A 47873-nucleotide genomic window follows, 5' to 3' on the forward strand; every position below is an offset into this window, starting at 1 on the left:
TGCATGGCCCCACCCCTGACTGTGAACGATCTGTCTCGCGGGCTTCTGGTCGCGGGCAGGCCGCTTCGCGAGGTCGGTGTCGCACCCGCCGCAAGGGAGGGCGCCGGCCCGGTCGGCCAGCGGCGATGAGTTCCGTTCTCTGCCAGTCGAAGCGACCAGCGGAAGTCAACGAGGCGCTGGTGAGATTCGTCGATTCCATCTGATGTGGATGGAGTCGGGCGCGATGCGCGGGAGCGGTCGGAGACGGTTTCGTCGGCGGAACCGAATCGAATCGCACCCGTGCGTGTTCGCAATCCCTCGAACGTCTGGTTCGAGGCACAAAGAAGAAGGAAGAAGATGAGGAAAACGATTGCAGCAGCGTCGCTGCTCGTCTCGACGCTCGGCATAACCGCCGGAACGGTATCGGCGGCACCGGCCGAAGCCGCGGCGGTCGGTTACAAGGTATCGGTCGGAGAGCGGTCATCGGTGATCGATCTCGCGGCCGGCTCGATTGCCGTCGAAGAGGGGGTGCTGAAGATCAAGGCCCCCGGCGGTGCTGTGGTGGCGGGTTCGGAATTGTCCTTCCGGGTCGATGATTTCGTCTTCCCGATCGCCGCCGAAATCCGCGACCGCACTGCTACCTTGACGCCGCAATTCGACCTCGAGCACGCCGCCTACAAGCCGGTGGCGCTGCCCTACGAAGACCAGGCTCCCTGGAAGACCCAGTACGACCGGGAACAAGCCGCTTGGGCGCGACTTTCCTCCACGATCCTCATGGGCGCGACGATCGGTACCGCCGTCGGCGGCATCGGCGGCGCGGCGGTCGGTTGCGTGCTGGGCGGGATCGCCGGGGCGACCGTCGCTTCCGCGGCGATTATCGGCTTGTTCGGAGCCTTCATTCCGGCAGCCGCCATCGGATGTCTGGGCGGAATCATGGCCCTCGGCGCGCTGGGGACGTTGGCAGGCCAGATTCTCGTCACCGCTCCGGTCGCGATCATGGCGGCAGTCCAGTACTTCACGACGATCAACCAGCCGATGCCGGCCCCGGCCCCTGCCCCGGCCCCGGCGAAGTGACGCCAACCCTGCCCAGCCGGTTCCCCCGGCTGAGCAGGGTCTGGGCTTTCATGACAGACTTCGCCGCCACGAAGCTGCCGAACGTCGGCTGGAGTGCGGACCGCGCCCATCGGCCATCCCGGGGAGATCGGAGCCGAGAGACCGACAACGGGTGTGCGACGATTCCTTCGAGAGTCCAGCGCAGAGCAGGGAGGGTGAACGATGGCCAGGACGGTCGACGACGAAGCGGCAGCGGCGGAGATCCCATCGCTTGCCGATACCTCTGCCCTGCGGGAGCCCCCTCTTACGGCCCGCGGCTTGCGTAGGCGGGCAGCGCTGGTGGCCGCGGCCCGAGTGGTATTCGAGCGGGACGGCTACCTCGACGCGCGATTGTCGGATATCACGGCCGAGGCGAAATGCTCCACGGGTAGCTTCTATACCTATTTCTCGAGCAAGGAAGAGATTCTGCAGGCGGTGCTCGAAGCATCGCAGCACGAGATGCTGCATCCGGGAATGCCGCGTCTGAGTACGGACGAGGCCTCTCCGGTAGCGGTCATCGAGGCGAGCAACCGTGCCTACTTCGAGGCGTACAAGCGAAACGCGAAATTGATGCTGATCCTCGATCAGGTGGCCGCGATCGACCCGAAGTTCCGCGAAATGCGCCGCCGCCGCGCCCGCGCCTTCGCCGCCCGCAATGCGCGATCCATCAGGGATTTACAGGAACGGGGCTTGGCCGACCGTGAACTCGATCCCCAGACCGCCGCGCGGGCGTTGTCCGGCATGGTCGGCCGGATGGCGTACTACGCGTTCGCCCTCGAAGAGGAAATTTCGCTGGACGACCTCGTTCGAACGGCCACCCGCCTGTGGGCCAACGCGTTGAAAATCGACGAGGCCGCGAGCTGAGTGAACTGGCCGGGGACCGCGTCGTCACCGGAAATACCGGCGCAGTCCCGGTGCCACCGTCAGCGGCTGTTCCGGTCGCATCACGCGGTTTTCCTTGCCGATGCGGTTGTCGCGGATCTCCCTTTTGACAGTTATTGAACTTGACGCCAAGTTTAATTACGGTGTGAGGGGGATTACCAGCTAGGCCAGAAGGAGGATTCGGATGGTCAACGTCGCCGGTCCGATGTGGAAGAACGCGCTCGATCGGCCCGAGGCGATCGCGATCAGGGCGCAGGGCGAGGAATGGAGCTACGGCCGGCTGAGGGACTCGGTGGCGGCCTTCGCCGGTGCACTGCGTGCCGCCGGGATCGACAGTCGCGACCGCGTACTGCTGGTGGCCCCTAGCGTCCCCGAATTCGTTGTCGCCTACATGGGTGCGCACCTCGTCGGCGCCATCGTCATCACCATGAACACAATGGCGACCGGAGCTGAAATCGGTTATGTCATCGACGATTCCACGGCACGCCTGGTGATCGCGTGGCACGAGGCGACGGCATCGGCCGAAACGGCCACGCGGGAGCGCGGACTCCCGCTCTGGGTGCTCGAGCCGGGCGCGCAGCGTGATCGGACGGAGCCGCTGTCCGAACCCGTCGATCTCGCCCCGGATGATGTCGCGGTTCTGCTGTATACCTCGGGTACCACCGGGAAGCCGAAGGGCGTGGAGCTCACGATCGCCAACCTGCACGCCGCGTCGACGATCTTGATCGACTTCCTCGGGGTGACGAGCGAGGAGCGGATGGGCACCGCGCTGCCGCTGTTCCACGTATTCGGACAGTCGGTCGTCATGAATACCGCGCTGCACCTGGGTGCGTCGCTGTCGCTACTGTCGCGGTTCGATCCCGGCCGCATGCTCGAGATGGTGCGTGCGGACGAGATCACCCTGATGTCGGGTGTCCCGACGATGTGGAACGCGATGCTGCACGCCGGAGGGGACTTCGGGCCCGAGCAGTTCGGGAGTCTGCGGATGGCTTCGTCGGGCGGTGCCTCACTCCCGGGGGAGGTCATCCGAGCTTTTCGCGCCCGGTTCGGCTGCGAGATCATGGAAGGCTATGGGCTTACCGAATCGTCGGGAATAGCGACGTTCAACCCCGTCGGGAAGGACCCGAAGGTGGGTTCTGTGGGTCTTCCGTTGCCCGGCATGCGAATCGAAGTCCGGGACGCCTCGGGCTCGGTACTCGCTCCCGGTGAGGTAGGCGAGTTGTACCTGTCCGGTCCGACGATCATGCGGGGATACTGGAACCGGCCGGAGGCCACCGCATCCGACCTGCGCGACGGCTGGCTCGCCACCGGGGATCTCGGCAAGGTCGATGACGACGGCTATGTCTACATCATCGACCGGGCCAAGGACATGATCATCCGGGGCGGCTACAACGTCTATCCCCGTGAAGTCGAGGAAGTGTTGTACGGGCACCCCGATATCGTCGAAGCGGCGGTGATCGGTGTGCCCGACGAGCACTACGGCGAGGAGGTCGCCGCGGTGATCACCCTGGCGCCCGGAGCGGAGCCGACACCGGATGAACTGCGGAGTTGGGCCAAGGAGCAGCTCTCGGCATACAAGGTTCCGCACCTGTTCGCGTTCGTGGACCAGTTGCCGAAGGGCGCCACCGGAAAGATCCTGAAGCGGGCGATCGACTGGAAATCGCTGCCAGGCCTGAACGATCCGGCGGACAGGGGAGCGGTTGCCCATCGGTGAGCTGGGCGGCGGCGGACGCCGTCGAGGTATCCCCGCGCCTTGATGGGCGTGACGCAGGTGTCGGCAGGACAGGCCTGTCGTCCCTGCGTCACCCGGCTCGTGAAGTCTGTACCGAGCCCGTGCGCGCACCCTGATATAGAAGATGTGGGTGGGACGCAGAAAGTTGCTGGAACCGACCGCACGGGCCGCACAGCCTCGCTCGTGATCTGGTGACGGGGTCGCAGCGTCAGCGGCTGTTGTTCGGTGTGACCGACTAGGACACGACTCTGTCGCCTGCCCCGGTGAGCTCGCAGGAAGCGTCGTCGCTGGTGTTGCCACCCTCGGAGACGATCCGCGCGAACGCCGTCGCGCAGTTGGCCGATGCGATACCGGAGGTGTTCGCCCTGATGGTCGAGTTCCGCACGATGACGGTGCCCACCGGGGCGTCGACCCGATCGGTCAGCTGGCGCGGGAGGGTATCGAGGTAGGCTGGCGCCACATTGATTCCGCCGCCACCATCCGAGGCAGTGTTTCCGCTGACTGTCGCCCGATCGAAAGTCACCACACCCCGGCCTCGCACATCGACACCGCCGCCGCGCCCGGCGAATCCTCCGGGGCGGTACCACTTTCCGGGATTGATCACGTGGTTGTCGGAGATCGTGGAGTCGGTGAAGGTGCAGGTGTTGTCGCACCGCACACCGCCGGCCTCGCCGGAGGTATTGCCGGTGATGATCGTGTTCGTGGTGTGCAAGTCCGATCCCGGCACGTTGAAGATGCCGCCGCCGTACCCGGCGCTGTTACCCCGGACCACCACGTCATCGAGGACGAGGTTCGACGAATTGGCGATGCCGCCTCCGCCGGTGTCGTAGAACGGAATCTCGTGTTGGGCGGTGACTCCGCCCGTGACGGTCAACCCCGCCACCGTTACGGACGAGGCGATACTGAGCACCCTGTCGATCCCGTTGGCGTCCAGCACCGTCCGGTCACGGCCCGCGCCACGCAGCACCGTCGGCGCGGTGAGGTTCAGGTCTCCCGTGGTCGGATCGGCGTTGCGGCCCTGCACTTTCTGCGGATCGGGCGGTATCGCCAAAACATAGCGGCCGGTCGGCACCACGATCGTGCTGCCCGGACGGGCATTGGCCACCTGCACCGCGGCGCGCAGGGTGCAGGTACCAGAAGCCGTGCGGCACGATCCGCTTCCGGGATCGGCCGCGATTTCGTCCGCAGTGGTGTCGACCGTGATCACCACTGGCGTATCCCCACCGGGCGCGCTGTCGGCGTGGGCCGTTCCGGGGAATCCGCATGCGGTTCCGACGGCCAGGGCTGTGATGGCGGCAGCGCCGGCCGCCGCGGCAGATGTTCTCGTCCTCATGAGGGTCTTTGATCCAATCACGAACCTGAAGTTGTAAACGCTCGCGTATAAGTCAGGTACGCGAGCATTTACAACTATGCGGCAGGCCAACGCTCAGTGCTGGCGTTTACGTGAATCCTGTTGGCAGTTATTCAGAGTGATCAGACGACGCTGATCAGGACGGAACGGAGACGGAGGCGTTCCCGCCGGCCGTCGCGGGCTGCTCGGCCGACACGGTTTCCGGCAGTGCCCAAGCGCAGCCCAGCGTGCACAGCGCCATGACCATGAGGAAGGCGGAGACCGACGCTGTCGAACCGGTTGCCGCCAGCAGCGCGGTCATGAGGAAGGGCGTGCCACCACTGACCAGGATGGCGGCCAGCTGGTAGGCCAGCGTTATGCCGGAGTAGCGGATTCGGGGCTCGAACAGTTCCGCGAGATACGCCGCCAACGGGCCGTACACCAGCCCGGAGCCGAGGCCGCTGCCGACCGTGGTTGCGATCATGATCGCCGTGAGTGAGCCGCTACCTACCAGCCAGAAGAAGGGGAATGCCCACAGCGCCATGAGCGCTGCCCCGATCAGTATCAATGGGCGGCGACCCACACGGTCGGACAGTGAACCGGCGAGATAGATGATGGGCACTCCGATGGCCGAGGCGAGCAGGGAGACGGCCAGCAGGCTGTTGCGGGCCAAGCCGAGTTCGCGCACACCGTAATCGAGCACACCGGCGACGCTGATGTAGAAGATGGCGTTTGTTCCGAACAGCAGGCCGGCGCCGAGCAGAACCCGCTTCGAGCGCGTGCGCAGTACTTCGAGAATCGGGGCCTGCGCGACCGCGGTCGTGGCCGCGGCGGCTTTGGTCTGCAGCCGGCGGAACTCAGGGGAGTCCTCGATGCGGAGCTGGATGAACAGCACCACCGGGAACAGCGCGGCGCTGGCCAGGAACGGGATACGCCAACCCCAGCTCAGAAAGTCGGCACCCTTGACGTATGCGCTGACCAGAAGGAACGCGCCGGTGCCCAGTAGCAGGCCCAAGGGCACGCCCATCTGGCCGAAGGTGCCCGCTTGGCCCTTGCGGTTCGGCTTGGTGGTTTCGGTGAGCAGCAGGGTGACCCCGCCCCACTGGCCTCCCACGGCGATGCCCTGGAGGAACCGCAATGCCACCAGCAGAATCGGCGCGGCCACGCCGATCGACTTGGAGGTGGGCAGCAGGCCGATCGCGCAGGTGGATGCGGCGACCAGGATCAGGCACGAGACCAGTGCCGGCTTGCGGCCGAAGGTGTCGCCGATGTGCCCGAAGATCAGTCCGCCCAGTGGCCGGGCGATGAAGCCCGCCCAGAAGGTGCTGAAGGCCAGCAAGGTGCCCATCAGCGGCGACGCATGGGGAAAGAACAGCTTGCCGAATACCAAGGCGGCGGCTGTTCCGTAGATAAAGAAGTCGTACCATTCGATCGAACTGCCCACCAGGGCAGCGGCCATGAGTCGCCGTAATTTCTTCTGATCGGGGCTGCCGGAATCCGAATTCGGAGTCATATCTATCTCCAGGGTGAGAAACGAACCTGATGTGACGCGGGTCACCGTCAGTGGTCGGCAACGCTACTTAAAGTTGACGTCAGATTCAATAGGTTCCGCGAGATGCTCGGCATGAACTCCGGCACGGCCGGTCCGGGGCTCGACCAATACGCAGCTCAGGCGGGGTATTCCAGCGGCGTAGGGTTTGCCGCTGCCCGACACCGCGGCACCGGCCTCCAGCCTCGGAGACGGCGGTGATCGCGATGTCTGGATGGGAGACGGTGTGCATGGGCGCCGCTGGTGTCGCGGCGATCAGCCCTGCGCTCGCCAGCACGGCATCGCCCAGACATGGTGTGGGGTTCGACGGCGTCGAGCTTGCGGGGCTGTCTGCGCGGCTTCGACGGCGGCCATCGAGGCGTTCGCGACCGGAGTCGCTCGCTGGCACTTTGCAGCTGGGAACGGGGTGGAGCGTAGCGGACCTCGTCACCTCGGTGGACCGGATCCGCGGGCGCAGGATCGTGCGAGCACCATTGCCAGAGAATGCGCCCGTCGGGTCGTGCGGGTTGTAGCCGGCCCGTGAGGCTGACGACGTGGTGCTGTATCGCCCGTCATCGGATCCGCTGATGGAGCGGCACGTGGTGGCTCATGAAGTCGCACATACGCTGCTCGAACACGGGCGCAAGACCTCGCCGGGCGAGCCGGCGAGGTTGCTGGTCGGTCTGGACGTCGGCCGTGGGCTCGGATCGCGTGTGTCAGTGCAGGTGGGTCTGGGCACGGCAATGGCCCCGGCGCACCTGGGCCGTGGAAAACGCTGACAGACTCGGCCACCACCTGACGCAGTGGCTAGTTGCCGCCGGGCGAGGCAGTTGTAGACGTGGCGCCTTCCGCGACCGCGCGAGTGCGGCAGCTGTCCCGCAGTGGCCGTCGTACGGTTTCGCTGAGGTGTGTCGGCCCGAAGTGGCGTAGCCTATGGGCCCCAGTCGTTTCGGGATGTTTCGATGGAGGTGGCGACATCGAGGAGATGCGGCTCGATTGTGGGGCAGCCGCGCGAGTCCGGTTTCGGCAGATCGTCCCGGTCGGTGAGGTACTGGCCGGGCCGTCCGGTCGCAGTGTGACCGGTGCGTTCCTCACCGTGGACAGCGGCACCAACGCCTGATCAACCCGCGAAATACCGTCCCGGCGGGACGCCGACGGCCCGCCGGAACGCCGCAACGTACGCGCTCGGCGTCGCATAACCGACCCGGACCGCGATCCGCGCGATCGGCATCCCCGCGGCGAGCAGCGGCAGCGAAGCGGCCAGCCGGATCTGCGCGCGCCACTGACCGAAACCGAGACCCGTCTGCGACACGAACAACCGCGCCAGCGTGCGCGGGCTGGCGGCCACATCGGCGGCGAATTCGGCGAGCGTGCGCGGGTCGGCCGGATAGGCGGCCAGTGCGTCGGCCACCTGCCGCGCCCGGGGATCGGTGGGCAGAGGCGCGCCGATCGGGATCACCGTGACGGGCTCGAGCAGATCGAACACCACCGCCTCGGCGCGTGTTCGCCGCTGCGCGGTGGTGTCGGCCGTGGTGAGCAGATCAAACAGTTCGTGCAGCAGACGGGTCACACGCAACATGGTCGGTCCGCCGAAATCGACCTGGCACCGGCCCGGATCCAGGAAGATGCCGCGTATCGCCGCGCCGTCGCAGGTGCCGGTGCGGTGCGCGGTGCCCGCGGGGATCCACAGTGCTCTGGTCGGCGGCAGCACCCAGCGGTGGTCGCCGATCTCTACGGCGAGCACACCGCGCGAAGCCCACGCGATCTGGTGTTGCGGATGCTCGTGCCAGTCGAACCAGTGTCCCGCGGGCAGTACCCCGACTCCGAACACCATGGCGGTCGCGCCGGTCGGGGCGCGGTGGACCACGGCGTGGCCGTTCTGCGACACAAGTTGTCATCGTAGCCTGTCGTGCCGGGCGTGGGTTCGTTTCTAGCCTCACGGGCATGGCGATGAACACACTTCACCGATTGCTGTGCCGCTCGTCGATGTGGGAAAAGACCAGTGCGACCCGCATCGTGCCGTGGGCGCTGTCCGGCCTCGACCTCGGTGCCGACACGTTGGAGATCGGTCCCGGCTACGGCGCCAATGTTTCCGCGCTACTGGCCCGCACCTCGGCGCTCACCGGTGTCGAGATCGATCCGGCGCTGGCCGCCCGGTTGCGGGACCGGCACGGGCGGGTGATGACGGTGATCGACGGCGACGGCGCCGACATGCCCTTGCCGCCGGGCCGATTCGACTCGGTCGTGTGCTTCACCATGCTGCACCACGTGCCCTCGCCCGCCAGGCAGGACGCGTTGTTCGCCGAGGCACTGCGCGTACTGCGCCCGGGCGGGGTGTTCGCGGGCAGCGACGGGCTCGACAGCCGGATGTTCCGGCTCCTGCATCTTGGCGACACCTGCGTACCCGTGCCACCCGAGACCGCCGCCGACCGACTGCGCCGCATCGGCTTCACCGACATCGACATCAACACCGGCACAAACATCTTCCGCTTCCGAGCCAGAAAGCCGCAGTGAGCTTCTCGGCGCGGTTCATTCCGCTGCCATCCGGGCCGGCTCAGCACGCCGTCGTCAAGCAAGGGCGACCCCGACCACGCTCATCGCGCGGTGCAAGCGGTCACTCAGCCCGGTCGGGTCCGGGAGCGACATTCGGCGTTAAAGGGTATCGGGTGGTTAGCGATGGGGCGCTCAGAGCGATCGTTCGGGGTCTGCAAGACTGGACGATTCGCCTGACCGGGGAAGGCGCCAGGGGCGTCGCGGACATCGGCAGAAGTGCGGCCCGTTTCGTCAGGCACGATGTCGACGTGAAGGTGCACGCCGACCAGGGCAAAGGCCATGAGATCGAGCAAGCCGGTGCGAGACCTCGATCGCCGGAAGACAGGAGAGGCCCCTTCTCGGCCCTCACACAGTGGATCAGGGGCGGGCGAGCAAGCGGTGTCGGCGACGACGTGGCGGAAACGATCATTGCACGGTGGGGGGAACTGGGAGCACACTCACGCGAACGAGGCTTCCCTGAAATACGAGGCTCGATTTTCACAAGGTGCTACCCGAACCCCGACGAGGCGGCGCGCCAGGCGGACACGCCGACACCTTGCACTTCATGACAGCTTCGGAAGCCCGATCCTTATCGGTTTGCCCGGCAGTTCCGGATCCGGCGCCCAAAACGGTTGCGGCAGCTGACGTAGGACCTGCGACCAAGTCGTACTGCACCGAACCGGTACGGCCGAGAGACCAGGAGAGGCCGGAAGCCTAGGGCACGTGGCGGACAGCGCCCTTGTCGGCTGAGGTCGCCATCGCGGCGTACGCCCGCAGCGCGGTCGTCACCGGACGATCGCGGTTGACCGGCTGCCACGGCCGTTCGGAGGCTTCCATCTTCGCGCGGCGCTCGGCGAGCACCGCATCGTCGACGAGGACCTCGAGCGTCCGGCTGGTCACGTCGATGCGGATCTGGTCGCCGTTCTCGATCAGGCCGATGACACCGCCGCTGGCCGCCTCGGGGGAGATGTGCCCGATCGACAGGCCCGAAGTGCCGCCGGAGAAGCGGCCGTCGGTGATCAGCGCGCACTCCTTGCCGAGGCCAGAGCCTTTCAGGAAGGCGGTCGGGTGCAGCATCTCCTGCATGCCGGGGCCGCCCGCGGGCCCTTCGTAGCGGACCACGATCACGTCGCCCGGCTTGATCTTCTTACCGAGGATGACCGACACGGCCTCCTCCTGCGAGTCCACCACCACCGCGGGGCCCTGGAAGGAGAACAGCTCCTCGTCGATGCCCGCGGTCTTGAGCACCGCGCCGTCGGGCGCGATGTTGCCGCGCAGCACGACCAGGCCGCCTTCCTTGGTGTAGGCGTGCTCGAGGTCGCGGATGCAGCCGCCCTCGGCGTCGGTGTCCAGCGACGACCAGCGGTTGTCGGTGGAGAACGGCTCGGTGGTGCGCACTCCGCCCGGGGCGGCGTGGAAGAGTTCGATGGCTTCCTGAGAGGCCTTGCCGGAGCGGATGTCCCAGGTGTCGAGCCATTCGTCGAGGCTCGCGGTGTGCACCGTGGTGACGTCGGTCTCCAGCAGGCCCGCCCGGCGCAGTTCGCCGAGGATCGCGGGGATGCCGCCTGCGCGGTGCACGTCTTCCATGTGGTAGTCGGAGTTGGGCGACACCTTCGACAGCGTGGGCACCCGGCGGCTGATCTCCTCGATGGTGTGCAGATCGAAGTCGACCTCGCCTTCCTGCGCGGCGGCGAGCGTGTGCAGCACGGTGTTGGTCGAACCACCCATCGCCACGTCCAGCGCCATCGCGTTGCGGAAAGCTTTGGCGTCGGCGACGTTGCGCGGCAGCACGGACGCGTCGTCCTCGCGGTACCAGCGGTTGGCGATGTCGACCACCACGGTGCCCGCCCGCTCGAACAGCGCCCGGCGCGCGGCGTGCGTGGCGAGGGTGGAGCCGTTGCCGGGCAGCGCGAGACCCAGCGCCTCGGTGAGACAGTTCATCGAGTTCGCGGTGAACATGCCCGAGCAGGAACCGCAGGTCGGGCACGCGGAGCGCTCGACCTCGGACAGCCCCTCCTCCGACACCGCCTGATTCGCGCTCGCGGAGATCGCCGTGATCAGGTCGGTCGGCGCCTGCGCGACCCCGCCGACGACGACGGCCTTGCCCGCTTCCATCGGCCCGCCGGAGACGAATACCGCCGGAATGTTCAGCCGCATGGCCGCATTGAGCATGCCCGGGGTGATCTTGTCGCAGTTGGAGATGCAGACCAGCGCGTCGGCGGTGTGCGCGTTCACCATGTACTCGACGGAGTCGGCGATGATCTCGCGCGAGGGCAACGAGTAGAGCATGCCGCCGTGACCCATGGCGATGCCGTCGTCGACGGCGATGGTGTGGAATTCGCGCGGCACGCCACCGGCGGCGCGCACCGCGTCGGCCACGATCTCGCCGACGTTCTTCAGATGCACATGGCCGGGGACGAACTGGGTGTAGGAGTTCGCGATGGCGACGATCGGCTTGCCGAAGTCGGTGTCGGTCATGCCGGTGGCGCGCCAGAGTGCGCGTGCGCCTGCGGCATTGCGGCCGATGGTCGTGGTTCGTGAACGAAGCGGTGGCATTTCGATGGTCCTCGGGTCGCGGGGGCTGACGTGCGACGACGCAGAGCGTGCTCGGCGGAGCACCACGTTACTCCCGGTGGGCGTGCCCACCTGCCGGGTGGTGTGGCGTCTCATCGCGGTCGGCCGGTTCGGGTGTGTCGCCGGTGCGTGGTGTCGCGGGCGACGACGGTGACGCCGGAGGTGCCGGAACGTCGGGGGTGGGGACGAGGAGGATCAGTGCTCCGGGGAAATCATCCCATCACTCGACCGCAACCTCCCAACGGCGGCGAATGTTCCGCTTCGGCGCGATGGCGCTCGAGCTGGAGAGTCGGCCGGTGTGACCGAACTCGCTACGTCGCGCTGTCGCGGCGCGTGTCTTCTTCGGCGCTCTCGCCGGACTTCGCCAACCCATTGGTCGCCGGATCGCCCACGGTGTTCGAGGTTCCGCCGCTCGCGTCCGCGGGTTCGGTGGGGGACTCTCCCGTCGCGGGTTCCCTCGGCTCCGCGAACGGGTCCGGAATCCGTCCGCCGGAGAAAGCGGCCAGATCGCGAAGCCGGTCATAACTCACCGCGGGCAACTTCACTTCGCTGCCGTCGGTCAGGTCGGCGCGCACATATCCACGCTTCGGGATTCGCACACCCTTCACCTGTGTCCAGTCGAGGTGGCGGGAGCCGAACAGCGTCCGCAAATCCAGCCCCGCATCCGAGACGCCGGTCTGCGTCCGCAGCACCCAAGCCAGCACCGCGACGGGGATGAGCAGCAGCCACCACAGTCCGGCGGGCCAGCCGACGAAGGGGAAGAACACGCACATCAGCAGGATGAACACGCCCAGGAACGCCAGCCGTGGGATGCGGATCACATGGGCGTCCGAGGCGCCACCCGTATCCGTTGTTCCCGCGGGCGTGTGGGACGATTCAGGCGGTGGCACGGACTGATGCGGTGATGACACACCACCATCCTCGCATCCTGATGAACGGACACAAGCAACCGCACTCTCCCACATAATGGGACACACGGGGTCATCTGTTTGACTCTTCGGTTCACACCCGCTTAACGTCGTGCGCGTGAATCGAAACGAGTTGCTCGTAATCGGCCGGCGCGTCCAGCGTTGAGCCTGACACACTGAGTCGAATACGTCAGCTCGCGTTGCGACGCGCCACCCTCGATCAGCCCTGGGCTGTCGGGGGCTTTTTTATGTTCGGACTAATGTCCGGCATGGCGAAGCGCAAGACACCGCTGGCACAACATCCGGGGTCGGAACCACAACCAGTAAGGAACGAAGACGGTGAGCGCACCTACCGCACGGCCCGGGCCTTCGGCCCGTAGGCCAGCGCCTTCGGCGAATCAGCAGGCCACGCCCGCTGCCAACGCGACGTCCGCGGCCAACCGCCGCCAGCTCCCGCCCGAGCGGGTCACCGGCGCGCAGTCGGTCATCCGGTCGCTCGAGGAGCTCGGCGTCGACACCGTATTCGGCATTCCGGGCGGCGCGATCCTTCCCGTCTACGACCCGCTTTTCGATTCCACCAAGGTGCGCCACGTGCTCGTCCGCCACGAGCAGGGCGCGGGCCACGCCGCCACCGGTTACGCCCAGGCGACCGGCAAGGTCGGTGTGTGTATGGCCACATCCGGCCCCGGCGCGACCAACCTGGTCACCCCCATCGCCGACGCGCAGATGGACTCCGTCCCGATCGTGGCCATCACCGGCCAGGTCGGCCGCGGCCTGATCGGCACCGACGCGTTCCAGGAAGCCGATATCTCCGGCATCACCATGCCGATCACCAAGCACAACTTCCTGATCACCGAGGGCATCGACATCCCGCGCATCATCGCGGAAGCGTTCTACCTCGCCGCCTCGGGCCGTCCCGGCGCCGTGCTGGTCGACATCCCGAAGGACGTGCTGCAGGCGCAGACCACCTTCACCTGGCCGCCGGAGATGCGGCTGCCCGGCTACCGTCCGGTCACCAAGCCGCACGGCAAGCAGGTGCGCGAGGCCGCGCGGATGATCATGGAAGCCAAGGCTCCCGTGCTCTACGTCGGCGGCGGCGTGATCAAGGCCGACGCCTCGGCCGAGCTGCTGCAACTGGCCGAGCTCACCGGCATCCCGGTGGTCACCACGCTGATGGCGCGCGGCGCGTTCCCCGACAGTCACCGCCTGAACATGGGCATGCCCGGCATGCACGGCACCGTGGGCGCGGTCGCCGCTTTGCAGCGGTCGGATCTGCTGATCACCCTGGGCGCGCGGTTCGACGACCGCGTCACCGGTCAGCTGGACTCCTTCGCCCCCGGCGCCAAGGTCATCCACGCCGACATCGACCCGGCCGAGATCGGCAAGAACCGGCACGCCGACGTCCCGATCGTGGGCGACTGCCGGGAGGTGATCATCGAGCTCATCGAGACCCTGAAGGCCGACCCGTCCGCGGGTGACGCGCTGCCACTGGCGCTGACCGACTGGTGGACCTACCTCGACGGCGTGCGCGACGCCTACCCGCTGGGCTGGACCCCGCCCGCGGACGGCTCGCTGTCGCCGGAGTTCGTCATCGAGGCGCTCGGCCGCCTGGCCGGACCCGACGCGATCTACTGCGCTGGCGTCGGCCAGCACCAGATGTGGGCCGCCCAGTTCATCAAGTACGAGAAGCCGCGCACCTGGCTGAACTCCGGCGGTCTCGGCACCATGGGCTACGCCGTCCCGGCGGCCATGGGCGCCAAGATGGGCGCGCCGGACAAAGAGGTGTGGGCGGTCGACGGTGACGGCTGCTTCCAGATGACCAATCAGGAGCTGGCCACCTGCGCCGTCGAGGGCGTCCCGATCAAGGTCGCGCTGATCAACAACGGCAACCTCGGCATGGTGCGCCAGTGGCAGACGCTGTTCTACCAGGAGCGTTACTCCAACACCGACCTGGGCACGCACACCCTGCGCATCCCCGACTTCGTGAAACTCGCCGAAGCCCTCGGCTGCCACGGCATCCGGGTGGAGCGCGAGGAGGACGTGGAGGCCGCGATCCGCGAGGCGCAGTCCATCAACGACCGTCCCGTGGTGATCGACTTCATCGTCGGCAAGGACGCCCAGGTGTGGCCGATGGTCGCCGCGGGCACCAGCAACGACGAGATCATGGCCGCTCGCGGCATCCGCCCGCTGTTCGACGACGACGAGCAGGCCTCCGAGCCCGCGGTCATCCACACGGCGATGTCGCACGAACAGAACAAGGTGAACAACGGATGAGTACCACGCATACCCTCAGCGTTCTCGTCGAGGACAAACCGGGCGTGCTGGCACGGGTCGCGGCGCTGTTCTCCCGCCGCGGCTTCAACATCGAGTCGCTGGCGGTCGGTGGCACCGAGCTCCCCGAGATCTCGCGCATGACCATCGTCGTCACCGTCGAAGACCTGCCGCTGGAGCAGGTCACCAAGCAGCTCAACAAGCTGGTGAACGTCATCAAGATCGTGGAGCAGGATTCCGACAGCTCGGTGGCCCGCGAACTGATCCTGGTGAAGGTGCGCGCCGACGCCAGCGTGCGGACCCAGGTGATCGAGGCCGTGGGGCTGTTCCGCGCGAAGGTCATCGACGTGTCGCCGGACGCGCTCACCGTCGAGGCGACCGGAACCCGGTCCAAGCTCGACGCGCTGCTGCGGATGCTCGAACCGTACGGCATCCGGGAGATCGTGCAGTCCGGTGTCGTCGCGGTGGGGCGTGGACCGAAGTCCATCACCGCCACCCGATGAGCTGACGAGCGGCACACCGATGGGGCCGACCGCCCAGCGGCGGCCACACGCTAGTCTTTCTGCGATCGACGGTTGGCGTGCCGCCTCCCCGCTCAGGCGGGAATGATCCCCTCCCGCGGCTGCGGGGGTGATCCGATCCAGAACAACGTAAATCCGCACCGGCGCAAGCCGGTGTGCCCCGCCTCGCGCGGGGATGATCCCGGAAGGAACCACAGTGGCAGTCGAGATGTTCTACGACGACGATGCCGACCTGTCGATCATCCAGGGCCGCAAGGTCGCTGTCATCGGCTACGGCAGCCAGGGGCACGCGCACTCGCTGAGCCTGCGCGACTCGGGCGTCGAGGTCCGCGTCGGTCTGGCCGAGGGGTCGAAGTCGCGTCCGAAGGCCGAGGAGGCGGGCCTGACCGTCGGCACGCCTGCCGAGGTCTCGGAGTGGGCGGACGTCATCATGGTGCTTGCGCCCGACACCGCGCAGGCGTCGATCTTCACCAACGACATCGAGCCGAACCTGAAGGACGGCGACGCGCTGTTCTTCGGTCACGGCCTCAACATCCACTTCGGCCTGATCAAGCCGCCGGCGAACGTCACCATCGGCATGGTCGCCCCGAAGGGCCCGGGCCACCTGGTGCGTCGTCAGTTCGTCGACGGCAAGGGCGTTCCCGCGCTGATCGCGATCGACCAGGACCCGAAGGGCGAGGGTCAGGCGCTGGCGCTGTCCTACGCCAAGGGCATCGGCGGCACCCGCGCGGGCGTCATCAAGACCACCTTCAAGGAAGAGACCGAGACCGACCTGTTCGGTGAGCAGGCCGTGCTGTGCGGTGGCACCGAGGAACTGGTGAAGACCGGTTTCGAGGTCATGGTCGAGGCCGGATACGCGCCGGAGATGGCCTACTTCGAGGTGCTGCACGAGCTGAAGCTGATCGTCGACCTGATGTACGAGGGCGGCATCGCGCGGATGAACTACTCGGTCTCCGACACCGCCGAGTTCGGTGGCTACCTGTCGGGCCCGCGGGTCATCGACGCCGACACCAAGAAGCGCATGCAGGACATCCTCAAGGACATCCAGGACGGCAGCTTCGTCAAGCGTCTGGTCGCCAACGTCGAAGGCGGCAACAAGGAGCTCGAGGCGCTGCGCAAGAAGAACGCCGAGCACCCGATCGAGGTCACCGGCGCCAAGCTGCGCGGCCTGATGAGCTGGGTCGATCGCCCGATCACCGAGACCGCCTGATATCCAGGCCGATTCGCGCGGTGGCCCGCTCCGGAGTTTCGGAGCGGGCCACCGGCGTCTTTCGCGGAGTTTCTAACTGCTGCCGAACGAGCCTGTGCCCGGGAAGCCCTGGCCCCAGCCCCCGCCCCAGCCCTGGTTCCAACCTCCGCCCCAGCCTTGGTTCCAGCCTCCGCCGCCCCAGCCACCGCCGCCCCAGCCATCACCCTCGCCCCAGCCAGGACCGCGGCCATAGGGTGGTGCGCCGTAGTGGGGTTTATCGACCAAGAGGTTGTTGTTGCAACTCCAGTCCTGGAACGGGCCGAAGGCGCACTGGTTGTAAGCGGGAGTGACCCCGGGCGTGCTCGGGGTGGCGGAGGCGGGCATCGCCAGCGCGGTCAACGGAATCGCGGCGATCGCACCGGCGACGGCCACACGGAATATTCGGCGTGCGCTGATTGACGAGAACAACGTAAATCCTTTCACTCTGCGGCGAGCGTCTCCGCCCGCCATCCCCCCGTTGCGGGGTCCGCCCACGGCCCACCCCCGCAGACAGATCTTGGATCTACGGTCACTGCTTCGCGGTCGCGCTTACCGACGGGACAGCGACTGCATAGCTACACTCTTGCGCACTCGCCGCCGAAGGTCACGGGTGTTTTCTCCCCTGCGGGGCAAATCGAACCGCGGTATTAGGGAGTTCCCCTATCGCCGCACCCCGGGATCAACCGAAGAGTGGCAGCACCGTGTCCACGATGTCGGTCGGCGACGGCAGTGACGTGAACGCGCTCGCTGGGCTCAGGTGGCATTGCAGCGCGCGCTGATGCGCCGCACCCACCAGCAGAAGCGCTGCCGCGCGCAGATTTACGGCGCTCGGGGCGGAGGGTTGCGCGGCCGCGAGCCGCGCCTGCATCGCGTCCACCGCGCGGTGCGGACCGATGTCCGCCTCCTGGGCGCGATCGAGGTAGCGCGCGCGTAGTTCGGCGTCGGATTGGATCGCGGCGGCGACGGGGATCGTGGCGACGAAGAAATCTTCCAGCGCCTCCATCAGGGCGACGAGATCGGCCCGCAGGTCTCGGTGCGCGTCGACGTCGCCGAGGACGTCCTTGACCGGTCGCAGGTGTCGTTGGACCACCGCCTGCAACAGCCCGGTCCGGTCGCGGAAGTGATAGAAGATGCTCGACTCGGCGACACCGGCGCGGTCGGCGACCGCTTTCGTGGACAGCCGCGCCACACCCTCTTCGGCGAGGATTCGCTCCGCGGCGGCGATCACCGCGTCGCGGACGCCCGTCGAGGGACGCCCACGGCGGCGGCCTTCGACCCGGCCGGATGCCGTCACGAATCCTCCGATCGTTCGTTCCTCACCCCTTGCAGTATGCCCGACGCGGTCGTATTTTCTGAGTAGACACTCAGTAAATATCTTTGGAGGTAACCGATATGTCCAGCCAGGCTTCGGTGCGACCATCCCCATCGCGTATCCAGCGCACCGGGGACGCGGTCGTCAGGTCGTTGCTCCGGTCTCCGCTGCATCGGGTGCTCAGCGGCAGGTTGCTGCTGGTCACGGTGCTCGGGCGGAAATCGGGGCGCGAGTACACCAATCCGGTCGGATACGCCGACCATGACGGAGCGCTGCTTGTCGGCACGACGGCCAGATGGCATCGCAATCTCCGCGACGGTGAAGCCGTGCGTGTCCGGCTGCGCGGCAGCGAGATTCGTGCCAGAGCCGAAGTGATCGCCGACGAGGCCCGGCTCGCCGCGCTTGCTCCGGTGGTGGTGTCGGCGAATCCGATCCACGGGCGCTACGCGGGTATCGAACTGGAGCCGGACGGGGCGGTCGATCGCGACAATCTGCGGCGAGCCATGGCGAACGGGTATGTGATCGTTCGTCTGAGCCCGGTCTGAGGCGGGCGGGGTCGTTCCCCGGGTCCGTTTCGCGCCGTCCGGATCGCTCTCCCGCCGCCGCGCGGTGTAGCGACCGTCTGGTTACTCGCTCGTACGGCGGCTGGGGCCTAGGGTTCTCCCGGACAACGAGGTCGGAGAAATGTACATCCGGAGATTCCCTGTCCGAACGGATTCCGCACCGTGGCCCACTCGATAGAACTCGACCGCACCGTGACCATCCCGACCTCGGCCGGCCGCCGACCCGAGGCGATCCACCGATTTCTCGTGAAGCCCGACGACGCGGGCATCGTCGGATCGGTCGACGGAGGCAAACTCCTGGAATGGATCGACAAGGTCGCCTACGCGGCGGCGGCCCAGTGGAGCGGCCGCTACTGCGTCACCGCTTACGTCGGCAATATCCATCTCGACCGGCCGATCGCGGTCGGCGAGCTGGTCGAATTGCACGCGAATCTGGTCCACACCGGGCGCACCAGCATGCACATCCTGGTCACCGTCTATTCGACCGATCCCACCCGGGTGCAGCCGGTGCAGTCGGCGCAATGCCTGACGATCTTCGTCGCCGTGGACGACGACCGGCGCACCGTGGAAGTGCCGCAATGGAATCCGGCCACGCTGCTGGAGTTGCAGCGGCACCGCCAGGCGCGCGCCCGGATCTCGGTGCGCAAGCTGATCGAGGAGGCGATGGCCGCGCAGCGGTACACGTCGGCGGGCGCCGCACCGAGCGCCACGCTGCGATTCCTGGCCGCGCCGTCGGACATCAACTGGGGCGGCAAGGTGCACGGCGGCCGCACGATGCGGTGGATCGACGAGGCGGCCTACGTCTGCGGTGCGGACTGGGCCGGGCAGCGGGTCATCACTTCGTACTTCGGCGGCATCCGCTTCTATCGGCCGATCGTCATCGGCCATGTCGTCGAGGTCACCGCGCGGCTGATCCACACCGGCCCGCGCAGCATGCACGTCAGCGTGCACGTGACCTCCACCGACGCCCACTCCGACGAGCCCGCGCTCGCCGCGCACGGTCTCGCTGTGGTCGTCGCGCTGGACGGCGAGGGCAAAGCGCGTCCCGTGCCGCAGTGGGAGCCGGTCTCCGAGGAGGATCGCGCGCTGGACGCGCACGCCCGGCACCTCATCGAACTGCGCTCGCTGGTCGAGCCGTTCACTGTGGCGAGCGCCGTGCCGTCCGACGCCGAGCCGAGTCATTTCCGCATACCTGCGCCGAGCTGAGGCCGAAGCGCCCGGTCTAGACTGGTTACCGATGAGTAAGTTCTTCGCGTCGGTGGACGAGGTGACCGGGCGTCTCACCGAGGCCGGGTACCTCCCGTCCCTCGATATCGCCACCGCCGTGTTCCTCGCGGGCCACCTCGGCAAGCCCCTGCTGATCGAGGGCCCCGCGGGCGTCGGCAAAACCGAACTCGCCAAGGCCGTCGCCGCCGCGACCACGTCCGACCTGGTGCGGTTGCAGTGCTACGAGGGTATCGACGAGCCCCGCGCGCTCTACGAGTGGAACCACGCCAAGCAGCTGCTGCGCATCACCGCCTCGGACGACGAAGGCTGGGACAGCACCCGCGACCATGTCTTCACCGAAGAGTTCCTCCTCGCGCGCCCGCTACTGGCCGCCATCCGTAACCCGCGCTCCACGGTGCTGCTCATCGATGAACTCGACAAAGCCGATGTGGAGTTGGAAGGCCTGCTGCTCGAGGTGCTCGGCGACTACCAGGTGAGCATCCCGGAGCTCGGCACCGTCACCGCGGTGCGCAAGCCGTTCGTGATCGTGACCTCCAATGCCAACCGCGAGCTGTCCGAAGCGCTCAAGCGGCGGTGCCTGTATCTGCACATCGATTACCCGACCGCCGAATTGGAGCGGGCGATCGTGCGGATGAAGGTTCCGGAGCTGGACGAGGCGCTGGGAGAGCCGGTGGTCCGCGTGGTCGGTGCGTTGCGCCAGCTCTCGTTGCGCAAAGCGCCGTCGATCGCCGAAACCGTCGATTGGGCGAAGACACTGGTCGCTCTGGGTGCGCGCAATCTATCCGGCGGTGTTGTCCGCTCGACCCTCGGCGTGCTGTTGAAGTACCAATCGGATCACCGCCTGGCGGTCGAGCGGCTCGGACTCGATATGGATACCGAGCAAGGAGGCCGGTGAGATGGGGTTCCGTCCGACCGCTGACCGCCTATCCTCCGAGGCCGGTCGTCGCGCCCACTGCGGGGCAGGGGCGTTATGAGCATCGCTGAAAGTCGCGCCTATGAAATGGGTACCGGATCGATGACCGATCGGCTCGTCGAATTCGTCGGGCTGCTGCGTGACCACGGCATCAACGCTGGACCGAGCGAGACCATCGACGCGGCCGAGGCGATGATCGCCCTCGGAATCGATGATCGCAATCGCTTGCGCTCCGGCATGGCCGCCTGCCTGCTGCGCAGCAATGGTCAACGCGCCGTGTTCGATCAACTCTTCGACCTGTATTTCCTTACCACCCAACAGCCACAGCCCGTCGATCCGTCGACGCCCGAATCCATCGAAGCGCTGCGAGATCGGCTCGTCTCCGCACTGGCACAGGATGATTCGGAATCGGTCGCCGAGCTTGCCCGCCAGGCGCTGACCGAACTCGGCGGCTACGGCGGCGCGGGCGCCGGGCAATCCTCCGCGCCGGTCACCACGGCGTCGGGCGCAGGCTGGTCCTCCTACCTGACCATGAAAGCCCTACGCCCGGAAGAACTCGTCGAGCGCATCGTCACCGGCATGAACGGCGCCTCCCAGCTCGACACCACCGTCCACACCATCGAGGCCAACCGCCGCCTCGCCGCCTTCCGCGCCGCCGTCCAAACCGAGGCCCGCCTGCGCTCCGCACAGCTGCGCGGCACCGAATACATCGCCCGCCGCGGCGTCGAATCCAGCACCGACCAGATCGATTTCCTCGGCGCCCGCGAACAGGACCTCGCCGAAATGCGTCGCCTTGTACACCCTTTGGCCCGCAAACTCGCCACCCGCCTCGCCGTCCGCCGCCGCAAAGCCGTGCGCGGCCAGATCGACCTACGCCGCACCCTGCGCCGCTCCATGGCCACCGGAGGCGTCCCCATCGACCCGGTCCTGCGCGCCCGCAAACGCGGCCGCCCCGACCTGGTCGTCCTCGCCGACATCTCCGGCTCGGTCACCGGCTTCGCCGAATTCACCCTTCAGCTGATCCAGGCCCTGCAAGACCAGTTCAGCAAGGTCCGCAGCTTCGGCTTCGTCGACACCTGCGACGAGATCACCCACTTCTTCACCCCCGGCGAACCCCCGACCCCCGGCACCGCCGCCCGAATCATCCGCTCCACCAAGGTCGCCCGCTTCGGCAGTTCGAACTACGGCGAGGCCTTCCAAGGATTCCTCGACAACTACGCCGACGCCCTCGGGCCGCGCACGTCCGTCCTCATCCTCGGTGACGGCCGCACGAACCGCACGGACCCGAATCTCGCTGCGGTGCAGACGATTGCCGATCGAGCGAAACACGCCTACTGGCTGAACCCAGAGCCGGCACGGTCATGGTCGACCGGGGATTCGGCAGCTCACGTGTACGCGGAGTGCGTGACGATGCACGAGTGCCGGAACGTCAAGCAGTTGAGCGAAGTCGTCGCCCGGTTGCTGCCTGCGTGACTCGGCCTCGCTGTCCGAGCCTCATCCGTATGTGATCTGAAGTACGGCGTTCGAACGTAGGGCAAGCTGCTGGTAGGTCGGGAGGACGAATACAGCAGGCCAGGCTCAACTACTACCAGCGCCGCGAAAGCCCACTCGAATGCCCGTCGGGCGCAACTCGCGGACGACGGCGGCCGTCGCGGTGGCGGTCACGTCGTCGACCCAGTCCGGAATGGGCACCGCGTTCGCGATGTACTCGCGCACAAGCCCATAGGGAATCGCCTTGACCGCAGCCAACGCGATCGCCATGTGACGCTCGTCGGCGTCGCCGCATTCCGCCGCGACGGCGGCACGCAGCGCGTCGTTCATTCGGTCGTTGACCGCTGCGATGTCGGCGCGCAACTCGGCCGAACCCACTTCGAGCAGTTCCTCACGTCGGAACATCTTCATCGCACGAGCTTCGGTGGGATGCTCGCGGCAGTACCGCGGCAGGTGCATCGCGGCGGCGAGCAGCGGGTCGGCTCCCGACAGCGCGGCGACGAATCCGACCTGGAAGCGCTGGATCGAGCGGAGCCACAGCCGGGCGAGCAACTCTTCGCGGGAAGCGAAGCGCACGTAGATCGATCCGGTGGGGACGCCGGAGGCAGCACTGATCGCGGCGATGGTCGGCCTGGTCGTCGCCGGATCGGCAAGCAAATCGCGCGCGGCGTCGAGAATCTGGTCATCGGTGAAGCGCCGGGGTCTTGCCATGGGGGACAGCCTAAGGCAAGGTTTCAGAATATGGATTCAAAAACTCCGTTTCCGATCACGGGCAGTCTGCTCACATTCATCGGATCGGCACATACCGCGCTGGGCGTTGTCATCTGGGCGACCGGTCGAGAGCAGACCGAACTCGCCTTCTGGTTCACCGCCTTCGGCGTCGCCGCCGTCGGCTTCGGCATCGCCGTGATCGAGACGGAACGAACCCGCGGCTACGCACCAGCGCCGATCCTCACCGCGATCGCCGTGCTCACCGCGTTCGGCCTCGTATTCGAGCCGGTGTCAGGGTTTCTCACTGTTCTGATACCGCTGGCCATCGGCGTCCGCGGATGGATACGCCACCGCCGGCTCGCCGCGATCCCGGCAGGGTAAGCCGGACCCAGCCGGGTCAAACCTTGCTGCGACCCGCGACCGATGAGGGACAGATGGATCACCTCTTGTCAGAGATCAGTCGGCTGCGTCCCTCCAGATCGCCTTCCCTACCAGGCACCGAGGCCATCACGCGCCCGCTGCCTATGTGATGACGTGAATCGGCCTGCGATGTTCGGCCTCGGCGAAAGTGTCGGTATATGCCGTTATTCTGGTCGTTATGGCTGGTTCGGGGAGGACACGGCAGGAACAAGTTTGCGCCGTCGGTTCAATGGAGAGTCTCCTCTTGGCCCACGCGCCGTACCGGGGCAACTCGGGCTCGGTACGGCGTGACGCCCCGTGCCGCACGACATCGATTATTTCGAAGCGTCGCTTGGACGGGAGCCCCAACTGATGGCGCGTATCCGCGAGATCGTACCGAGTCAGCAAGAGATTCGGCCGCACAAGCTCGAGCACGCTGTCTCGTGCCAATACAAGGTGATCGAGGACTTCGACGACAGACCCCTCGTTCACCTGTCCACGTTCGGCTCCGACCAGCGAGAGTCGCACCCCAAGAGCAGCCAGTCGCTGCAACTCACGCTAGAGAACGCCACCGAGTTGATGAACGTCTTCGCCGAGGCCTTCGGTTTCACGTGGCGGCCGCAACGCAACCGAGGCGAACAGTCCGATATAGAGCCTACTTTCGCGGACGCGACCGACGAACTGGCCGCGCGACTGTACGTGCCCAAGGCTTGGCTTCAGGAGTGCATAGATCTTCTTCGCGATCGACCGCAGCTGATCTTCTACGGACCGCCGGGAACTGGCAAGACCTACCTGGCCAAGGCTTTGGCCGAGCATCTCTCCAGCGCGGAGAACGTGCGGATAGTCCAGTTCCATCCCGCCTATTCCTACGAAGACTTCTTCGAAGGGTTCCGGCCTGTCCAGTCGACAGACGGTCACCTCGCGTATCACCTTCAGTCGGGGCCGTTACGCCTATTGGCAGACGAGGCCCGCAAGAATCCCGACATGGTGTACACACTGATCATCGATGAGATCAATCGTGGCAACCTGGCGAAAATCTTCGGGGAGCTGTACTACCTGTTGGAGTATCGGAACGAGAGCATCGACCTGCTGTACTCGGACGGCAAGGAGAGCTTTGCGCTGCCGAAGAACATCGCCATCATCGGAACCATGAACACTGCGGACAGATCCATCGCGCTTGTCGACTCGGCGATGCGGCGGCGGTTCGCGTTCATGTCGCTGCATCCTTCTGATGAACCGACCAGGAGCATCCTGCGAAACTGGCTTCAGGCGCATGGGCACAACACGGCCATCGCCGAGATCGTAGACGTACTGAACGCCACCATAGAAGACGAGGATTTCAAGATCGGTCCGTCGTACTTCATGCGCCCGGCCGCTATCACTCGGCACGGTATGGACCTCACTTGGCGGACATCCATCATCCCGCTGCTTCAGGAATATCACTTCGGCGACACGAATATCGTCGTCGAGCAGCGTTACTCGCTGGAATTGATTGCGGAACGGGCCGGAGTCGGAATAGACGGCGGCGTGTAGTGGCATGGGGGCCAAACCGCCGATTGAACTGATCGAACACGGAACTTGGAAGATCGTCGACCTCGCACCCTTGGAGTTCGACGCTCTGAAGGAGACGAAGTTCGTCAACGTGAAGTCTTCCTTGCAGGGCGGATGTCGGATCACTCCTGGCGGGAAAGTGGGTTCGATCAGGGTTGGTACCGTGCAGGTCGACGTCCGGCCGAAGATCACCGAGCTGAGGCGGCTGCTCTTTTTCATAGGTTACTGCTCGAACCCGAAGATCTGGCGTGAGGAGGTGGTCCATCTCGACAAATCCGATGGACTGTTTCCGGCGGTTTCGGAATCTTTCGTGCGCTTGGCCGCGCGGGCTCTGGAAGGCGGCCTGCTCCAGAGCTACCGAACGAAAATGGAATCGCTCCAAGTGGTCCGAGGGCGGATCGACTTCAACGAGCAGATCACTCGGCGGCACGGCCTGCCGTTGCCGGTCGCGGTCGAGTACGACGACTTCACCACCGACATCGCCGAGAATCGAATCGTCCTCGCGGCGGCGACGGCTTTGAGTGCTCTGCCGCAAGTAGGTTCGGACGCTCGGCATAAGCTCAGTCGTATTCGATACCAGATGAACGACGTGGCTCTCCCCGAGCGGAATGGCACCCGGCCTATGTGGCGTCCTACCAGGCTCAACGTCCGATATCACGATGTCCTGAGACTGTCTGAAGTCATTCTCGACAACTGCTCCTTCGACCAGCGCAACGGGGGCTTGGCGGTCACCGGGTTCATGTTCGACATGTGGAAGATCTACGAGGACTTCGTCACTAGTGCGTTGAGCATGGCTATGCGTCGATACGGCGGACGGGCGGTCACGCAAGGGCGGATCTGGATGGACATGGCGAAGACGATCCTCATGAAGCCGGACTTGATCTGGTACGACACGAGCGACCGCCCGGTCGCCGTGGTCGACGCGAAGTACAAAGTTGAGCGGCCTAAGGGGTTCCCCGAAGCCGATATCTACCAGATGCTCGCTTACTGCTCGACGCTCGGTCTCGAGGAAGGTCACTTGATCTATGCGAAGGGCAATGGCCCAGTGAAGACGCATAAACTCGTGAGTTCCGGCATCACGATCCACTGTCGTGCTCTCGATCTCGGGGCTCCACCCACGGAGCTGCTGCACGAGATCGATAACATCGCCCGCATTATCCTGCATCGATGATCTTTTTCTCATCGCTCGACAGTGCGCCCCAGCGCGCTCGATGCCTTCGATCCGAGCCGAAGAAGCTCCGCCAAGGTTGTGGGGTCCATCGTGAGTTCGAATTCATTGCCGGATGATCCGAACACGAATGTCACTGATACGTCGTCCTTGCTTATGACGGTTTTGACCGGGCAGCCATCACTCGTGCTGACCCAACTGCCGACCGTCAGTCGATTCCATGTCATGGTTGCTCCCCATCTGGTGTGGCGCTCTCGAGCCACCACGCGTCGCCGTATGGATTTCGGACTATGGCCACTTCGACATTTCGATCGGAACCAATGCCCGCGTGAGTGGCAAACCCGTCATGGTCAGAGGCGTGCATGCTGCGGCTCCACCTATCGCATCCGGCGCGGACGAGGCAGAGCACATGCCCGGATGGCTTCGACGACGGCCAGCCCTGACGGGCGGTAACTGTCACGTGGCGGGTTTACCCACACCCGAAATCCATGGCGGTCGGCGGGCGATGGGAGTGCGATTCGGGCGCCGAGTCTGGCGACGGACGCGTTGAGGCGGAACAGTTCGCCGAACAGAGCCATGTCGTCGTTGGGGACATCCGGTATGACGAGGAAGGTCCACCGCTTGGAGCGGGGATGCGAGACGATCGGGCCGGGCCGAATGCCGCGCCCCTGCATGTGAACTTTGATGGAAGCGCCGAGTTCGGCTGGAACGGTGATTCCTCCGACACTGCCCGAGGGAATGAAGATCTGGCGGAGTTGCGGCTGCACACGCGCGGGCAGACCGCAGATCTCCCTGTAGAAACGGCATCTCGACATCAATGTGTCTGACGGTATGCCGTACACGAGTGGCGTTTGGTGCGTCGCGCCACCCCTCGCATATCTGTGAACGGATCGCATTCCTTGCCTCCTGCTCCAGTCGATCGAAGACGAGCACCTGACGCCGCAGAGCCTGAAAGCGCTTCGGCGTGGAGTGCTGTGGCTAGATTCCGCCTCGAAGTGGCTCTGCGGGAACGCCCGTTTGAGGGAGGACAAGGGGAGAATCGGGGGATGTCGGGCTGGTTCGGGCCTGGCGGCCTGGGGCGGATGCAATGATTTGGCTGCGGGTTACCGAACGAGGGGGACGGGGCTTGTCCGAACCGAATCACCAGCTCAGCGCGGCACGAGCTCGAACGAAGTCCGAACTCACGGGGCATCCGTTGTCTCGTGCGGAACTCGCCGACGCGGTAAACGCCTGGGTCTATCGGCGAACGGGTCGGGTTGTTCAACTGTCGGGCAACTACATCGGGAAGTTGGAGCGCGGCGTCTTCCACTGGCCGAACGCGGACTACCGCGCCGGGCTGAGGGCCGTACTCGGCGTCGCGACTGACGCCGAACTCGGTTTTCGTCCCGTCGAGCGCGGAACCGGCGGCGATACCATGGTGTTGGACGATTCACCGATGTTCCTGCCGAGCGCGGGGAAAGAGGTTGACGACGTGCAACGCCGAACCTTTCTGCTCAGCGCGTCAGTCGCCGGTGTCGGTATGGCCTTCGGATTGGAGTCGGCTCGGCACGGCCTGAATCGCGCCGTGTCAGAGGGTGTTCCGGTCGATCTGGAGGACTGGAACGAGATAGTCCGCGAATACGGAGCCGCATACGTCACCCACACGTCCACCGAGTTGCAAGAGATGCTGTTGGTGGATGTCCTGAGCCTCGAGGCGGCGCTCGGTTCATCGCGGAGCGCCAGCCAGCGCCGCGAGCTGTACAAGATAGGCGCTCTTTTGAGCCAGTACATGGCCCAATCCATCGGAGACCTCGGCCGCCGACGCGAAGGGGCACGGTGGTGGCGCACGGCTCGCTACGCCGCAGACTGCTCAGGCGATCCCCACACCATCATGTTCGTGCGGGGACGCAAAGCCATCCGGGGGATCTATGACGGACTGGATCCTGAAACCATCATCGATGAGATCGGCAAATGCGATCCCCTGATCGCGGACGGTCCGGCAGTCGGGAGACCCAGCCTGCTTGCTGCGCGGGCTCAGTCTTTCGCTTTGTTGGGTCGCGCTGAGGAGGCGGAGTCGTCGTTGAACGATCTGCGGGAGACATTCGCAGCTCTGCCGTCTTCCATGACCAAGGATCACAGCTGGCACTGCTGGGCATATCCGGAAGAGCGAGTCAGATTCGCTGAAAGCTTCGTGTACTCCCATCTAGGCGATACCCGCCGGGCAGAACAGGCGCAGTCGGCGGCGCTCAACCTGTATCCGCCGAACAGTCGGCGCGGGCCGGTTCAGATCGAGTTGCAGCGTGCCCTCTGCCTGGTCTCGGCCGGAGACCCAACTGCGGGCGCTGGTCATGCGACTACCACCTTGGGGGGTTTGCCGACCGAGCACCGGACGCGGTTCGTCATGGGTTTAGGGGAACAAGTCCTCGCGGCCGTACCGAAAGGTCAACGGCGCATGCGCAGCGCTCTGGAACTCCACGAACTACTGCGGGACGACGCCTTTTGCCGTGAGAAGGCCATCGGGTCATGACCTCGCGCCTGCTCGATCTCGCACACTACGACGCCGCTGAGGCACTCGAACTCGAAGACGAACTCGAGGCCCTGTACTTCGACTCCCACCGCGAGCAGCAAGACAACCCGTGGTACAGCCCAGCGCGATTCTGGAAACGACTCGAAGAAATGTACGCGCCGATAGCAGGCTTCGTACTGGTCGCGGGACGGATAGACGGTCGGATGATCGGCTACGCCTTCGGCACTCCCTACAGCCGACCACAAGCAGTGTGGAAGAAAGCAATTCGGGTCTACCCGCAATTGGTCGCTGAGACAGAAGGCACACCGGTCTACATCTTTCGCGAGTTCGCCGTACATCCCGACTACCAAGGTCGAGGTTTCGCGAAGACCATCCACGACGCCTTGCTGACGCGGCGGCCGGAACCACTGGCCTACCTGCTGGTGCGAGTCGGCAACCCGGCCCGCGCCGCATACGAGGCATGGGGTTGGCGCTTGATCGGACAAGACCGGCCGTTCGCCGACTCCCCGGTTATGGATGAAATGGCCCGGCTGTTGAGCTGACTCACCCAGTGCCGCTCAGGTGTGCCCGCAGGAGGAGCGCGAGCTCATCGTGTAACTCCACGATGCCCATACGAGTTTTCCGCCGACAACGTGATCACTGAATCGGAATCTCGATTCCAGCGACCTCGGGTTTCTCTCAGCGCCCTACTTCTGCTGTTTCGACAGCCCGACCCTGTCGCCGCGACAGCTCGCACGCCTCGGCAACATAGAACGCCGCCAGGGCATCCGCCGGAGTGCAGGGATTGTCGAGCCGCCCGGTCGCAACCTCGATGAACGTTGCGAGTTCCTCCGCATACGCCGGACGGAACCGTTCCATGAACCCGGCATAGGGAGGATAGGGGGAGGGGCTGTGGTCGGGTTCGACGGAAGTCAGCGGCGCGCGGTCGTCCAATCCGACAATGGCGTTCCCTTCAGACCCCAACGCTTCCAACCGAACGTCATACCCAGCCCCGTTGTACCGGGTCAGCGATACGGTGGCCAGCGTCCCATCATCCAGACGCAGCACCACCGCCGCCGTGTCGACGTCGTCCGCTTCGGCGAAGAACGCCGCGCCTCGGTTCGCCCCGAGCGCATACACCTCGACGATCTCTCGCCCCGTCACCCACCGAATGATGTCGAAATCATGCACCCCGCAGTCGCGGAAGATCCCACCCGACCGCGGAATGTACTCGGCGGGCGGCGGGGCCGGATCGAGTGTGGTCGCCCGCAAGGTATGCAGCCACCCCAGCCTGCCGGAGCGGATCGCTTCGCGCGCCGCACGGTACCCGGCGTCGAACCGGCGTTGGAAGCCGATTTGGACCGGGACGGAGGAGTCGCGGAGGTGATCGATGACGGCGAGCGTGCCGGTGATATCGGCCGCCACGGGCTTTTCGCAGAAGACGGGGATCCCCGCGTCGACGGCGCGGATGATGAGTTCGGGGTGGGAGTCGGTGGCGGTGGCGATGATCAGGCCGTCGAGGTCGGCGGCGAAGAGGGTGTCGAGGTCGGGGGCGAATTCGACGCCGAGGACGGCGGCTGTGGTGCGGGCGCGGTCGGCGTCGGCGTCGGCGACCAGGACGGTGGCGACGTTCGGGAGTTTCTTCAGGGTCTCGGCGTGCGAGGTTCCGATGCGGCCGGTTCCGGCGAGGCCCAGCGTGACGGGTCGGTGAGGTGACATCGGCTCTCCTTATATATGGACGCGACGTGTTTTGGCGGGCCTGCGGCCCCGGCGGTTCAGCGTGGAGCGGTCGTGGTCGAGCGGACGACGAGCGACGGTTCCACCCGGCGGCGGACCGGGGTGGTGCGGCCGTCGCGGAGGCGTTCGGTGAGCGCGTCGATCGCTAGGCGGCCCATCTGGATGCGGGGCTGGTCGATGGTGGTCAGCGCGACGTGACGCAGCGCGGCAAGCGAGGTGTTGTCGTAGCCGACCACCGAGACGTCCTCGGGCACCCGCAGGCCCGCTTCCTCCAGCGCGGACATCGCCCCCACGGCGTTGAAGTCGTTGCCGCAGACCAGCGCGGTGGGGAAATTGTCGTGGGAGAACAGGTTCAGCAGTTTGCGCACCGCGGCCATGCCCGCGGAGTCGGTGTGCTCGCTCGGCACGACCAGCGGTTCCAGGCCGTGGCGCTGCATGGCGGCGCGGTAGCCCTTGCGGCGTGGGGCCGAGGTGAAAGCGCCGCCGCCGTCGAGGTGCACGATGCGCCGATGTCCGAGCATGACCAGGTAGTCGACGGCCAATCCGGTGCCGACCTCGCCGTCGTCGTTGACCGTGTCGATCTCGGTGACGGTGGACGTGCGGGATACCAGCACCAGCGGAGCCTGCTGCGCCGCTTCGCGAATAGCGGCGGCGGGCAGGACCGGCGACAGCAGGATGATGCCTCCGGGACGGAAGGAGAGCAGGCTCTCCAGCGCGGCGCGCTCGCGGGCGGCGGTGCGTCTGCCGGTGTTGAGGATCAGTTCGAGGCCGGCGGCCTGGGCGGCGGCGTCCATGCCTTCGACGACGTCGGCGAAGAAGGCGTTGCGCAGGTCGGAGACCATGACGCCGACGATGTTGGAGGTCCGGCTGGCCAGCGAGCGCGCCATGATGTGCGGTTGGTAGCCGAGGTCTTTCGCCGCGTCGAGCACGGCGCGGCGACGGTGCTCGCTGACCTTCGGGGAGTTGCGCATGACCAGCGAGACGAGGGCGCGGGAGACGCCCGCGCGGGCGGCGACGTCTTCCATGGTCGGTCGTGCCATGTCGCCTCCGTTCCGCGTTCGCAGGCCTTTTCGGCTCGGACGATACAAGCTCCGCGCGGGCTGATCAATAGAGCGCTCTAATCGGACTTCACGAGTGGCGTATCGGTTCGGACTAGGCGCTCACAGCCGAATACCGCCTGGTAATTGCGTTTTGGCGACGCGCTGACGACTCTTGACACGCTATGACCTGCGTTACATAGTTGGAGCGCTCCAATAGAGCGGTTCACCTCGACGTCGAAGGTCGGAGAGCACCGATGACCGAATCCCTCTACCCGCTGCGCATCGCGGCCGCGCCGATCTCCTGGGGAGTATGCGAGGTCCCCGGTTGGGGCCACGTGCTCGACGCGCCCACCGTCCTGGCCGAGATGGCCCAGCTCGGCCTGACCGCGACGGAGATCGGTCCTCCCGGCTATCTGCCACGCGACCCAGGTGAGCTGCGCCGATTGCTGGAGACCTTCGGACTCACCGCCGTCGGCGGATTCCTCGCCGCCGTGCTGCACCGCGACCGGCAGGACGCCGTCGCCCGCGCCGAGGACACCGCCGCCCAGCTGGCCGCCGCGGGCGCGGAAGTACTCGTCCTCGCCGCCGCGACCGGTTTCGACGGGTACGACGCGCGCCCGCAACTGGACGGCTCCGAGTGGAGCGCCTTGGTCGACACGGCCACCGCGATCCGGGACGTCGCCGCCGCGCACGGCCTGCGCACGGTGCTGCACCCGCATGTCGGCACCCATGTGGAGAGCGAGGCCGAGGTCGAGCGGTTCCTCGCCGATTCCGATCTCGACATCTGCCTGGACACCGGGCATCTGCTCATCGGCGGCACCGACCCGGTCCGGCTCGCGCGACGGCACGCGGAGCGGATCGGGCACATCCATCTCAAAGACGTGCGCGGCGCGCTGGCCGATCAGGTCCGTGCCGGAAAGCTGGACTACAGCTCGGCTGTGTGCCGTGGGCTGTATGTGCCGCTGGGCGAGGGCGACGTCGACATCGCGGCACTCGTGCACACCGCGCGGGCCGCGGGCTACCGGGGCTGGTACGTGCTGGAGCAGGACGCCGCGCTGCGACCGGGCGAATCGGCGCGGCAGGCGAGCGACGACACCGGGCGCAGCCTGCGCCACCTCGCGGACATCGCACTCGCCGCCGCGGGAATCTGAAGGAAGCGACGATGTCTCCGACACAACAGCGCGGCCTCACCGCGAGAGGGCGGCGTTCGGGCCGCCTGCTGCCGTGGATCGCCACGGCCGCGCTCCTGGCCGCGTGCAGCGGCCCCGGCGCCGACGCGCCCGCACCCTCGCAGACGCCGATGGCCGCCGGGACGGTGGAATCCGTCGCGGTGGTGACCCACGGCAGCCCCGGCGACGCGTTCTGGAACGTTGTCAAGAACGGCGCGGAAGCGGCGGGCAAGGACCTCGGAATCCGGGTGGAGTACAACGCCTCCGGTGATCCCGGCCAGCAGGCGAAGCTGATCGACAACGCGGTGGCGCAGGGCGTCGACGGGCTCGTCGTCTCGATGGCCAATCCCGAGGCGCTACGGCCATCGGTGGAAAAAGCTGTTGCCGCTGGCATTCCGGTGGTGACCATCAATTCGGGCGAGTCCGAGAGCGCCAAGTTCGGCGCGTTCGTCCATGTGGGCCAAAGCGAATCGCTGGCCGGGCAGGCCGCGGGCAGACGGCTCGCGGAGGCGCGGCGCACGAAGATGCTGTGCGTCATCCACGAGGCGGGCAATATCGGCGCGAACGAGCGCTGCGCGGGCGCGACCAAGGCCTTCGGCAATGCCACCACGCTCCAGGTGGACATCAACAATCCCACCGACGCGCAATCACGGATCAAAGGCGCGCTGGAGGCCGATCGCTCCATCGACGCGGTTCTGACGTTGAACTCGCAAGTCGCCGCGCGAGCCGTGGACGCGGTGCGGGAAGCCGGTTCGGCAGCCACCGTCGCCACCTTCGATCTGAATTCCGATGTGGTGGACGCGATCCGAGCCGGGAAGCTGCTGTTCGCGGTGGATCAGCAACAGTACGAGCAAGGCTATCTGCCGATCGTGCTGTTGAAGCTGTACCGGACGAACCTGAACACCGCCGGAGGCGGCGCGCCGGTGCAGACCGGACCCGGTTTCGTCGACAAGAGCAATGTGGACGCCGTCGCCGCGCTCGTCGCGCAGGGCACGCGATGAGGTGGATGAAATGACCGTTGCCACAAAGACACCCGACCGGACCCGAGACACGGGCCGCTCACCGCTGCAACGCCTGGCCGTGCGGCCGGAGATCGGCGCGGCGCTGGGGGCGCTGCTGGTGTTCGTCTTCTTCTCCGTCATCACCGACCGGTTCCTGAGTCCGCTCGGCGTCGCGACCTGGCTGGACGACGCCTCCACGCTGGGCATCATGGCGGTGGCCGTGGCCCTGCTGATGATCGGCGGCGAGTTCGACCTGTCGGCGGGCGTGATGACCGCCTCCACGGCGCTGGTCACCGCCCTGCTCGCGGTGCACGCCGGCTGGAACGTGTGGTTCGCGCTGCTCGCTTCGCTGGCGTTCGCGCTGGTCGTCGGCGCGTTCAACGGCTGGGTGGTGATGCGAACCGGCCTGCCCAGCTTCATCGTCACCCTGGGTACGTTCCTCGCCCTTCAGGGCCTGAATCTCGGCGTGACTCGGCTGGTCACCGACACGGTGCAAGTGTCGGGCGTGCGCGGCGCGGACGGCTACCAGTCGGCGGGCTGGGTGTTCGCGTCGACACTCGACATCGGGGAAGCGCACCTCCAGGCGTCGGTGGTCTGGTGGGTCGTGCTCACCGCGATCGCCGCGATCGTTCTGGTCCGCACGAGGTTCGGCAACTGGATCTTCGCCGTCGGCGGCGCGCTGCCCAGCGCCCGCGCGGTGGGCGTGCCCGCGGATCGCACCAAGATCCTGCTGTTCATGGGCACGGCGTTCGCCGGTTGGGTGGTCGGCTCCTGCAACATCCTGCGGTTCGCGAGCGTGCAGGCCAACCAGGGCGTCGGACTGGAGCTGCACTACATCATCGCCGCCGTCGTCGGCGGGTGTCTGCTCACCGGTGGCTTCGGCTCAGCGGTGGGGGCCGCGATCGGCGCGCTGATCTTCGGCATGGCGCGCCAAGGCATCGTGTTCGCCCGCTGGGACAGCGACTGGTTCATGCTGTTCCTCGGTGTGCTGCTGCTGGCGGCGGTGCTGGTCAACAACCGATTCCAGAAACGAGCCGAAAGGGTGCGCCGATGACTTCCCTCATCGAGGCCGTCGACCTCGGCAAGAGCTACGGCGGCGTCGTCGCCCTGCGCGAGGTGTCGACGGTGGTGAACGCGGGCGAGGTGACCTGCGTGCTCGGCGACAACGGCGCGGGCAAATCCACGCTGATCAAGATCCTCGCCGGGGTGCACCGGCACGACGGGGGCGAACTGCGCGTCGAGGGCGAATCGGTGCGGTTCGCCTCACCGCGCGAGCCGTTGGATCGCGGCATCGCCACGGTGTACCAGGATCTCGCGGTGGTGCCGTTGATGAGCGTGTGGCGCAACTTCGTGCTGGGCTCGGAGCCGACATTCGGATTCGGCCCGTTTCGGCTGCTGGACCGTAAGAAGGGCTGCGCGATCGCGCGAACGGCGTTGGCGGACATGGGCATCGAGATCCGCGACATGGAACAGCCGGTCGGCACGCTGTCGGGTGGGCAGCGGCAGTGCGTCGCCATCGCGCGGGCCGTGCACTACGGCGCGAAGGTGCTGATTCTCGACGAGCCGACCGCCGCGTTGGGCGTTAAGCAGGCCGGGGTGGTGTTGCAGTACGTCGTGCGGGCACGCGAACGCGGGCTCGGCGTCGTGCTCATCACGCACAACCCGCACCACGCCTATCCGGTCGGCGACCGATTCCTGCTGCTGAAGCGGGGCGCGATGCTCGGCTCGTACGAGAAATCGGAGATCGACCTGCCGGAACTGACCCGCCAGATGGCGGGCGGGGCGGAACTGGAGGCGTTGCAGCACGAACTGCGACGCGTGGTGACGCCGTGAACGAGGAGGCGAATTCGTGACCGAGCTGGAGGCGTTGACCATCGGCCGCGTCGGGGTGGACCTGTATCCCGAACAAAGCGGCGTCGCCTTGGCGCAGGTGCGCAGCTTCGCGAAATTCTTGGGCGGCACCGCGACCAACGTCGCCGTGGCCGCCGCCCGGCTCGGTCGCCGTACGGCGGTGCTGACCAAGGTGGGCCCCGACGGCTTCGGCGACTTCGTGCGCACGGCGCTGGAGGACTTCGGCGTCTCGTCCCGTCATGTGTCGACCGCGCCGCACCTACAGACGCCCGTGGTCTTCTGCGAGCTCACGCCGCCGTCCGATCCGCCACTGCTGTTCTACCGCGCGCCGATCGCGCCGGACCTGACCATCACTCCGGACGAAGTGCCCTGGGAAGTCGTCGATGCCGTGCCCCTGCTGTGGGTCACCGGCACAGGAGTGAGCGCGGAGCCGGGGCGTGGCACCCAGCGCGACATATTGCTGCGGCGTGCACGACGCGGGCATACGGTGCTCGACCTCGACTACCGGCCGATGTTCTGGCCGGATGTCGAGACCGCGCGGACCGAGATCGGGTGGATGGTCGACCACGTGAACGTAGTGGTCGGCAACCGTGCCGAGGTCGAGATGGCGGTGGGCACCGCCGACCCGGACGCGGCGGCCGATCGACTGCTCGCCCGTGGCGTGCGCCTGGCGGTGATCAAGCAGGGCGGCGACGGCGTGCTGGTGGCCACCGCCGAGGAACGCTGGACGGTGCCGCCGTGCCGCGTGGACGTGGTGTGCGGGCTCGGCGCGGGTGACGGTTTCGGCGGCGCGCTGGTCCACGGCCTCCTCTCGGAGTGGGACCCACGACGCATCGCGACCTACGCCAACGCGGCAGGCGCCCTGGTCGCCGCGCGTCTGGCCTGCGCGGACGCGATGCCCACGGCCGCGGAGATCGAGGAACTGTTGTGCGGGTGAGTCGCGAAAAGCGGGACGGAGCAGCTGTCGTGCCGATAGCCGGTCGACGGCGCTGGGCCGAGTCACCACGCGCGTGTGCGACGGACGCCCGGCGAGATCGAGCGCGGCTACGCGCGAGTGCCGCTGTGCCGATCCATGCTCTGCTTTCGGATCGGCCTCGCGGCGCATCGATACCTACGCCGACACGATCGGGCGCATTGGCCGCTGCTTGCCCGGCGTGCGGCGGATGCTATGCCCGCACGTCCGCGGAGATCGAGCACCTGCGGGGGCAGCCGCGGCGAATGGAGGAGCAGCCGTGTGGTTGAGCCAGGTCCGGAATCCGGGGCAGCCGCGGCGAATGGAGGAGCAGCCGTGTGGTTGAGCCAGGTCAGGGATCCGGGGCAGCCGCGGCGAATGGAGGAGCAGCCGTGTGGTTGAGCCAGGTCAGGGATCCGGGGCAGCCGCACCGAATGGACGAGCAGCCGTGTGGTTGAGCCGGGCCGGAAATCCGGGGCAGCCACACCGAATGGAGAAGCGGCTGTGCGATTGAGCCGGGCCAGGAAGCGAGAAGCTGCGCGCCGACCAATCTGTGGTCGAGCCGCGGACTGTGGCTGCGGACCGAGTGCGGGAAGGAGGAAGCGGCATGCATGTGACCGACGAACGCTGGCGTGAGTTACTGCACGTGCGCGCGACGGACCCCGCCGCGGTCGAACGGGCCTACGCCGAACGGGTACGCCGCGCCGACCTGCTGGCGGGCAAGCAGACCTTGTTTCTCGTCGCCGCGGATCACCCGGCTCGCGGCGCGCTGGGCATCGGCGCGGACCGCACTGCCATGGCGGATCGGCGCACGCTGCTGGAACGGCTGCTGATCGCGCTGGCCGACCCGGACGTCGACGGCGTGCTCGGCTCGCCGGACGTGGTCGAGGAACTGTTGCTGCTGGACGCGCTGGACGACAAGGTCGTGATCGGTTCGATGAACCGCGGCGGGCTGGCGGGCGCGGAGTGGGAGATCGACGATCGCTTCACCGGGTACGACGCGGATTCTCTCGCGCGGTTCCGGCTCGACGGCGGCAAGATGCTGCTGCGCCTGGTCGACTCCGACGCGGGCACCGTGCCGACGCTGCAAGCTTGCGCGCAGGCGGTCTCGGAGCTGGCGGCGCACGAGCTGATGGCGATGGTCGAGCCGCTGCCGTATCACCGGGACGGCTCCGGTGCGCTGGTGATGAGCAAGGACGCGGTCTCGCTGTCGCGGGCGATCACGGTGGCCTCCGGCCTCGGCGTCACCTCGGCCTACACCTGGCTGAAGATCCCTGCGCCGCAGGATATCTCGGTGCTGGATGCCACGACGCTGCCGGTTCTCGTGCTGGGTGGCGCGCCGTCGGGGGACCCGGCGGTGGATCGCGCGCTGTGGGGCGGAGCCCTCGGCCACGAGGTTGTTCGTGGTCTCGTCGTCGGCCGCACCTTGTTGTACCCGCCGGACGGCGACGTCGGCAGGGCGGTCGCAACCGCCGCCCGCTTACTGAAAGAAGCCCGATGAGGAGCGAAGTGACCGCGGGGCCGGTACTTCCCGACCGCGGACAGAGGAGGCGCGATGACACTGCACCGTCCCGAAGGAACGCTGCGCCATGACGGTGACCCGATCCTGCTGACTCCCGACGACGCCGGATGGACATACGCCGGACTGCGTGTGCTGCGGATCGATGCGGAGAAGTCGCGGATCGTGCGGACGGGGGAGTTCGAGGCGTTCGTCCTGCCGCTGTCAGGAGCGTGCACGGTACGCGTCGACGGCGAGACCTACGCGCTGACCGGCCGGGAATCGGTCTTCACCCGAGTGACGGATTTCGCCTACGTCCCGCGCGACGCCGAACTGGAAATCGTGGCCGAAGGCGGTGACCTCGAGGTGGCACTGCCGATGGCCCGCTGCGGGAGACGGCTCGAGCCGAGATACGGCCCCGCCGAGGAGGTGCCGGTCGAAATCCGAGGCGCGGGAAGCGCGACGCGTCAGGTCAGCAACTTCGGCATACCCGGTGTGTGGGAACACGCGGACAAGCTCAACGCCTGCGAGTTGATCACCCCGGACGGCAACTGGTCGTCCTATCCGCCCCACAAGCACGACGAGGCGAGCGACTGCGAGGTCGTCAACGAGGAGATCTACTACTTCCGCATCGCCGGCCGGGACGGCATCACCCCCTCCCGCGAGGGATTCGGCATGCACCGCACGTATACCGCCGACGGCACGGTGAACGAGAACGTCGTAATCCGCGACGGTGACGTCTTCCTGATCCCGCGCGGTTATCACGGCCCGTGCGTCGCGGCACCCGGCTACCCCATGTACTACCTCAACGTGCTGGCCGGTCCGGCGCCCGAGCGATCGATGGCGTTCTGCGACGACCCCGCGCACAGCTGGGTGCGGGCGCGCTGGGACGCCGAGCCGATCGATCCGCGCTGCCCGGTCACTTCCCACGAAGGACGGATCGGATGAAGCTCACCACGGCGCAGGCGCTGGTGGCCTGGTTGATCGCCCAGCGCTCCGAGACACTCGACGGCCGCGAGGCGCCGTTGTTCCCCGCCGTCTTCGCGATCTTCGGCCACGGAAACGTGCTCGGCCTCGGCACCGCGCTGCACGAGCGGCGCGCCGAACTCCCCGTCTGGCGCGGGCACGCCGAAGAGGGGATGGCGCTGGCCGCCGTCGGCTATGCGAAGGCCACTCATCGGCGTCAGGTCGGTGTCGCCACCTCATCGATCGGTCCCGGCGCGCTCAACATGGTGACGGCGGCGGGCGTCGCACACGCGAATCGCCTCCCGCTCCTCCTCCTTCCGGGCGACACCTTCACCGGACGCGCGCCGGACCCGGTTCTGCAACAGGTCGAGCACTTCGGCGACCCGACCGTCACCGTGAACGACGCGTTCCGCGCGGTGAGCCGCTACTTCGACCGCGTCACACGCCCGGAACAGTTGATCGCCACTTTGCCCCAGGCTGCCGGGGTGCTCACCGACCCGGCCGACGCCGGCCCGGTCGTCCTTGCGCTTCCACAGGACGTCCAGGCCGAGACCTACGACTTCCCTGACACGCTTTTCGAGCCGGTGCTGCACCGTCTCACCCGGCCACGTCCCGATCACCGGGCACTCGCCGAAGCCGTCGCCGCACTGCGCGCCGCGCACCGTCCGCTGCTGATCCTCGGCGGCGGCGTCCGGTATTCGGGCGCGGGACGCACCCTGCTGGAATTCGCCGAGAAGCACGGCATTCCGATCGTGGAGACCACCGCGGGCCGCACCCTGGTGCCGCACGAGCATCCGCTGTACGCGGGACCGCTCGGCATCACCGGCTCGGCGTCGGCGAACGCGATGGCGGCCGACGCCGACCTGGTCCTCGCCGTCGGCACCCGGTTGCAGGACTTCACCACCGCGTCCTGGACGGTCTTCGCACCGGACGTTCGCCTGGTCACCATCAATGTGGCACGCTTCGACGCCGTCAAGCACGGCGCGCTGGCGGTGGTCGGCGACGCCGAGGCCACGGTGTGCGAGATGACCGAGCGGATGGGGGAGTGGCGAGTCGACGCCGAGTGGACCGCGCGAGCCTCCGACCAGCGGGGCGCCTGGGACGCGCACATCGATGAATTGCGCGCGCCGACCCCGGGCGCGCCGAGCTACGCCCAGGTGGTGGGCGCCGTGAACGACCTGAGCGGGCCGAGCGACTACGTGCTGACGGCCTCCGGCGGCCTGCCCGGTGAACTTGTCGGCGGCTGGCGGGCGACCGGCGGCGCGCCGACCATGGACGTGGAGTACGGCTTCTCCTGCATGGGCTACGAGCTGGCGGGCGCGTGGGGCGCGGCCATGGCGCGCACCGACGGCGTGGTGACGACGCTGCTCGGCGACGGCTCGTATCTGATGCTGAACTCGGAGTTGTTCTCGGCGGCCTTCGCCGGGCATCCGTTCGTCGCGGTGGTCTGCGACAACGACGGCTATGCCGTGATCGCGAGGCTGCAAGAGGGGCAGGGCGGTGAGCCGTTCAACAACCTTTATGCCGATTGCCGCACCACGCGGGAACAACCGCCCCGAGTCGATTTCGCCGCCCATGCCGCCGCTCTGGGGTGTGCCGCTTTCACCGCCGCCGACCTGGACGAATTTCGTGACGCGTACCTGCGGGCGCGGGCGACGGCGATGGCCGAGCAGCGCCCCGCCGTGCTGGTTGTGCGGACGCGGCCGTCGTCGTGGACGGACGCGGGCGCCTGGTGGGAGGTCGGCGTGCCCGAGCAGCTGCCGGGCCGCGCCGCCTACGACGAGGCGAAACCACGTCAGGTGCGCTACCTGCGGTCGTGAACAGAACTTAATGAACAGTGCGCCCGATGGGCCACGGACCTAGGCTGAAGTAGGAGTCTAGGCGTGGTACGCTGAAATGCGCTGCGGCACAAGGTAACTGGTAGCGAATCCGTATCGGTTTCGAGCCGCGTCGCAAAGAAGCTCCACGCTGCCTGGCGCAGGTCGGTGGGGCATGCTCGTCAGGGAGGGTGACGGGCGTTATCCGGCGAAAAGTACGGGTACCCGACGGGCGGGCCCCGACGATGTCGCGTGATCGGGACCCGACCGAGCGTGGGAGGTGACAGACCAGCCCGCCCCTGAGCGAGCATTGCGAGTGCACTCGCGCACGACCGAGCCGAGGGCCCTCGTGAGCGTTAGCTCACAGTTGGTGGCGCGAAACGTGAGTAATTCGTCGGATCATGGCATCGTTGATCTACGAGACCAGGGCATCTCGATAACACCACCTGGCTCGTCTACAGAAAGTATGAAATGGCTCAAGGCATTGTGAAGTGGTTCAACAGCGAGAAGGGCTTCGGCTTCATCGCACAAGACGGCGGCGGGCCCGACGTCTTCGTGCACTACTCGGCTGTGAGCGGCTCGGGTTTCCGGTCCCTCGATGAGGGGCAGCGCGTGGAGTTCGAGATCGGCCAGGGACAGAAGGGTCCGCAGGCCCAGGACGTCCGCGTTCTCTGATCGCGACTTGACTTTCGAAAGGCCCCGCACCGGGACGGTGCGGGGCCTTTCCGCTTGTTCGGAGGGTCCTCACGCCTCGGAGCGGGTGAAGGTCACATGGGTGATGGCGGGGGAGTGTGTCACCGAGGCGACCTGGTAGCCCGGCAGCTCCCCCAGATCGTCGTAGAGGCGCTCGCCTGCGCCGAGCAGGATCGGGACGACGGCCAGATGCAACTCGTCCACCAGCCGCGCCCGCAGGAACTGCCGCACCGTGGCTGAACCGCCGCCCAAGCGCACGTCCTGTCCGTTCGCGGCCTCGAACGCGCGGCGCAGCACCGCCTCGGGGGTTTCGTCCACGAAGTGGAAAGTCGTGCCACCGTCCATCCCGAACGGCGGGCGTGGGTGGTGCGTCAGAACGAAGACGTCGTGATGGTACGGCGGATTGTCGCCCCACCAACCCGTCCATTCGTGGTTCGGCCATGCTCCGCGAATCGGACCGAACATATTGCGGCCCATGATGGTCGCGCCGATGCCGCGATCGCCCGCGGCCAGATACTCATCGTCGACGCCGGGGTCGTTCGTGGCCTCCGGGTTGGCGTAGGGCGTCGCGAACACCCACTCGTGCAGTCGCGTGCCGCCTTCGCCCAGCGGATTGTCCGGCCCTTGGTTCGGACCAGCGACATAGCCGTCCAGAGAGATCGCCAGGTTGTGTACGCGCAGCTTCGGCATGGACCACTCATTCCCACTAAGTGATTGCAATTCGCAATCGGTTGTGGGCAGCGTACGGCCAACTGGTTGTATATTGCAAGCAGTAGTTGACGACCGACAGGAGTGCCGGATGCGCGAGGAGGGACGTTCGGGATGCCCGATCAACGCGACGATCGAGCTGATCGGCGATCGGTGGACGCTGCTGGTGCTGCGTGACGTGATGTTCGGCAACCGGCGGCACTTCCGCGAGCTGCTGGCCGGATCGGAGGAGGGCATCGCCTCCAACATCCTGTCCGACCGGCTCAAGCGCCTGGTGGCCGCCGGGCTGCTCAGCCGTGCGGACACCAGGCCCGGCCAGAAGGCCGAGTACCGGCTCACCGAACCGGCCATCCAATTGGTCCCGATCATGGCGCAGCTCGGCGCATGGGGATTGCGGCACCGTCCGACCACCAGGCGTCTCCGCGTCCGGGCCGAACTGCTCGAGGCGGGCGGTCCGCGACTGTGGTCGGAGTTCATGGACGAACTACGCGAGAGCCACCTCGGCATACCGCGCCCGGATCCGGACCGCCCCACCGCCACGCAACGACTCGCTCAGGCTTACGCCGACGCCGTCGCCGAGGACGATCGGAAAGTCGCCTCGTAGGCGTCAGCCCGCCAGTGCCTCGGAGTGGAAGAACTCCGCTGTGATCTCCCTGGCCCGGGTGAGGTCCCGGCCCCGAGATTTGACGAAAACCTACTCCGTGCAGGCGAATTCGGCGGCGATGAACGCGGTGATCGGCGCGGGCACCGACCCGCTGCCCATCTCGCGGGTTCGCGATTTGAGGTCGGTCAGCCCGGTCACCGCCGCCGACAACTCCGCGGGCAGCTCGCACTGCCGCAACAGTGTGGGCAGATGCATCGGCGCCACCGCCGCCGCGGGATGCTCGCGCAGCCAGCGCAGTGCCATCGCCGGACGCAGCGCGTAGAAGACTTTCTTCAGCGATCCGGTGCGCTCGAACAGCGCCCACTGCTTGGCGCCCAGGTGTAGATAGTGCCGGGCGACCCGGTCACGGTCGGCGACCTCATCGGCCAGCGCGCGCAATCGGGCCGAACTGTCGGTAGTCGGTCACTGTCGGGGCATCCCGACGATCTTCCGCCGCGGCGCCCCGCGCATCGGGAACAGGGCCGCCGACGTGGAGCCGAGCATTTCTCCGTCCACCCCTTCGACGTATTCGAAAGTTATTTGATATCTCTATTGCCGGGCTTCGTCGAAGTGGCTCGAATCACTCGGAAGTCCCTTTTCCAGGTGTGGCGCGAGATTCGTACTAAATTTTTCTGAAATGTCGTTTTCGACTTCTATTAGCGAGGGAAATCTTCCGGCGCTTTCGGTGTCTTGACCTGGACAAACGTATAGATTCCCAGCTCGTTCACAGTGGGATGAGTGTCATGAGTCACATCTCAATCGATTTGTGGTCTGCGTTACCAAATATTCGAATTCTGTAACTGTCGCCGATCCGGCACCGACATGCCACGTGTCAGCCAGTTCGACTGGATAAGTTTCGAGGAAGAGGTATTTCCATGATCCCCGTTATCATCGACACCGGTAGCGCTGCCCTGAACGGTCTTTTCGGCACCCTTGGCGCCGCGCTGAACGGTCTTGTCGACACCCTGTGGACGGGTTCCTTCGGCGGCCGCTGACCGACGTGACGGTCGAGTAGGGTCGACCGGGTCCCACGCCGACCGACGGCGTGACGGAGCGGGCCCCCGCACCTGATGGTGTGGGGGCCCGCCGCTGCGCGGTCGCCGTTGGCAAAACGTGGTCATGCGCTCCGCAAGCACGAGGCGCGTGTCGAGTCGGAGCGTCACGGTGCGTTCGTGTGTCCGTTGTCGTGCCCGAACCGGCACCGCGCCGCAACGTCGAAGGTGGAGATCAGCCCCGCGCCGCGATGGCGGAGATCCCGGCGAGCTCGCTCGCGAGTCGCGCCGGGTGGGTCAGTTGCGGGTAGTGGCCCGCGCCTTCGATGGAAATCCACTCTCGCGCGGTCGGGGCGGTGACCGGGTCGTCGGAACCGGCGATGATCCGCACCGGCACGTCGATCCGTTCCAGCAGAGCTCGCAACTCCGCACGCCGCGCGGGAGCGCTCGCCTCCCGCAACGCGCCGACCGTTCGGCCCGCGACGCCCGGCCTGCGCAGGTTCGCCGCCGCGCTCGCGATGGCGTCGCTCTCGGGCACGCCTAGCCGTTTCGACAAGGCCGCCGCCGAGATCCGACGCATCGCCGCGGTCGCGAGTGGCGAGCGCAGCAGCCGGCCCGACCGCGGCTGCAAGAAGGCGGGCGCGACCAGCACCACGCCGGAGACTCGGTCAGGATGCCGCGCCGCGTACCGCAGCACCGGGCCGCAGCCGAGCGAGTGGCCGACCAGAACGGGGCGCGTGCGCACCGAAGCGAGCAATCCCGGCAGCACCGCGTCACGATCCCCTGGCGCCGAACGCCCGAGGCCGGGCAGGTCCACGACCAGGGCGGCCCCGTCCAGTTCCGCGCGCACCTGGTTCCATGACTCGCCGTCCAACGGAAGGCCGTGCACCAGGACGTAAGCCGGGCGGACGCGCTCGCCGCCAACCCAGACGCCGTCGGTGAAACCGGCTGTCGGGTCATCGGCCACCGCGCCGAACCGGGTGGCCACGAGATGGTCGGCCCAGCCCAAGAGGGTCGCCTCTGTCGGCGGCATGGTGAGCCCGGCTCGCCGCGCCACTTCCCGCGCCGCCGATGTGTCGTAGCGGTCGTCGGCGATGAAGCTGAGCGTCTCCGGGTCGGCGCCGGTGAGTGCGGGCGGAAGCTTCGAGATGACGCCGACCGGAATCGAGAACCGGGGCGCGCGGACGCCCAGGTGATCAGCCAGTAGTCGCACGAGCTTCGGCAGCACGGGAGTCCGATCATCCAGAACCGTGTAGGACCGGCCCGCGGTATCGGGCAGCGTGGGCAGGCTGATCAGGAAATCCGTGAAGTAGTCCAGATCCACGATCGGCACGAAGGTCTCGGGCCCGCCGGGGAGAGCCGGGAGCCGCCCGTTCCACAGATCCTCGACGACGCTCGCCAGCCCGATGTATTGACCGGGGCCGATCACGCTGCTCGGGTTCGCGATGGTCAGCGCGACGCCGAGTTCTGCCGCCCGGCGGCGCAGCAGCGGATCGGATTCGAACTTCGACGCGCCGTACGCGCCGTTCTCGTAGTGCTGCTCCTCGGATTCCTCCACGGTGATCCGGTACCCGGTGATGTGCACGACGCGTCGCGGCTCGGGGAGGGCGGCGGCCCATTCCAGCACTCGCAGCGCCCCGGTGACGTTCACCGCGTACGCGTCCTCGGGGGCGAGCCCGAAGGCGAAGCGGGCCGCGCAGTTGTACACGTCGCGCACGCCGGACGCGTCGAACTCGGCGGGCAGACCGAGGTCCGGTGCGGTCACGTCACAGGTGAGGATTTCCAACCCGCTCTCGTCCACGCCTTGTCTGCGCAGCCAACTGGTGAGCCGCTCCGCACTGCCCGCACGCAATGCGGCGGCGACGGAATGCCCCTGCTGGAGCAGGCGGGCGACCGCGTTGCGGCCGAGGAACCCGGCGGCCCCGAAAACGATGCTGTCGGACATGACGTCCTCCTTACTAGACCGGTCTACATATTCTGTGGACATGGAAAAACTTCCTGCGGTGTCGGCGGATTCGGCCTCAGATCATGGCGCGCAGTGTGCGTTCGACCCGTTCCAAGGGTTCACGGCTTCGCTGCGCACGTGCCAGCAGCAGTGCGCCCTCGACCATCGCGAGCACCGCTGCCGCGAGATCGTCCGCGTCGGCACGGCCGTCGGCCCGCAGCCGGATGCGCAGCGCCTGCTCCCATGCGGCGTAGGCGGCGGCGCACTCGGCCTGGATCGGGTCGTTCGCCGCCGCGACGTCCAGGGCGACGGTGGCGACCGGGCAGCCTTGTTGCCAGCCGGATGCTTCCAGCCGGTCGCCGAACGCTCGGAGCAGCCTGCTCGCGGCCTCGGCGGCATCGCCGGGCTCGATGGTGTCGATCAGCGCGGCGATCTCCTTGCCCGCTTGGGCGACCGCCGCCGCGACCAATTCGTCTTTGCCACCGGGGAAATGGAAGTACAACGATCCGCGCGGCGCCCCGCTGGCCGCCAGGATCTGGTTGAGCCCGGCTCCGTAGTAGCCGTGCCGCTCCACCAGCGTGCGCGCCGCTTCGACGAGTTTGCCGCGAGTCTCGGTGCCTTTGACGCCCATGCGGTGACTGTAGACCGGTCTGCATATTTTTGCCAGCGTCGGGACTGACGACGGCCGCCTACCAGGTGGCAGCCAGGTCGGAAATCGCGCGCACTAAGCTGGTCGGCGGTAATTGCCGACCCATTCCCCAGGAGTACTCCACGTGAGCCAAGCAGGCCGTCCTGTAGTTCTGATCGCCGACAAGCTCGCCCAGTCGACCGTCGACGCGCTCGGTGACGGTGTCGAGGTCCGGTGGGTGGACGGACCGGACCGCCCGGCCCTGCTGGCCGCGGTGCCCGAGGCCGACGCGCTGCTCGTGCGGTCGGCGACCACGGTCGACGCCGAGGTCCTGGAAGCCGGGAAGAACCTGAAGATCGTCGCCCGCGCGGGCGTCGGCCTGGACAACGTCGACGTTCCCGCCGCCACCGAGCGCGGCGTCATGGTCGTGAACGCGCCCACCTCGAACATCCACACCGCCGCCGAGCACGCGGTCACCCTCTTGCTGTCCGCCGCCCGCCAGATCCCCGCCGCGGACGCCACGCTGCGTGAGCGCACTTGGCAGCGCAGCAAGTTCAACGGCGTCGAGATCTTCGACAAGACCGTCGGCGTCGTCGGCCTCGGCCGCATCGGCCAGCTGTTCGCCGCGCGACTGGCCGCCTTCGAGACCAAGATCGTCGCGTACGACCCCTACGTGTCGCCCGCGCGCGCCGCGCAGCTGGGCATCGAGCTGCTCAGCCTGGACGAACTGCTCGAGCGTGCCGACCTCATCTCGATCCACCTGCCGAAGACCCCGGAGACCAAGGGCCTCATCGGCAAGGAGGCCATCGCCAAGACCAAGCCCGGCGTGATCATCGTCAACGCCGCGCGCGGTGGCCTGGTCGACGAGGCCGCCCTGGCCGAGGCGATCAAGTCCGGCCACGTGCGCGCCGCGGGCCTGGACGTGTTCGAGACCGAGCCGTGCACCGACAGCCCGCTGTTCGACCTGCCGCAGGTCGTCGTGACCCCGCACCTGGGCGCCTCCACCTCCGAGGCGCAGGACCGCGCGGGCACCGACGTCGCCAAGTCGGTGCTGCTGGCGCTCGCGGGTGAATTCGTGCCCGGCGCGGTGAACGTCACCGGTGGCGCCGTCGGTGAAGAAGTCGCCCCCTGGCTGGACATCGTCCGCAAGCAGGGCGCCCTGCTCGGCGCGCTGTCCAACGAGCTGCCGGTCAGCGTGGAGGTGCAGGTGCGCGGCGAGCTGGCCGCGCAAGAGGTCGGCGTACTGGAGCTGTCCGCGCTGCGCGGCATCTTCTCCGCGCTGGTCGAGGACCAGGTCACCTTCGTCAACGCGCCCGCGCTGGCCAAGGAGCGGGGCATCACCGCCGAGGTCACCACCGCGACGGAGAGCCCGAGCCACCGCAGCGTCGTCGACCTGCGCGCCGTGTTCGGCGACGGCAGCACCCTGAACGTGGCGGGCACGCTGACCGAGCCGCAGCTGGTGGAGAAGATCGTCAACGTCAACGGCCGCAACTACGACATGCGCGCCGAGGGCCTCAACCTGGCCATCCTGAACTACAACGACCGGCCGGGCGCGCTGGGCAAGATCGGCACCAAGCTCGGCGAGGCCGAGGTCGATATCCTGGCCGCGCAGCTGACCCAGGACGTCGACAAGGAAGGCGCCACCGTGGTGCTGCGCGTGGCCCGCGAGGTGCCCGCCGACGTCCAGGCCGCGATCGCCGAGTCCGTCGGCGCGGCCAAGGTCGTCCAGGTCGACCTGTCCTGATCCGATCCGGGGCGCAGCCCCGGTGAACTCGGAATCGGGGCCCCCCCCCACCACACCAGAGCGGCGCCGCGGGGGGGGGCGGGGCCCGGGCG

The 47873-nt window shown here is 67.1% G+C and carries 41 protein-coding genes and 2 pseudogenes; 29 read left to right on the forward strand and 14 right to left on the reverse strand.

Annotated features, from left to right (window positions below; translation table 11 throughout):
- Positions 1 to 336 precede the first annotated feature (336 nt).
- From ACWEO7_RS13930 to ACWEO7_RS13940, 3 genes are all read left to right on the forward strand, one after another.
- Entirely contained in the window at positions 337 to 1053 is a 717-nt protein-coding gene (locus ACWEO7_RS13930) for a hypothetical protein (RefSeq protein ID WP_452423487.1), read from the forward strand.
- A gap of 201 nt (positions 1054 to 1254) precedes the next feature.
- Entirely contained in the window at positions 1255 to 1935 is a 681-nt protein-coding gene (locus ACWEO7_RS13935; RefSeq protein WP_452423489.1) for a TetR/AcrR family transcriptional regulator, read from the forward strand.
- 202 nt (positions 1936 to 2137) lie between these two features.
- The gene (locus tag ACWEO7_RS13940) at positions 2138 to 3667 is read left to right on the forward strand and encodes a long-chain-fatty-acid--CoA ligase (RefSeq protein WP_452423491.1); all 1530 of its coding nucleotides are present in this window, start codon (positions 2138 to 2140) and stop codon (positions 3665 to 3667) included.
- A gap of 253 nt (positions 3668 to 3920) precedes the next feature.
- On the opposite strand, the gene ACWEO7_RS13945 is transcribed toward ACWEO7_RS13940, so the two are convergent.
- Both ACWEO7_RS13945 and ACWEO7_RS13950 read right to left on the reverse strand, forming a co-directional pair.
- On the reverse strand, positions 3921 to 4895 hold the full coding sequence (locus ACWEO7_RS13945; RefSeq protein WP_452423493.1) for a CSLREA domain-containing protein: 975 nt from the start codon (positions 4893 to 4895) through the stop codon (positions 3921 to 3923).
- 277 nt (positions 4896 to 5172) lie between these two features.
- Positions 5173 to 6528 (reverse strand): MFS transporter, encoded by a 1356-nt coding sequence (locus ACWEO7_RS13950; RefSeq protein WP_452423495.1) that lies wholly within the window; start codon positions 6526 to 6528, stop codon positions 5173 to 5175.
- Between the two features lie 569 nt (positions 6529 to 7097).
- Between ACWEO7_RS13950 and ACWEO7_RS13955 the strand changes: the two genes are divergently transcribed.
- Positions 7098 to 7322 carry a hypothetical protein gene (locus ACWEO7_RS13955; protein ID WP_452423561.1) on the forward strand — a complete coding sequence of 75 codons (225 nt, stop codon included), beginning with the start codon at positions 7098 to 7100 and terminating at the stop codon, positions 7320 to 7322.
- A pseudogene (locus tag ACWEO7_RS13960) lies at positions 7276 to 7435 on the forward strand (IS110 family transposase); the annotation flags it as partial. The gene ACWEO7_RS13955 and the pseudogene ACWEO7_RS13960, both read left to right, overlap by 47 nt.
- Before the next feature lie 228 nt (positions 7436 to 7663).
- Here the strand turns inward: ACWEO7_RS13960 and ACWEO7_RS13965 are convergent.
- Positions 7664 to 8431 (reverse strand): AraC family transcriptional regulator, encoded by a 768-nt coding sequence (locus ACWEO7_RS13965; RefSeq protein WP_452423497.1) that lies wholly within the window; start codon positions 8429 to 8431, stop codon positions 7664 to 7666.
- 56 nt (positions 8432 to 8487) lie between these two features.
- Here ACWEO7_RS13965 and ACWEO7_RS13970 point away from each other — a divergent pair, with 56 nt between their 5' ends.
- Positions 8488 to 9057: a class I SAM-dependent methyltransferase gene (locus ACWEO7_RS13970; protein ID WP_452423499.1), complete on the forward strand. Its 570-nt coding sequence runs from the start codon at positions 8488 to 8490 to the stop codon at positions 9055 to 9057.
- A gap of 732 nt (positions 9058 to 9789) precedes the next feature.
- On the opposite strand, the gene ilvD is transcribed toward ACWEO7_RS13970, so the two are convergent.
- Both ilvD and ACWEO7_RS13980 read right to left on the reverse strand, forming a co-directional pair.
- Positions 9790 to 11631 (reverse strand): dihydroxy-acid dehydratase, encoded by a 1842-nt coding sequence (gene ilvD, locus ACWEO7_RS13975; RefSeq protein ID WP_452423501.1) that lies wholly within the window; start codon positions 11629 to 11631, stop codon positions 9790 to 9792.
- A 329-nt stretch (positions 11632 to 11960) separates the two neighbouring features.
- Positions 11961 to 12470: a PH domain-containing protein gene (locus tag ACWEO7_RS13980; RefSeq protein ID WP_452423503.1), complete on the reverse strand. Its 510-nt coding sequence runs from the start codon at positions 12468 to 12470 to the stop codon at positions 11961 to 11963.
- Positions 12471 to 12896: 426 nt separating this feature from the next.
- Here ACWEO7_RS13980 and ACWEO7_RS13985 point away from each other — a divergent pair, with 426 nt between their 5' ends.
- The 3 genes from ACWEO7_RS13985 (at position 12897) to ilvC (ending at position 16559) form a co-directional block, all read left to right on the forward strand.
- The gene (locus tag ACWEO7_RS13985) at positions 12897 to 14831 is read left to right on the forward strand and encodes an acetolactate synthase large subunit (RefSeq protein ID WP_452423505.1); all 1935 of its coding nucleotides are present in this window, start codon (positions 12897 to 12899) and stop codon (positions 14829 to 14831) included.
- Positions 14828 to 15331, forward strand: coding sequence for an acetolactate synthase small subunit (gene ilvN, locus ACWEO7_RS13990; protein ID WP_039799659.1), 504 nt, complete (start codon positions 14828 to 14830; stop codon positions 15329 to 15331). The genes ACWEO7_RS13985 and ilvN overlap by 4 nt, the downstream gene beginning before the upstream one ends.
- Positions 15332 to 15557: 226 nt before the next feature.
- Positions 15558 to 16559 carry a ketol-acid reductoisomerase gene (gene ilvC / locus ACWEO7_RS13995; protein WP_174372187.1) on the forward strand — a complete coding sequence of 334 codons (1002 nt, stop codon included), beginning with the start codon at positions 15558 to 15560 and terminating at the stop codon, positions 16557 to 16559.
- Between the two features lie 72 nt (positions 16560 to 16631).
- On the opposite strand, the gene ACWEO7_RS14000 is transcribed toward ilvC, so the two are convergent.
- Together ACWEO7_RS14000 and ACWEO7_RS14005 are read right to left on the reverse strand one after the other, a co-directional pair.
- Entirely contained in the window at positions 16632 to 17006 is a 375-nt protein-coding gene (locus tag ACWEO7_RS14000; RefSeq protein ID WP_452423507.1) for a hypothetical protein, read from the reverse strand.
- A 250-nt stretch (positions 17007 to 17256) separates the two neighbouring features.
- Entirely contained in the window at positions 17257 to 17871 is a 615-nt protein-coding gene (locus ACWEO7_RS14005) for a TetR/AcrR family transcriptional regulator (RefSeq protein ID WP_452423509.1), read from the reverse strand.
- Between the two features lie 98 nt (positions 17872 to 17969).
- Here ACWEO7_RS14005 and ACWEO7_RS14010 point away from each other — a divergent pair, with 98 nt between their 5' ends.
- The 4 genes from ACWEO7_RS14010 (at position 17970) to ACWEO7_RS14025 (ending at position 22065) form a co-directional block, all read left to right on the forward strand.
- On the forward strand, positions 17970 to 18434 hold the full coding sequence (locus tag ACWEO7_RS14010; RefSeq protein WP_452423511.1) for a nitroreductase family deazaflavin-dependent oxidoreductase: 465 nt from the start codon (positions 17970 to 17972) through the stop codon (positions 18432 to 18434).
- 216 nt (positions 18435 to 18650) lie between these two features.
- On the forward strand, positions 18651 to 19658 hold the full coding sequence (locus ACWEO7_RS14015) for an acyl-CoA thioesterase (protein ID WP_452423559.1): 1008 nt from the start codon (positions 18651 to 18653) through the stop codon (positions 19656 to 19658).
- Positions 19659 to 19689: 31 nt separating this feature from the next.
- A complete protein-coding gene (locus ACWEO7_RS14020; RefSeq protein WP_452423513.1) occupies positions 19690 to 20574 on the forward strand; it encodes an AAA family ATPase in 885 nt (294 codons plus the stop codon).
- A gap of 75 nt (positions 20575 to 20649) precedes the next feature.
- Positions 20650 to 22065 (forward strand): vWA domain-containing protein, encoded by a 1416-nt coding sequence (locus tag ACWEO7_RS14025; protein ID WP_452423515.1) that lies wholly within the window; start codon positions 20650 to 20652, stop codon positions 22063 to 22065.
- A gap of 105 nt (positions 22066 to 22170) precedes the next feature.
- Here the strand turns inward: ACWEO7_RS14025 and ACWEO7_RS14030 are convergent, their stop codons facing one another.
- Complete coding sequence (locus ACWEO7_RS14030) at positions 22171 to 22794, reverse strand: TetR/AcrR family transcriptional regulator (RefSeq protein WP_452423517.1); 624 nt, start codon at positions 22792 to 22794, stop codon at positions 22171 to 22173.
- Positions 22795 to 22824: 30 nt separating this feature from the next.
- Here ACWEO7_RS14030 and ACWEO7_RS14035 point away from each other — a divergent pair, with 30 nt between their 5' ends.
- The 5 genes from ACWEO7_RS14035 (at position 22825) to ACWEO7_RS14055 (ending at position 28960) form a co-directional block, all read left to right on the forward strand.
- Positions 22825 to 23175 carry a DUF6463 family protein gene (locus tag ACWEO7_RS14035; protein ID WP_452423519.1) on the forward strand — a complete coding sequence of 117 codons (351 nt, stop codon included), beginning with the start codon at positions 22825 to 22827 and terminating at the stop codon, positions 23173 to 23175.
- 336 nt (positions 23176 to 23511) lie between these two features.
- Positions 23512 to 24726 carry an McrB family protein gene (locus ACWEO7_RS14040; RefSeq protein WP_452423521.1) on the forward strand — a complete coding sequence of 405 codons (1215 nt, stop codon included), beginning with the start codon at positions 23512 to 23514 and terminating at the stop codon, positions 24724 to 24726.
- A gap of 4 nt (positions 24727 to 24730) precedes the next feature.
- Positions 24731 to 25915 carry an McrC family protein gene (locus tag ACWEO7_RS14045; RefSeq protein WP_452423523.1) on the forward strand — a complete coding sequence of 395 codons (1185 nt, stop codon included), beginning with the start codon at positions 24731 to 24733 and terminating at the stop codon, positions 25913 to 25915.
- Between the two features lie 1123 nt (positions 25916 to 27038).
- Positions 27039 to 28418: a hypothetical protein gene (locus tag ACWEO7_RS14050; RefSeq protein ID WP_452423525.1), complete on the forward strand. Its 1380-nt coding sequence runs from the start codon at positions 27039 to 27041 to the stop codon at positions 28416 to 28418.
- A complete protein-coding gene (locus tag ACWEO7_RS14055) occupies positions 28415 to 28960 on the forward strand; it encodes a GNAT family N-acetyltransferase (protein WP_452423527.1) in 546 nt (181 codons plus the stop codon). The genes ACWEO7_RS14050 and ACWEO7_RS14055 overlap by 4 nt, the downstream gene beginning before the upstream one ends.
- Positions 28961 to 29096: 136 nt before the next feature.
- Here ACWEO7_RS14055 and ACWEO7_RS14060 read toward each other — a convergent pair whose 3' ends face one another.
- Together ACWEO7_RS14060 and ACWEO7_RS14065 are read right to left on the reverse strand one after the other, a co-directional pair.
- The gene (locus ACWEO7_RS14060) at positions 29097 to 30116 is read right to left on the reverse strand and encodes a Gfo/Idh/MocA family protein (RefSeq protein ID WP_452423529.1); all 1020 of its coding nucleotides are present in this window, start codon (positions 30114 to 30116) and stop codon (positions 29097 to 29099) included.
- Positions 30117 to 30172: 56 nt separating this feature from the next.
- Positions 30173 to 31174 carry a LacI family DNA-binding transcriptional regulator gene (locus tag ACWEO7_RS14065; RefSeq protein ID WP_452423531.1) on the reverse strand — a complete coding sequence of 334 codons (1002 nt, stop codon included), beginning with the start codon at positions 31172 to 31174 and terminating at the stop codon, positions 30173 to 30175.
- A gap of 254 nt (positions 31175 to 31428) precedes the next feature.
- On the opposite strand from ACWEO7_RS14065, the gene ACWEO7_RS14070 reads away from it, so the two are divergent.
- From ACWEO7_RS14070 to ACWEO7_RS14110, 9 genes are all read left to right on the forward strand, one after another.
- Positions 31429 to 32325, forward strand: coding sequence for a TIM barrel protein (locus ACWEO7_RS14070; RefSeq protein ID WP_452423533.1), 897 nt, complete (start codon positions 31429 to 31431; stop codon positions 32323 to 32325).
- A gap of 11 nt (positions 32326 to 32336) precedes the next feature.
- Positions 32337 to 33344: a sugar ABC transporter substrate-binding protein gene (locus ACWEO7_RS14075; RefSeq protein WP_452423534.1), complete on the forward strand. Its 1008-nt coding sequence runs from the start codon at positions 32337 to 32339 to the stop codon at positions 33342 to 33344.
- 10 nt (positions 33345 to 33354) lie between these two features.
- Entirely contained in the window at positions 33355 to 34398 is a 1044-nt protein-coding gene (locus ACWEO7_RS14080) for an ABC transporter permease (RefSeq protein WP_452423536.1), read from the forward strand.
- Positions 34395 to 35177, forward strand: a complete 783-nt coding sequence (locus tag ACWEO7_RS14085; RefSeq protein ID WP_452423537.1) for an ATP-binding cassette domain-containing protein — start codon at positions 34395 to 34397, stop codon at positions 35175 to 35177. The genes ACWEO7_RS14080 and ACWEO7_RS14085 overlap by 4 nt, the downstream gene beginning before the upstream one ends.
- Before the next feature lie 16 nt (positions 35178 to 35193).
- Complete coding sequence (gene iolC / locus ACWEO7_RS14090; protein ID WP_452423539.1) at positions 35194 to 36132, forward strand: 5-dehydro-2-deoxygluconokinase; 939 nt, start codon at positions 35194 to 35196, stop codon at positions 36130 to 36132.
- Between the two features lie 622 nt (positions 36133 to 36754).
- Positions 36755 to 37648 (forward strand): Cgl0159 family (beta/alpha)8-fold protein, encoded by an 894-nt coding sequence (locus ACWEO7_RS14095; RefSeq protein ID WP_452423541.1) that lies wholly within the window; start codon positions 36755 to 36757, stop codon positions 37646 to 37648.
- Between the two features lie 54 nt (positions 37649 to 37702).
- Complete coding sequence (gene iolB, locus ACWEO7_RS14100) at positions 37703 to 38593, forward strand: 5-deoxy-glucuronate isomerase (protein WP_452423543.1); 891 nt, start codon at positions 37703 to 37705, stop codon at positions 38591 to 38593.
- Complete coding sequence (gene iolD / locus ACWEO7_RS14105) at positions 38590 to 40431, forward strand: 3D-(3,5/4)-trihydroxycyclohexane-1,2-dione acylhydrolase (decyclizing) (RefSeq protein WP_452423545.1); 1842 nt, start codon at positions 38590 to 38592, stop codon at positions 40429 to 40431. Before iolB ends, iolD begins: the two co-directional genes overlap by 4 nt.
- Before the next feature lie 468 nt (positions 40432 to 40899).
- A complete protein-coding gene (locus ACWEO7_RS14110; RefSeq protein WP_014987157.1) occupies positions 40900 to 41103 on the forward strand; it encodes a cold-shock protein in 204 nt (67 codons plus the stop codon).
- Between the two features lie 69 nt (positions 41104 to 41172).
- On the opposite strand, the gene ACWEO7_RS14115 is transcribed toward ACWEO7_RS14110, so the two are convergent.
- A complete protein-coding gene (locus ACWEO7_RS14115) occupies positions 41173 to 41811 on the reverse strand; it encodes a dihydrofolate reductase family protein (protein WP_452423547.1) in 639 nt (212 codons plus the stop codon).
- Between the two features lie 109 nt (positions 41812 to 41920).
- Between ACWEO7_RS14115 and ACWEO7_RS14120 the strand changes: the two genes are divergently transcribed.
- Positions 41921 to 42433 carry a winged helix-turn-helix transcriptional regulator gene (locus tag ACWEO7_RS14120; RefSeq protein WP_452423549.1) on the forward strand — a complete coding sequence of 171 codons (513 nt, stop codon included), beginning with the start codon at positions 41921 to 41923 and terminating at the stop codon, positions 42431 to 42433.
- Positions 42434 to 42523: 90 nt separating this feature from the next.
- Here ACWEO7_RS14120 and ACWEO7_RS14125 read toward each other — a convergent pair.
- The 3 genes and pseudogenes from ACWEO7_RS14125 to ACWEO7_RS14135 all read right to left on the reverse strand — a co-directional run.
- Positions 42524 to 42877 (reverse strand): annotated as a pseudogene (locus tag ACWEO7_RS14125) (DNA polymerase beta superfamily protein); the annotation flags it as partial.
- Positions 42878 to 43699: 822 nt separating this feature from the next.
- A complete protein-coding gene (locus ACWEO7_RS14130) occupies positions 43700 to 45409 on the reverse strand; it encodes an alpha/beta fold hydrolase (protein ID WP_452423551.1) in 1710 nt (569 codons plus the stop codon).
- A gap of 76 nt (positions 45410 to 45485) precedes the next feature.
- Positions 45486 to 46040 carry a TetR/AcrR family transcriptional regulator gene (locus ACWEO7_RS14135; RefSeq protein ID WP_452423553.1) on the reverse strand — a complete coding sequence of 185 codons (555 nt, stop codon included), beginning with the start codon at positions 46038 to 46040 and terminating at the stop codon, positions 45486 to 45488.
- Positions 46041 to 46182: 142 nt separating this feature from the next.
- Here ACWEO7_RS14135 and serA point away from each other — a divergent pair, with 142 nt between their 5' ends.
- Positions 46183 to 47781, forward strand: a complete 1599-nt coding sequence (gene serA / locus ACWEO7_RS14140; protein ID WP_452423555.1) for a phosphoglycerate dehydrogenase — start codon at positions 46183 to 46185, stop codon at positions 47779 to 47781.
- The last annotated feature ends 92 nt before the right edge of the window (positions 47782 to 47873 follow it).

The organism is Nocardia sp. NPDC004260 (assembly GCF_053603155.1).

Bases quoted from the DNA above. Each gene is read 5' to 3' on its own strand.
- ACWEO7_RS13930 (WP_452423487.1), top strand. From the start codon at position 337: ATGAGGAAAACGATTGCAGCAGCGTCGCTGCTCGTCTCGACGCTCGGC.
- ACWEO7_RS13935 (WP_452423489.1), top strand. From the start codon at position 1,255: ATGGCCAGGACGGTCGACGACGAAGCGGCAGCGGCGGAGATCCCATCG.
- ACWEO7_RS13940 (WP_452423491.1), top strand. From the start codon at position 2,138: ATGGTCAACGTCGCCGGTCCGATGTGGAAGAACGCGCTCGATCGGCCC.
- ACWEO7_RS13950 (WP_452423495.1), bottom strand. From the start codon at position 6,528: ATGACTCCGAATTCGGATTCCGGCAGCCCCGATCAGAAGAAATTACGG.
- ACWEO7_RS13970 (WP_452423499.1), top strand. From the start codon at position 8,488: ATGGCGATGAACACACTTCACCGATTGCTGTGCCGCTCGTCGATGTGG.
- ilvD (WP_452423501.1), bottom strand. From the start codon at position 11,631: ATGCCACCGCTTCGTTCACGAACCACGACCATCGGCCGCAATGCCGCA.
- ilvN (WP_039799659.1), top strand. From the start codon at position 14,828: ATGAGTACCACGCATACCCTCAGCGTTCTCGTCGAGGACAAACCGGGC.
- ilvC (WP_174372187.1), top strand. From the start codon at position 15,558: ATGTTCTACGACGACGATGCCGACCTGTCGATCATCCAGGGCCGCAAG.
- ACWEO7_RS14010 (WP_452423511.1), top strand. From the start codon at position 17,970: ATGTCCAGCCAGGCTTCGGTGCGACCATCCCCATCGCGTATCCAGCGC.
- ACWEO7_RS14020 (WP_452423513.1), top strand. From the start codon at position 19,690: ATGAGTAAGTTCTTCGCGTCGGTGGACGAGGTGACCGGGCGTCTCACC.
- ACWEO7_RS14025 (WP_452423515.1), top strand. From the start codon at position 20,650: ATGAGCATCGCTGAAAGTCGCGCCTATGAAATGGGTACCGGATCGATG.
- ACWEO7_RS14030 (WP_452423517.1), bottom strand. From the start codon at position 22,794: ATGGCAAGACCCCGGCGCTTCACCGATGACCAGATTCTCGACGCCGCG.
- ACWEO7_RS14035 (WP_452423519.1), top strand. From the start codon at position 22,825: ATGGATTCAAAAACTCCGTTTCCGATCACGGGCAGTCTGCTCACATTC.
- ACWEO7_RS14045 (WP_452423523.1), top strand. From the start codon at position 24,731: ATGGGGGCCAAACCGCCGATTGAACTGATCGAACACGGAACTTGGAAG.
- ACWEO7_RS14055 (WP_452423527.1), top strand. From the start codon at position 28,415: ATGACCTCGCGCCTGCTCGATCTCGCACACTACGACGCCGCTGAGGCA.
- ACWEO7_RS14060 (WP_452423529.1), bottom strand. From the start codon at position 30,116: ATGTCACCTCACCGACCCGTCACGCTGGGCCTCGCCGGAACCGGCCGC.
- ACWEO7_RS14065 (WP_452423531.1), bottom strand. From the start codon at position 31,174: ATGGCACGACCGACCATGGAAGACGTCGCCGCCCGCGCGGGCGTCTCC.
- ACWEO7_RS14070 (WP_452423533.1), top strand. From the start codon at position 31,429: ATGACCGAATCCCTCTACCCGCTGCGCATCGCGGCCGCGCCGATCTCC.
- ACWEO7_RS14075 (WP_452423534.1), top strand. From the start codon at position 32,337: ATGTCTCCGACACAACAGCGCGGCCTCACCGCGAGAGGGCGGCGTTCG.
- ACWEO7_RS14080 (WP_452423536.1), top strand. From the start codon at position 33,355: ATGACCGTTGCCACAAAGACACCCGACCGGACCCGAGACACGGGCCGC.
- ACWEO7_RS14085 (WP_452423537.1), top strand. From the start codon at position 34,395: ATGACTTCCCTCATCGAGGCCGTCGACCTCGGCAAGAGCTACGGCGGC.
- ACWEO7_RS14095 (WP_452423541.1), top strand. From the start codon at position 36,755: ATGCATGTGACCGACGAACGCTGGCGTGAGTTACTGCACGTGCGCGCG.
- iolB (WP_452423543.1), top strand. From the start codon at position 37,703: ATGACACTGCACCGTCCCGAAGGAACGCTGCGCCATGACGGTGACCCG.
- iolD (WP_452423545.1), top strand. From the start codon at position 38,590: ATGAAGCTCACCACGGCGCAGGCGCTGGTGGCCTGGTTGATCGCCCAG.
- ACWEO7_RS14110 (WP_014987157.1), top strand. From the start codon at position 40,900: ATGGCTCAAGGCATTGTGAAGTGGTTCAACAGCGAGAAGGGCTTCGGC.
- ACWEO7_RS14115 (WP_452423547.1), bottom strand. From the start codon at position 41,811: ATGCCGAAGCTGCGCGTACACAACCTGGCGATCTCTCTGGACGGCTAT.
- ACWEO7_RS14120 (WP_452423549.1), top strand. From the start codon at position 41,921: ATGCGCGAGGAGGGACGTTCGGGATGCCCGATCAACGCGACGATCGAG.
- ACWEO7_RS14130 (WP_452423551.1), bottom strand. From the start codon at position 45,409: ATGTCCGACAGCATCGTTTTCGGGGCCGCCGGGTTCCTCGGCCGCAAC.
- ACWEO7_RS14135 (WP_452423553.1), bottom strand. From the start codon at position 46,040: ATGGGCGTCAAAGGCACCGAGACTCGCGGCAAACTCGTCGAAGCGGCG.